At 44.4% G+C, this 42,836-nt stretch carries 34 protein-coding genes; 2 read left to right on the forward strand and 32 right to left on the reverse strand.

The window, feature by feature from the left end; genetic code table 11:
* Nucleotides 1–3 precede the first annotated feature (3 nt).
* From DW657_RS08865 to DW657_RS08895, 7 genes are all read right to left on the reverse strand, one after another.
* On the reverse strand, nucleotides 4–2,181 hold the full coding sequence (locus DW657_RS08865; protein WP_118312243.1) for a type IV secretory system conjugative DNA transfer family protein: 2,178 nt from the start codon (nucleotides 2,179–2,181) through the stop codon (nucleotides 4–6).
* Nucleotides 2,182–2,197: 16 nt separating this feature from the next.
* Entirely contained in the window at nucleotides 2,198–2,911 is a 714-nt protein-coding gene (locus tag DW657_RS08870; RefSeq protein ID WP_147381919.1) for a hypothetical protein, read from the reverse strand.
* 18 nt (nucleotides 2,912–2,929) lie between these two features.
* Nucleotides 2,930–3,673 (reverse strand): hypothetical protein, encoded by a 744-nt coding sequence (locus tag DW657_RS08875; protein ID WP_118312245.1) that lies wholly within the window; start codon nucleotides 3,671–3,673, stop codon nucleotides 2,930–2,932.
* On the reverse strand, nucleotides 3,651–3,938 hold the full coding sequence (locus DW657_RS18345; protein WP_228113328.1) for a PH domain-containing protein: 288 nt from the start codon (nucleotides 3,936–3,938) through the stop codon (nucleotides 3,651–3,653). The genes DW657_RS08875 and DW657_RS18345 overlap by 23 nt, the downstream gene beginning before the upstream one ends.
* Before the next feature lie 248 nt (nucleotides 3,939–4,186).
* The gene (locus tag DW657_RS08885; RefSeq protein WP_118312246.1) at nucleotides 4,187–6,808 is read right to left on the reverse strand and encodes a hypothetical protein; all 2,622 of its coding nucleotides are present in this window, start codon (nucleotides 6,806–6,808) and stop codon (nucleotides 4,187–4,189) included.
* Between the two features lie 67 nt (nucleotides 6,809–6,875).
* Nucleotides 6,876–8,060 carry an OmpA family protein gene (locus DW657_RS08890; protein WP_118312247.1) on the reverse strand — a complete coding sequence of 395 codons (1,185 nt, stop codon included), beginning with the start codon at nucleotides 8,058–8,060 and terminating at the stop codon, nucleotides 6,876–6,878.
* Nucleotides 8,061–8,089: 29 nt separating this feature from the next.
* On the reverse strand, nucleotides 8,090–9,034 hold the full coding sequence (locus DW657_RS08895; RefSeq protein WP_233546707.1) for a glucosaminidase domain-containing protein: 945 nt from the start codon (nucleotides 9,032–9,034) through the stop codon (nucleotides 8,090–8,092).
* A 386-nt stretch (nucleotides 9,035–9,420) separates the two neighbouring features.
* Here DW657_RS08895 and DW657_RS08900 point away from each other — a divergent pair, with 386 nt between their 5' ends.
* Both DW657_RS08900 and DW657_RS08905 read left to right on the forward strand, forming a co-directional pair.
* Complete coding sequence (locus tag DW657_RS08900; protein WP_118312249.1) at nucleotides 9,421–10,176, forward strand: DUF4099 domain-containing protein; 756 nt, start codon at nucleotides 9,421–9,423, stop codon at nucleotides 10,174–10,176.
* A 15-nt stretch (nucleotides 10,177–10,191) separates the two neighbouring features.
* On the forward strand, nucleotides 10,192–10,737 hold the full coding sequence (locus DW657_RS08905; RefSeq protein ID WP_117586820.1) for a hypothetical protein: 546 nt from the start codon (nucleotides 10,192–10,194) through the stop codon (nucleotides 10,735–10,737).
* Nucleotides 10,738–10,825: 88 nt separating this feature from the next.
* On the opposite strand, the gene DW657_RS08910 is transcribed toward DW657_RS08905, so the two are convergent.
* The 25 genes from DW657_RS08910 to DW657_RS09030 form a co-directional block, all read right to left on the reverse strand.
* Nucleotides 10,826–14,830: an ArdC-like ssDNA-binding domain-containing protein gene (locus DW657_RS08910; protein ID WP_118312250.1), complete on the reverse strand. Its 4,005-nt coding sequence runs from the start codon at nucleotides 14,828–14,830 to the stop codon at nucleotides 10,826–10,828.
* A gap of 158 nt (nucleotides 14,831–14,988) precedes the next feature.
* Nucleotides 14,989–15,621 carry a hypothetical protein gene (locus DW657_RS08915; RefSeq protein ID WP_118312251.1) on the reverse strand — a complete coding sequence of 211 codons (633 nt, stop codon included), beginning with the start codon at nucleotides 15,619–15,621 and terminating at the stop codon, nucleotides 14,989–14,991.
* 48 nt (nucleotides 15,622–15,669) lie between these two features.
* Nucleotides 15,670–17,097 (reverse strand): glucosaminidase domain-containing protein, encoded by a 1,428-nt coding sequence (locus tag DW657_RS08920; RefSeq protein WP_118312252.1) that lies wholly within the window; start codon nucleotides 17,095–17,097, stop codon nucleotides 15,670–15,672.
* Nucleotides 17,098–17,143: 46 nt separating this feature from the next.
* Nucleotides 17,144–22,183, reverse strand: a complete 5,040-nt coding sequence (locus DW657_RS08925) for an ArdC family protein (protein WP_118312253.1) — start codon at nucleotides 22,181–22,183, stop codon at nucleotides 17,144–17,146.
* A 326-nt stretch (nucleotides 22,184–22,509) separates the two neighbouring features.
* On the reverse strand, nucleotides 22,510–24,567 hold the full coding sequence (locus DW657_RS08930; protein WP_147381920.1) for a hypothetical protein: 2,058 nt from the start codon (nucleotides 24,565–24,567) through the stop codon (nucleotides 22,510–22,512).
* Nucleotides 24,568–24,579: 12 nt separating this feature from the next.
* Entirely contained in the window at nucleotides 24,580–24,867 is a 288-nt protein-coding gene (locus tag DW657_RS08935) for a hypothetical protein (protein WP_369973471.1), read from the reverse strand.
* On the reverse strand, nucleotides 24,864–25,712 hold the full coding sequence (locus DW657_RS08940; protein WP_118312255.1) for a M23 family metallopeptidase: 849 nt from the start codon (nucleotides 25,710–25,712) through the stop codon (nucleotides 24,864–24,866). Before DW657_RS08940 ends, DW657_RS08935 begins: the two co-directional genes overlap by 4 nt.
* 43 nt (nucleotides 25,713–25,755) lie before the next feature.
* The gene (locus tag DW657_RS08945) at nucleotides 25,756–26,709 is read right to left on the reverse strand and encodes a hypothetical protein (protein WP_118312256.1); all 954 of its coding nucleotides are present in this window, start codon (nucleotides 26,707–26,709) and stop codon (nucleotides 25,756–25,758) included.
* Nucleotides 26,710–26,726: 17 nt separating this feature from the next.
* Entirely contained in the window at nucleotides 26,727–27,395 is a 669-nt protein-coding gene (locus tag DW657_RS08950) for a DUF1566 domain-containing protein (protein WP_147381921.1), read from the reverse strand.
* 16 nt (nucleotides 27,396–27,411) lie between these two features.
* Nucleotides 27,412–27,912 (reverse strand): hypothetical protein, encoded by a 501-nt coding sequence (locus DW657_RS08955; protein WP_118312258.1) that lies wholly within the window; start codon nucleotides 27,910–27,912, stop codon nucleotides 27,412–27,414.
* A gap of 10 nt (nucleotides 27,913–27,922) precedes the next feature.
* The gene (gene traN, locus DW657_RS08960; RefSeq protein WP_118312259.1) at nucleotides 27,923–28,774 is read right to left on the reverse strand and encodes a conjugative transposon protein TraN; all 852 of its coding nucleotides are present in this window, start codon (nucleotides 28,772–28,774) and stop codon (nucleotides 27,923–27,925) included.
* 10 nt (nucleotides 28,775–28,784) lie between these two features.
* Nucleotides 28,785–30,083 carry a conjugative transposon protein TraM gene (traM, locus tag DW657_RS08965; RefSeq protein WP_118312260.1) on the reverse strand — a complete coding sequence of 433 codons (1,299 nt, stop codon included), beginning with the start codon at nucleotides 30,081–30,083 and terminating at the stop codon, nucleotides 28,785–28,787.
* A gap of 2 nt (nucleotides 30,084–30,085) precedes the next feature.
* Entirely contained in the window at nucleotides 30,086–30,418 is a 333-nt protein-coding gene (locus DW657_RS08970; RefSeq protein WP_117586836.1) for a hypothetical protein, read from the reverse strand.
* 11 nt (nucleotides 30,419–30,429) lie between these two features.
* Nucleotides 30,430–31,047, reverse strand: coding sequence for a conjugative transposon protein TraK (traK, locus tag DW657_RS08975; protein WP_117586837.1), 618 nt, complete (start codon nucleotides 31,045–31,047; stop codon nucleotides 30,430–30,432).
* Between the two features lie 23 nt (nucleotides 31,048–31,070).
* Nucleotides 31,071–32,189, reverse strand: coding sequence for a hypothetical protein (locus DW657_RS08980; protein ID WP_118312266.1), 1,119 nt, complete (start codon nucleotides 32,187–32,189; stop codon nucleotides 31,071–31,073).
* Nucleotides 32,190–32,484: 295 nt separating this feature from the next.
* A complete protein-coding gene (locus DW657_RS08985) occupies nucleotides 32,485–33,225 on the reverse strand; it encodes a hypothetical protein (protein WP_118312261.1) in 741 nt (246 codons plus the stop codon).
* 278 nt (nucleotides 33,226–33,503) lie between these two features.
* The gene (locus DW657_RS08990) at nucleotides 33,504–34,244 is read right to left on the reverse strand and encodes a DUF5045 domain-containing protein (protein WP_228114790.1); all 741 of its coding nucleotides are present in this window, start codon (nucleotides 34,242–34,244) and stop codon (nucleotides 33,504–33,506) included.
* Nucleotides 34,245–34,345: 101 nt separating this feature from the next.
* Nucleotides 34,346–35,176, reverse strand: coding sequence for a hypothetical protein (locus tag DW657_RS08995; RefSeq protein WP_118312262.1), 831 nt, complete (start codon nucleotides 35,174–35,176; stop codon nucleotides 34,346–34,348).
* On the reverse strand, nucleotides 35,157–35,522 hold the full coding sequence (locus tag DW657_RS09000) for an ORF6N domain-containing protein (RefSeq protein WP_118312267.1): 366 nt from the start codon (nucleotides 35,520–35,522) through the stop codon (nucleotides 35,157–35,159). Before DW657_RS09000 ends, DW657_RS08995 begins: the two co-directional genes overlap by 20 nt.
* Nucleotides 35,523–35,573: 51 nt before the next feature.
* Nucleotides 35,574–38,225, reverse strand: coding sequence for a PspA/IM30 family protein (locus DW657_RS09005; protein WP_118312268.1), 2,652 nt, complete (start codon nucleotides 38,223–38,225; stop codon nucleotides 35,574–35,576).
* Between the two features lie 5 nt (nucleotides 38,226–38,230).
* On the reverse strand, nucleotides 38,231–41,155 hold the full coding sequence (locus DW657_RS09010) for a TraG family conjugative transposon ATPase (RefSeq protein ID WP_118312263.1): 2,925 nt from the start codon (nucleotides 41,153–41,155) through the stop codon (nucleotides 38,231–38,233).
* 30 nt (nucleotides 41,156–41,185) lie between these two features.
* Entirely contained in the window at nucleotides 41,186–41,494 is a 309-nt protein-coding gene (locus DW657_RS09015; protein WP_118312264.1) for a DUF4133 domain-containing protein, read from the reverse strand.
* 16 nt (nucleotides 41,495–41,510) lie between these two features.
* Nucleotides 41,511–41,819: a DUF4134 domain-containing protein gene (locus DW657_RS09020; RefSeq protein WP_117588093.1), complete on the reverse strand. Its 309-nt coding sequence runs from the start codon at nucleotides 41,817–41,819 to the stop codon at nucleotides 41,511–41,513.
* A gap of 141 nt (nucleotides 41,820–41,960) precedes the next feature.
* Entirely contained in the window at nucleotides 41,961–42,287 is a 327-nt protein-coding gene (locus DW657_RS09025) for a DUF4134 family protein (RefSeq protein ID WP_117588094.1), read from the reverse strand.
* Nucleotides 42,288–42,295: 8 nt separating this feature from the next.
* Nucleotides 42,296–42,763, reverse strand: coding sequence for a hypothetical protein (locus DW657_RS09030; protein WP_118312265.1), 468 nt, complete (start codon nucleotides 42,761–42,763; stop codon nucleotides 42,296–42,298).
* Nucleotides 42,764–42,836 lie beyond the last annotated feature (73 nt).

Genomic DNA, 42,836 nt, shown 5'->3' on the forward strand with positions numbered 1-42,836 from the left:
AAATTATAGTGTTGCGGAATTAAGGATCATATCATCAACTTCTTGGTTGATTCTACTGAAGTTTTGTGAGAGCATTCGCTCCTTGGCATCAGGAGATTCAAATACATAGAACTTCGGAAGAGGATAGTTTGCATAGTCTGCTTCCTCTTTCTTTATCTCGTCCATGTCGAAGTTGGTCTTGCAGAAGAACTTGGAAGTCTTGAACTCCTCAGCTTTCTGGATATCCATGGCCCCCTTTCTACCTGTCTTTGTAACAGTGAAGTCTCTAGCTGTCTGACCGCAAATCCATCCAGATGCCATATCTGAAATTTTGGAGGCAGGAACCAGGCTATCCATATTCTCATTGAGATTGATGGATGTCCTGTCTCGGTCAATGGTGATACCTTTCTTCAACTGTACCACCTTTCCGAAAATATCTCCGGACAGCCAGTCTAAGGTATCTTTACTTCTCGCAGAACCACTGATTACATTACCAACGGTAGTGATAATCTTATCTTTTCCTACCTTACTATAGTCAGCTTCAAGCTGTGGAAGTTCCTGGAAACCTAATGTCACTGCTACCTTGTTGCTTCGGGCAGTTCCTATCAGACGGTCTATCTTATGGAAATATAAGGTTGGCAGCTCATCTACGATGATACTAACAGGAACATTCTTGCCCTGTCCACTGTTCACTCGTGTTACAAGACGGTTCAGAATCAATGCGTTCAATGCTCCCACGATGGATTCCATTTCTGGGTCATTGGCTATGAGAAGGTAGCTTGGACTCTTAGGGTCTGATACTTTTAGGTCAAAGTCATCGCCACTGAATACCCAATAGCTTTCTTTTGTGGCCAATCGAGAGATTTGAACTCTAAGTGTACCAATCATACCTTCCAACTGTTCCATGGCCTTGTTCTCAAAGGCTGTTTGGAACGGACCAAGAAGTGGTGCCACCTCTGTATCTGTATTCAACACCTCAAAGATTTCCTTGTAGTCGTGGTTGAGGAAGGATAGGACATGAGGCATGTCGGAGTATTGCCCTTTCCAATAGGCTGGCTCCACAAGTTTGTCTGCTTGTCCCAGACATCCTTTTGCATAGACCCTACCTGTGAGTCGTTGGTGGAATGTTCCTTCAACTTGCTCGTATTGGGCATCAAGGATATTTCCGTCTTTGTCATAAGGCACTTTGTTGTAGTTCACAAAGAAGTAAATGCAAGCGGCGAGGAAGTTGGTTGCAGACTTCTGGAAGAAGTCATCACTACCGCCGCCTCCCTTTTGTCCTTTTTGCAAGGATTCTACCAAAGTCTCGGCTGTTTCCATTGCAGCAGCCAAGTTGCTGATGTACTTTTGCTGAATAGGATTTACTCTTCTGGAATACTCTACATTGACGAAGTTTATGATGTTGAACTTACAGTTCGCAGGAGTGTTTCCGGCAGCTTGGTTCTTCCTGTAATGGTAATAGAGCTTGGTTGCTAGGGTAGGGAACTTGTAGTCATATACTACCATGGCAAAGCCTTTCTTGGAGTGTTGTCTTATATATGGTTCTATCACAGAGAATGTCTTACCACTACCTGGTGTACCTACTACCCATGTTCCTCTGAAGGGATTGATGATGTTTATCCATCCATGGCGAAACTTGCCTCGGTAGTAGTAGCGCATAGGTATGTTTACGGAATACTTGTTTTCCACCAATTCTTCTGCTTGCTCGAAACTCTCGTTCTCGAAGTTGAAGCGGTCTTTCAACATACCATCCCTGAAGTATTTGGAAACATTGTCAAGTGCAACATGGATGAGCACTGTTCCTATGATGGATGCTGCCATGTAGAACCAAATGTTTGTTTTGAGAATCCAAATTCTACTATGCCAATCCCAGTTATATAAGAATACAGATAGAGTAACAAGTAACAATCCTATGGATATTGGCCAAAAGACCATCTTTCTGGCATCAAACTCCAACTGCTTCTTGTTCTTTGTTCCTATACAGGTGATGATGACCAACATTACAGTCACCAGTTTACTGAAAGGCAAATACTGATATACAGACATTCTGTGAAGACGAGAATGAATGTCTGTGATGAGACCTCCCAAGAAATCCAAAGCGGATGGATCGAGGGCATACATGAAAAACTCTAGCACCAACGATACGTAGATGGCTACTCGAAATAGGGTGTAGAGACCTTGAAGTTCTTTCGATTCTTCCATTATTTTATTCTTATTTCTAATTCATTACGCCACGAGCCTTTCTTGCCCATCTCTTTTGGCATTCTGTGCTGATGGTGTACATGCTCTTTGGTTTATAATATTTTCCTCTCAGTTCATACCATGAATCCATAAGGGTTGTATAGCGCAAGAGGCGATTCAGCTTTCTTATCTTATAATTCATGCTCTGAAGGCTTTTTCTGACTCTGCTAATGCAGTCAATTCTTTCTTTTTCTGTCATCTTGCTGTTCTTGTCCTCGTCCTTGCTGATAGGAAGAAGCTTTTCTACATCTGCAGCTATCTGGATGCCGTTGTCTATGATGTCGCTGTAGATATGGCTTCTTGATTTTGACAAGGCAACGGCAAGGGTGTTAGCTGGACAAGAGAGCGTAAAGGATTTCAATTCCTTGATGTTCTTTACAGCGTGGTCAACCTCAAAATAGATGGCGTAAATCTCTGCTGCTATAGTGAGAATGTCATCGAAGCTTGTCAAGTATTTGTTGAACTGATTTTGAAAATTATTAATCTTGTCCACCTCTTCCTTGGACATGATATGTTCGCCAGCGTTCAAAGTCAAAACAGCATCTTGTGCAACTAAGGCTTTGGTTGCAGTCTTGGCATACAGCTTGAACATTCCTGCTCTCACTGGATCCGGACCATTTTGTGAATGGGCAGGATCGGGGAACATAAAAAATGCAGTGACTGCTAATATTAGAATATTACTTTTCTTCATAATGATGCTTTTTATGTTTTACCATCCCCAAGGTTTGCTGTTTTGTCGTTCTTTATAGAACTTGGCTACTATTTTCATGGCGCGAGACTGCCTTTTCCTGGCTTCCTCGGCAAGTGTCTTATTGCTTTTTTGTATCTTTCCTGCAATGGCACGATTCCAAACATCCTCGAAGGAATAGAGGCTGATGCTTAGTGCCAAGGCTCGGAACTTCTTGTTGAGCTGTTCAATCTCGCTATTCAGTTGCCATAATATTTTTGTTCTTTCTGCTCCATTGAGCATATGGCCTTCGCCTTCTCCTGCCACTACTTTCTTTAGCAACCTATAGGTTTTCACCAATTCCACGGCTGTTTCAGCATATAGGTTGTTCATGGAAATCGATGAAGCTATTCCTTGTGGATTGAGCTTGCAAGCTGTTTTTATCTCCCATAAGGCGGAGAGGGTTTGCATCCCTTCTGCATATAAGGTTGTTGCAGCCTTGATGGAAGAAGCAAATCCTTGTGCTGTCTTTAAATAAGAATTATACTTTTGCTCCCAATTCTTCATCTTCGTTTGTGAGTAAACTATGCCTCCCTGGAGAACAAACAATGTATCAAGACAGTGTTGTTGTTGCTTTATTTGTTTGCTTAACAATGCCTCTCCTTCTCCTATGGCTGTATATTCAATTGGATTGGAGGAGGACGCTCCTTGTCCGAACACTTGTACGTTGTACAAAATGACCAGCAAAATGAGGAACAAAATTTTACGAACGATTTGTGATTTCATATATTCCTTTGTTTTTCTTGTTAAACTCAACTCTACATCTTATCTCCGAAACAATGTCATTGCTAGCCTTGATGCCTATCATGTCAAGTTTGGCATTATTGCGGTCACCTGAGTATATGGTGACGGTTTTCAAACCGAAAAGTTGTTGGGGCAAGCTTCTACTTTGCTGGTAGTCAACAACTCTGTATAGCTCCACGTAATCAGTGGAGTGGGAGAACACCCCATGAAGGATAATGATTTGTTCTCCTGTGATGATATATTCCATTCTTGCAAGATAAACTAACTTGAAAAGAAGGTGGAACAATAGCAGGATGCAAGCATAGATAGCCCACTCATGATAGGCGAAACTACAAAACTTGTATATCCATATACTAGCAACAAGGAGGCACAAAGAACCTGTCTCATTGATTATGTATTGAAACCAATGAGGACGCAACGTAACCGTGCGAAACATAAATATGGTTTTGTTCATATCTCTTGTATATTTATATTTTATTAAAGGGATGGGAAGCGTTATCTTCCCATTCCCATACCTTCGTTCTGACCTCTACCTGGTTGCTCTGCCAAGCTTTCATATACGGCCGCAGACACTGCTTGTGGAGATACGACACCTGGTTTATGGAAAACTGGTGCTGACTCGTATATCTCTGGGCGAGGACGAGGTGGTGCGGACAAACCTGCCACTACATCCGCTCCAACAGTGACTGCTGCAAGGATGGCTGCGCCAAGATTGAAGCGGCTCTCAGGCTTGGTCTTCATCTCTACCTCTGGAAAAATCTTGTCGAAGAGCTTCATTCTTTGATAGTCGTTGATGGCAAGGAACTTGTCATACTGCTTTTGGGTAATCTCATGGGAAAAGACATTTCCATCTATTACTGCAGTCATCTTGTATTTCCCTTCAACGGCATTGCCATTGGCATCTTTGATTCTCTCTACTGCAATATCTCCGACTTCTGTAGCCCTGCCATGCTCTCCGCTTCGCTTCCATTCTTTGCTCGCCTTGATGTTATTGAGTGATTCACCGTTTATACTGGCATCGCCAAGAAGGTTGATTTTCGTTTGTTCTCGAAGGTCGTTGAGGTTGATTACTTCCTTTCCATAGAGAACAGTTTCCTTGGTTCTGGTTTCTACGGAAGGTAGTTTGCGAGGATCGGGATTCTCTTTGAGCATTTGCCATATCTCGCTGTCAGACGGCATCTTTACATCCTTTCCCTTTGCCTGTCCATAGTCTTGAAGCTTTTGAAGACCTTTCTTTATGGCATCGAAACGCTCTTGTTCTGATGTGTTCGAAGAAGTGATGATTTCATAGCCAAGTCCTGCTGCCTTTAAGTCTTTCAACACTTTTGCAAGTGAAGGAGGAATATTGGCATTTTGACCTCTAGTGTAACCACCCTGATAGAGGGTATTGCTTGCCACCACCTTCATCTTTTCCTTGTTCTCGTCTGTAAGTGGAATCATGTTGGTAAGCAACTTCGCACGTTCCTCGTCTGTGGAATATTTGAAGTTGTTGTACTGAGCTTCAGTAATCTTGAAAGACCACATGCCAACATCCTTGTTGGTTCTTACGTTCATCAGATAGTTGCCAGAAATCTCATCTTTCCACGCCGTGGCACTCGTGATTACTGCTGAGGACTTTTCACTGACAAGGCTGTAGTCACCATTTAAGGCAACAACTCCATTGGCTGTGGTGAGGTTTCCTGATTTCACGTTATCTTGCAACTCTCCGTTGGATGCATTCTTTATCTTTACCTCGTCAAACACTTTGTCAAAGAGTTGAAGACGGTATTTGTCTTCATAATTGATGAACTTCAAGTAGTCTTCCTTGCTAATCTCATGGCTCATGACCTGCCCATTGATGACTGCTGTCATTCTGAAAGATGGTTTCACTCCATCATGGGTAGGATAGGCTTGGATTTCACCAACTGTAACTCTTCTGCCATCCTTCACTGGTAAATAGAACCCTTCGTTTGGGTTGAGTGTTCTACCATCCACAACCCCGATTGAGTTCCATTTGTCAATATATCCCGAATGGTAGTCCTCTCTCATGTTCTGTAGGTCGATGATGTCAGACGTTGTTGTCGTATAGTGTTGGGATGCAACTTCCTTTGCAAAGATTTCCTTTTCTTTCTCTGGTGTCAGATGAATGGAAACATAGTCCTTGGTGTTAAGCTGTTCACGAGTTATTTTGTCGCTAAAGTCAGCTTTTATAACATTGTTCAAGATGGCAAGACGCTCATCGATGCTTACTGCGTTCTTTGTGCTACTTTTCTTACCTGTGTTCTTGAACTTTTCTGCCATCAATTTCTTTACTTCTTCATCGGTAAGACTGTATTGGCAATCCTTGTTTACAGAAGATGACTTGATAGTGAGGAGCTTGTTCTTTTCGTCTATCACTACACCATGGGATGCCAGCAGATGCTGAAAGGTCTCTGGGGTGAGCGTTAAGTCTGGGCTATAGATATCTGATAATCTTTCTGCCTGTCCTTTAGGACGCACCAACTCCTTAGGCTTGCTTTCTACCTTCATGTTGGCAAGGGCATCCTGCTGCTGGTTACCTTTGTCATAGAAGCCATAGCTTCCTGTCTTCAATTCTCCAGGCTTTAATCTACCATCTGGACGGTCTATGACAACTGGCGCACTATTGGCAAAGAAAGGTCGATCATTGATTCTGCGAACGTGATATCTGTCTCTTCCAAACAACATTCCAAAGATTGAGTTGTCGAATCTGCCAAAACCTGGCCCTGAAAATGGACGAAAACGTGGGTCGCCCATATAGCCGTATTCTCCTACGTTGAGTCGATGACCATTCAATCCCATGTTAACAGGAGAATTGGCATTTCTTGCTGCTACAAAGGAACCTGGAATGTAATAATCGTTCTTCACAATAGAAACAAAAGTGTTGTAGGCATTCTTGTCCCATACGGTTGTTCCTCCGTTCATCAAGGCTTCCAACTGCTTTTGGTTGATATTGTAATATCTTGGCTGCGAAGAGTTGTGTGACATGGTGACAAGCTGATAGGTGCCTGTCTCTGTCATTGAAATATGGGCTTGCATACCATTGGCATTCAATACGCTTTGCAGCTGTGGGGCTACATCCGTGGCTCGTGGATTTGTGTTTGTTCTTATGGTTCTCATACCTTATTATATTTATATAGGAAATTTTCCTCTTCCATAATTGCTTATGGAAAAGGAATGATGTATGTTATTTTGTTTCTTCTTTGTACACGATAACACAGGTGTGTCGATTGGCGGTGTATGGTTTGTAAAGGTTGATGCCGCCTCTGCTGATGCCTTGCATCTTGCTTTTATCTACTCCTGCCTTCATAAGTAGCTTGGCAATATACTTTGCACGCTTCACGCTGAGTGCTCTGTTGTGCTTCGGTGTGCCAGTCTTGCTGTCTGCAGCTCCTATAATCTTGACACTTAGATTGTTCTCCTTCACAGCTCCTGCTATTTCTCCTATGTTTACAAGTTGTTGCTTGTCAACAAGGTTGGTGGAGTTTATCTTGAAGAAGAATAGAATAGGTGCGTCCAGTTGAATGCCACTGTTCTCGACGGCTTGTTCTTCACTTGCCATTCTGTCTCTTAGCTTTCGAAGTCCATCAAAACTGTTCTTGGGATAGTTGGTCAAGTCTGTTACGCCTTGGTTGTCTGTGTCTAAGATCTCCAAAACAGGCTTACGTTCATATCCTTGTTTGCCGATACCGATGGTGAGTCCAACGGTTGCTTGGAAAAGGTTGTCACCGAAATGCTTGTTTTCCCCTAAACCATCAAACTTTTGGTAGGTACTGGTTCCTCCCAACTCGGCGGTAACGTGCAAGCGATTGGTTGCCCTGTAACTGCAGAGTAGGCCGTATGAGAGGGCAAACGGAATATGGTGTAGCTCTGAGTTGTGAATTACACCAGCTCCAATATATGGAACCAAGTCCCATCTTGGAAGTGGATCGTAGGTGGTTCTGTAGAAACTCGATACGTTGAGCATCAAGTCTCCATGGTAATTTTGGAACTTCATGGCTTCATCGATTGCATTTGTGAACTTGAACCCTTGGTACACCAGGCGTGTTCCAAAGAAACGTGAATGCCATTTACCCAAACTGAATACCATGGTAGGACGTGTATGGCCAAAGAAGTCTGTGCATCCTACTGGTGCTCCAGAGAAGGTGGACATACCAGCCTTGATGCTGCCAAACCAATTGCTACCTATGCTGGATAACTTATATTTCTCTTGTCCGGAAAGGAATGGCTTGCTGTCTTTCTTTTCAGTTCTGCCATTGGAGAAAGAGGATGCCTTGATATATTCCTTCTCATTCTCTCCATAAACTACCTGTGCCTTGGCTGTGCTGCCTATTACCAATAAGGCTGCCAGCAAAATCTTTAATTTCTTCATTTTATTTATTATTATAGTTTTGTCTTATGTTACATTTTCTCAGCTTCTATATCGTATAGATAAAGCTTATGTTGAAGAATGATGCTCTCGCATTTCTTCACATAGTCTTTTCTAGTCGCATAGCCTCCTGCCTTGATTGCGACAAGCCAGTTGTGATAGTCGGTTGGCTTGTATCGCCAACAGCGAGCGTATCTGTCACTCATCAACAACCTGGAATGATACTCGATGCTTTCCTCTGCCGAGGAGAAATTGCAGAATTTCTCGTTTTTGCGGTCATCATCATGAATGCTGTAGGGTAGGCCTCTTCTGAGCCAGTTGCTGTTGGCCTTTATTCCAAAGAAATTATAGCCTATTTGTGCCAGGCTGCTGTTTCCCCATCTGCTTTCAAACGCCATCTGTGCCAGTATAACAGAGGCTGGTATGCCGTATTTTCTTTGTTGGCGCATGGCCGCTTGGGCATAATGCTTGATGAAATCATCGGGCGTAAGCTCTTTGTCTTCGTCTATCTTCAATGCCTTGATGGCTTTCTCTCTCGTCTCTTTTATGTAAAGAAGCAAGTCGTATGGGTCTTCCAAACGGCCCCGAAGCCTACAGGTGATATGCAGATGTGGCCCAGTGGAGCGTCCTGTAGTTCCGCTGATGCCTATTGGGTCTCCTGCATAGACCTTCTGGTTGTCGCTCACCCAAATTTCAGATAAATGGCAATAGCTTACCGTGTAATCGCCATACTGCATGGTGATATATTTCCCAGAGCCACTGTCGTAGCCTACGCCTTTCACGTAGCCATCGAACATGGATAGTACTTCCTCGTATCTTGCCCTAAGGTCAAGTCCCTTGTGTTGCTTGTGCTTCCCTGTGAAAGGATCAACCCTACTGCCAAAGGTGGAGTTTATCCTTATGCTTTCCAAAGGAAAACTCACACTTAGGTATTTGTCTATCCAGTAGTCCTTCATGTCTTTCTTTCCTTGCGCCATCCCCATCGGGGAATGGCAACATAGGAGAAATAGTAAAAATGAAAGAAATCTAATCATGCCTTATTCTTTATATAATAATACTTCTTTAGCTTGCAAAAGTAATATGAATGGAAGAAATTATGGGCGTAAATATAAAATAGCTTTTTATTTAACATATTCTTTTTCTAAAGACTTTTGTGTAAATTATTATAAATGAGGCTGCTCGCCCCCTTTAACCCCTCGGTGTTTTCAGGTATAGATTATTAAGGTTGAAGGCTATTTGTAGCAAGAGCTTTGATTTGGATAGGGATAAAATCTATGTTAAATAAAAAGGTATATCGTATTTGTGGAAAGCCTTGATAAGAAAATGTGTACTTTTGCCGAAAACTTTAAACAAGAATAAGATTATGAACGAATTGACATTTTCTGAAAGCGAAATTCCATACGAGGAGTTGGCTAACTTCGGACTCTCACAGGAAATGATAGACGACTTTCCTGAAAGTATTATGAATAAGTTCCTTTCTGGGCAAAGAACTCCCTTGCTCCCTATTGAGAGAGCTGATTTTGATGGAGTTGTCCACAAGGATTTTGCTCGAATCCGCTTACAGCAAACAGAGGATGGGCTTCATCCAGTGTTCTTGCCTCTCATCGCAAAGAACAATCTTGAGTATTTTACGGAGGAACAGAAAACCGCTTTGCAAAACGGACAAGTTTTGAAGGTGTTGCTACCGTCGAACAATTCCTGGAACTATGTGCAGCTCGATGGGGCTACAAATGCTACCATTTCTGTAAAGGCAGACATCATTGACCAGAACTTATCTACATTGGCTAACAAGGTGGGGCTTTCTGAAAGTGAGGTTATGGAACTTGAAGAAGGAAAGGTTGTTACCAAGGGAGAGGAAGGCAAGATGTTTTCTGCCGGCATCGACTTGAACGAGGAAACTGGAATCCGTAGTGTCAACGGTGATGCTCAAAAGTGGCAGGAGGAAAAAGATGGCAACGTGATGCTAGACAAGTATAACTTTGGCATCTATGGCTGTTGGACAAAGGATGACAAAGGCATGCTTTCTTATGTCCCGGAGGATGAATATTCCGAGGAGATGTGTGTGGCACAGGATGCTGCTATAGAAAAGGCTAAACAAAGTCGTGGAATACATATGTAATTAAGGCTAGATTATATGGAAATTGTAGGTTTTGTGGACGAGGAACGCCTGAATGGTATGTTCCTGTCGAGAGATATAACGGAATTGGATTACGTGAAGCATCATTCCCAAGGAATGTTGGATGCTTACTTTTCCTTCATTGCCGACAACAACCTTCCTGATAACAACACTTCTGCAACAAAATTCCTGGAGGAAGAAAATGTCAGCTATGGAAATGAGGAGGATGAAGGGAATGATAATCAACAAGAGGAAGTGGATGTGCCTTCTTATGTTGACATCTACCGAAAGTGGGTAGATGAAAATGAAAAGGTGAATATTCTCCTTACTGGGTGTGAAGAGGCTGCTATTGTTACGCTTTGGAGATACAATAATCCAACTGCGAGCAAAACGGACTGTGCCGTTCAAACGCATCTACTAGAAGACAAGGTCATCGAATGGTGGGACACCATTGATTTTGTCAAGGGTGCAATGGGAGACGGACACTTTTCTTTGATAAATCCAACTTTGGCAAATATCAAAGAATTGATTTTTGATGCGGCCAATCAGGCTTGCATGGAATAGGTTTTACGATAACAGTAAATAGAGTTTTTCATAAATGTAAAGTTAAATGTCAGTCCCTCGCTGCTTGTGAAAGTAGCGAGGGATTTCTTTATCTGTGCATATGTCTCTTCTCTTGCCTAGGAACTTCGTCACTTTGCTCCTGGCTTTCGTTGGAGCTTTGTTTTTGGTCTGGGGCAAGGTTTTCTTGGCTTTCAACAATGCCGTTACCGTCAATATCTACTTCTACTGGCGTGGAAGAACGGAGGTCAATGTCTTGGTTTCCTCCTTTTTTGAGAATGTCGATACGTTGCATGATGATCTGCGACGCAACATCTGCAGAAGATAATACTTGCTTGGTGTAGCTAGGGTCTTTTCTTAGACGCTCTTTCCACATGGATGTTTGCTGTGGCGTTGTTACATCAAAGTGGTTCTTTTGACCAAGGATGACACTGCCAACCAAGGAAACCAATTCTTCTCTGGATAGTGACTCGAAGCTGGTCTTTCTTGCCTCTGCCTTTCTGGTGCTTCTTGTCAGTCCCATTCCTAAGTCTCGATAGAAATCTTGCTCTTTCTCATAGTGTTGAACAGGTGCCACATGGATGGTGTCGTTCTTTGCACTGTAGGAGGCAAGGCTAGGCTTACCATCGAAGGCAATGGCTGTCTGCCATGCTCCTTTGCGGAGTAGTTGGCCCAGTTCGTTACTTTGCTTATAACGATTGGAGGCAATGCTATCTACCTTTAAATCCTCGTATTCCTTAGGATGCAAGATAGGATAGTTGGTTTGCTCGATGTTATATAACTCTGTTACACCAACTTCTTCTATGATAGGGAAGAAGGTGGCATCTGACTTCACCAGCAAGTTGTTTGCCTGGATATCTTCCTTGCTTATATAAATAGGTAAGGTATAGGCGTTCTTTTCTGCGTCCAAGGTCAGCATGAAAGAATCCATTCCTTGGTATGCCTTCTTGCTTAGGTCGCATGGAACCTGCTTGTCGCTCTTTATCCATGGCATATCGCCATAGGTGAGTTGAAGGGATAGCTTATCAGCCATCATCTCTCCATAACGCTGATAGGCCGCTCTTTGCTCTACTTCTGGACGATGCCATCGACCATTGTCTTTTTCCTCTACGGAAACATAATATGGCTTGGTCTTGCCCTTTTGTTGAGCGACTTCTTCATAATTGAGAGGGTAGAGACCTTTGGTGTATTCATACAAGACTCTATCTGCTATTTCTTCTGCGGATGTATAGTGAATGTGCAAAAAGTCAGACATGACATTCCAGAACTTTGAAACGGCATTGTTCATTTGAGTGACGGCCTGGGTCTCTGCGGTCTTCTCGTCCATACTCTTGTTGCTAGCAACAATTTCCTTAAGCTTTGACTCCAAACGCTCTGCGCCTCTTCTTCCAGAATAGGTGGCAAGGACTTCCTCGGCAATGTCATCGGTGGCAATAAGCTCGGTGTGGAGGTCTCTTACTTCGTTCCAGAGGTTCGACTTTTTCATCATGCCTACGACATTCTTCCATTCTTTCCAGTTCCTGTCTTGCAGTGCTTCCGCCCACAAGTGGGTGTACTCATGTACTGGTGGCTCAAAGCCCTTTGCCTCAGGATAAAGGTAAATCTTTCCTTGATAGGTGAAGCCCAGTAGCTTGCCGTCAGGAGTGCGTAGTTCTTTATGCTGCCTTCCTCTAGGGGATATGTTTATCTCGTTGGCATTGGCCAAGTCGGTGTATTCTCCTCTGTCCAGGAGGTCGAAGATTCCTTTGCCAATGTTCAGAAGGCGTTGGCGGTCTGGATTGTCATAAACGTATTCCTTTACTTGGGAATGTTTGTTTGCCTTGAACTTTGTTTCGGGAGAATCTTCTACTTTTATAACGATAGAATATCCTTCGGCCGCTCTTCCTCCTTTTTTGATGATGCTGAGTGCGTTAGCTCGATGATCAGAAAGACGGACTGTTGTTTTTTCTCCTTTGTCGTTGGAAAAATTAATATATTCAGAAACTTGAACATCTTTACCGTGAGGGTGTAACCCTATGCCTTTATATAACTCTTTTGTAAAATTGCTGGCGTTAATGCCTATATTTGTATTAAAAGATGTTATAAAATGGGCTAAATTCCCAAGAAATAGATACTTAGATGGAAATTTTTTATTATCTTTGCCATCAGAAGGGGCAACGCTCTGTGCGCCATCAGGAGACGTTCCTGATGGGAGGTACCCACGACGGTGGGAGTCGGCTGAGTTTCCAATATTGGATTTGAGAGATTGCTCCTTTCCTAGACGGTGCAGTTCTGCGATTCGCTTGTCGATTCGTGAGATTGCATCGTCTTTTTCTTTTTCCGTCAATCTCTGTGGCGCAACCTGTCTAGAACTCTCTTCCTTCACTTTCTTAGGTGCATAGTTTACATTGCCAAAGAAGGACTTAATGGCTTTTTGGTCAACTTCTTCGGCATTTATGTTCTTTACCTCTTTGAGGTCATTCTGTTTGGAAGCGGCTTCTGCATCCTGTAGTGATTCCTTTGGTGACTCTCTTTTTGTGGCTACAGGTACAGGTTTGACAGGAGTCTGACCTCTTGCCTCGATATTCAGAATTCTGTCAAGTTTTTCTAGCTTGCTCACTTTATTTGTGTCGATGACACCATCATGGTCTTTGTAAGCTTCAACCATATTTTGTAGTTCTTGCTTGAAGTTCATGAATGATGATTGAAGGTCTGCTATGAGTTCAGCTTTGTCTTCTGCAGCTAGTGGCAAGGTTCCTTGGGCGTAGCTTGAATATTCCTCCTCGGCACTATAATATGTACCGTAAAGGCTATCTACTTTGGAACCATGTGGAAGAAGCTCCTTGTTTCCGGACAGAATGTCCTCTTCGTCCTCCATAGATTCCACATAGTCCTTCATCTTGGGGATGCTCAACTCCTTTCGAAGGCGAGATTGCTCATCCAAACCCTCGAAAAGCAAGGCTTGCATTAATTCAACGCTTTCTTTTCCATGCAACGGAATTTCCTTGTGGGTGTTGAGATTGAAAGCTATAACTCTGCCGTCGTTGGTAGCAGTAACGGCATTGACTGTTCCCTCTCTAGCTTCAAGCAAAGGGGTGTTGTTCTCCTTGGCAAAGATTTTGTCTTCACCAAGTTTGTTGCCCAGAACATTCACTAGCGAACGAGTTAAACCATTAACCTTCTCGTTATTTATTGCATGTGCAATGCTGTTGAGCAAACTCTTTGCTTTGTATGCGTTGTCCTCGTTGATGGTAATGCTACTTAAAGCGTTGCTGTGGTTGGTGTAAACGCTAACTTTAATATCCTTTTCACTGGTGAGTGACCATGAAACTGGAATAACTTTTCCATCGAAGAAACCTACAGGGTGGGCTGTGCGTAATTCCATAGGAATACTGCCACCTATTGTTGGGGGATAGGTTTGGCGCAAAAGATTGTGCATTCCTTTGTAAAGCTCCTTGCCGTCTTCGAAGTTGGCAAGTTTCTCTTGAAATTCCTTTTGTCGCTCTTCTTCCATGATGGTATATTTTTCATTCAGCGACTTATGAAAATCAGCGTAGGCAACTTTTTCTTCGTTTGAGGAAAGACTACCATCTTCCCATTTCTTCAGAACAAGACTTGGGGCATCAAAGATCAGTTTTCCTCTGTCATAGGAGTCAATCTTAATGATGCTTTTGTCATTATTGGACACAAAGTATTTGCCTACAAGGCTTTGTGCCTCGTAGTCTTGCGCCATGTTCTCGTATCGTTCTGGAAGTTCATATCCTCGCTCCTTCAGAAGTAATAATCTTCCAATCTGTCTGTCTTTTGTGTCAGGTGTGAGCTTTCCGTCTATCCATGTAGCCATCAATCCATTTTGCCATTTGACGGCGGCAAACTTTGTAGGGGATGATTTATCCTTTCCTTGTTCAAATGCCCATTTGCCAATGGAAACAGCCCATTGGTCAATAAGGGAACCCTCTTTGTTTTGTGAAAGATACTCTAGCTCTTCTGGACTGTAGAAATGGTTCTTTGGGAAAGGCTTCACTTTTGGGGTGGTATGTTCTTTTGCTCCACCGAATAGCTTCTGCCATCCGCTCAGAAAATTGCTGATGATGTTTTGCTTTTCTTCTTTTGCCATTATTGCTTGTTTTGTCTTAAACAAACAGGAGGTAGAACCATCTTTTATGATGCCACTATTCCTGTTTGTGTTATTGTCATTTCTTTGGGAATATCATGTGTAGGATGCCAATGGCTCCTACTGCCAAAACTCCAAATATATAAATAAAGTGGAGAAGTCTATGACTGCGCTGTTCCATTTCCATCTGCAGTTTTGTTCAAGTCCCAAGCTGCGATGCTCTTTACCTTGCATTCTATCTGAAGCTCACCTTTGAAGATGCCTAGTTGCAAATCTCCATGAACTTCCACGTACTTCTCTGCAGCAAGGTAATCCTCATGGATAGGGGAGAAGTTTACAAAACTTACCCATGTAAACTCTCTGTTCTCTCCTTCTTTGTCAGAGGAGAACGCTGCGAACGACTGAAAGTCCTTGCCTTTCTTGTCTTTCAGCTCCTTGATGCCTTTCTTGCTTACCTTGCCTCGGAACTCCATGCTTCCCTCCAAACGGTCATTGGTGGTGGACTCGTTTACCTCGATGTTGGAGTCGGTGCGAAGGTTCAGGTAAATGTTACCGTCATGCTTTCTGATATACATTACTCCGCTTACCGTTACCTTTCTACCTGCAGAGTAGGGGGCTACGGTATCTTTGTTGCCTGGGGCTGATACTGTTACCCACACTTCTTTTGCTGTTCCATCCTTGCCCAGCAAAGGAACTATTATGCCGAAGGAGATGAATTTCTCTCCATCCTTACTCTGCTTCTCTTCTGCGGAACTGCTGATGGTTCCACATGCTGTTACGTTACACTTAATCATATTTTTATTGTTTTATATGTTTATATAAGTATATAATTATTTCTTTATTTATGCAAGGCGTTGGCCTTGTTGCTGCTGTTGCTCTGGTGATTCCGCATCAAACTGCATGGATGCCGTTGCCTGTGCCTTTTCTACATCCTGACGAGTCATCTTTACCAGATTGCTGTTTCCCTCGTCTGGCGATTGCTGTTTAAGCTGACTTTGTGCTTCGTCCTCAGCTTCTATCTCCTCGCTGCTTCTCAACTGCATGGCTACTGTAAGGGCGGCAGAGAACAGACTTCCTATAAGTGAAGAGATTGGGTCTCTTCCAGAAAGGTCTTCTCCGTTGTTGCTCATTAGCAATGACAGCCATTTTGTGGGGTCGTTACTGTTGGTGATGGATGCCAGAAGTGCTTGTGTCGGGTCTGACGCTTGTTGCTGATAGGATGGGGTTTCGCCTCCTGCAAACTGCATCTGGCTGCGGTAAGCGGCTAACGCATCGTTTCCATTCTTATCCAAAGCTGTCGCTTGATTACTTCTAACCTCCATTTCTGCAAGGTATAGCTTAGGGTCAAACTTCTCCCAATTCCCATTGGTATTGAGGTATTTTGTCTCAAAATGTAAGTGTGGCCCTGAAGAGCGGCCTGTGTTGCCTGAGACTCCTATTTGTTGACCTGCATTTACAGCTTCACCTTCTTTTACTCCTATTTGGGATAAGTGCATATAGGTTGTTTGTACCTTGCTGCCATCCTGACGGTCATATTCCACAACAATCATGTTTCCTGCTGCTCCATTGTTTGGTTCCACAGCGACAACCTTTCCATTGTCTTCGGTTGCATATACAGGATAGTTTTTGCCTTGCGTGGAGAGGTCTAGTCCTCCATGCTTATGCCCTGGTCTCTGTACTCCAAACTCGGAACTGAGCTTTACGACAGATAAATCAATAGGCAAAGCCCAATTGCCTTGCAAGGGGGGTAGGGTTATAACAGAGGTCATCGACGATTGACCTCTGGCATATCCTGTTGCCAATCCTTGGCTTTGGGCTTGTTGAATGCCTATTTGATCATATTTTCCTAGCCCATACTTGTTGATCTCGGATATGAGCTTGGAAGCATAGTCTGGATCTGTGGCGTAGCCGCCAGCCTTGATGCCGTTTGCCCAAGAAACATAATCGGTGGGCGAATAGTTCTGGCAGTGGCTGTAGCGGGATTTCATCAAGACCTTGGAGTGGTCTTCGATGCTTTCCATCACATTGTTGTATCTGCGGAACTTCTCGTTTGGACGGTCATCGCTGTAATAGTCGTAGGCTCCTGCCCAACTGCTGCCAACCTTTACACCGAAGAAGTTGTTGCTCCTTCTTGCAGGGGTAGATGTGCCAAAGCCGCTTTCCAAACCCATCTGTGCCAAGGTGATGGAGGCAGGAATGCCATATCTCTTCTGTTGCTCGATGGCTACCTGGGCATACTGGCTGTAAAACGCTTGCTTGTCTAATGCCATTTATGATAGTTTTATGAGGGCGCACCTTTAGATGCACCCTCGTGTATTACATATGTAGGCCTGTTCTGTGAGTTTCCGTAACAGTTTCCTGTACCTTGTTCTCAGGGGCAGGCTTTTCCTTAATCTCTACTTTCTCTGATTCGCTAACAGCCTGTTGAGATTGCTCTCCTCCCATGCCTTGTTTCAGCATAGGCTCGAAGATGACGGCGGCCAAAGCCCTCTTGTAGGCTCCCATATCTTCGGCAAGCCACATCTTTTGCCATTGTTGCTTGTTGATAGGAGCTTGTACACGCCGCCCATTGATGGTGGCAAAGATGAGCTTCTGCTTGGCATCCTGTGCGCTCGATGTAATGGAAGGACGCTCTATGAGCTTCATATCCACATCAACTTTCTTAGGGGTGATAAGGTCTAGCTTGGTGTCAGGATGCTTGGTGGCCATCTCGTAATATCTTTGTGCCAGGGCATTGTGGACTATTGCCTGTTTGTCCGTCTTGATTACGTTGTAGAACGTGTTCAAGTGCTCCTTGGCAGGATATACAGAGAAAGAAGGCTCGTTCTCTGGCTTGATGAAGAAGGCATATCTACCGTTGTCATCCTTGATGGCTTGGAAGTTCTTGATGATTACTTCTTTCTTTGGGGCGGCTTGTTTCTCTACATCAAGTGTATGATGGGGAACCAACTCATACTGCTTCAAGTTGTTGAGCGTGACTTCTTTCCCTTGGAAATAGGAGTTTGGCTTATTCAATCCAAGTGAACCACCGGCATTATAGAACCTCACATCGTCAATGCCTTCTTTCTTCAAGGCTATGGTGATTCTGTCCTTTCTCATGCCAGGAACCTCGTTGTTCACTTCCAAGGATGCTCCAGCAGGGAGAATGACATCTGCTTCTTTTCGCAAGATGTCTTTTACCACTACTATTTCCTTGGTCTCTATGTTTGGCAGCTTGGCCAAGTCTTGGGAGATGGAATATTTTGATGGTTTCTCCATCGTCTTTCCTGGAAGCTGTCCACGGATGGATTCATAGTCAACCTTTCGCTTTGCCACAAGGTTGTCAATGGTCTCTACAGCATTGTTCACATCTCTTTCCACTATTCCCAAGAGTTTTGGATTTTCCTTAATCTCTCGGTCCCAATAAGGAATAAGTTTCTCATTCTCCTTTGAGAGTATGGCAGGAAGTCCCTGGCGAGCCATCATAACTCCTGCTGCAAGTTCTCTCACAAGTTGCTCATGCTTGGCATCGTCCTCTGGGAGGAGGTTGTTTCTGCCCGAACGGTCAAGACGGTTCTCTGTACCTGTGGCTGCAACCACGGCTCTGTAGATGTCGTTTGCTTTGTAAAGGGCATCCATCTTTTCATTTCCAACTTCGCCTTTCATGCCGCTTACGACAATCTTGTCTTCCTTGGAATCGTATTTGGCATCTTGCAAAACCATCACTCGCTCATATTGCATACCGCTTTGCTTGGCCACTTCCTTGGCTGTGGCGTATGCTTTGTTCAGTATTGCCTTTGCGTCGAAGCCTTTGCTGACAGTCTTCTTTGTTTCCAACTGGTCGCAGATGGCTACTCGTTCTCCTGCTCGGATGAGTTTTGGAAGGTAGGTGTCAAGTGCTTGATGTGGAAATCCTGCAAGATGGAAGTCTTTACTTCCATTCATCTTGGTCAAGGTGATTCCCAACACTTCCGAACCTCGCTTGGCATCCTGCTTGTACATCTCATAGAAATCGCCAATGCGGAACAATAGAAGTGCATCGGGATGCTTGCCCTTCAACTCTTTCCATTGTTTCATAATAGAAGAGTATTTCCCTTTTTGCTCTTTCTCGTTTTGTGAAAGCTGCGATCCCTTGGTCTTCAGAAGTTCCACGTAAGCGTCATGGTTGTTGGCGTTCATGGTGGTTTGCTCCACATTGTAGATGTTCTGCACAACTCGTGTGGCATGTTTGGTATAGAAAGACTTCTCGTCATCAGGAAGTTTGTCAAACTGCTTGCTGGTGATGACTTCGTCCTTATCCATGGCGTTCTGATACCCCCAACTAGTCCAATGGAACTCCATGCCTTTCTCGTTCTGCTTCACAGGCATGTGGTTCTCCTTGGCAGGATTATAATAAGTATAGACATTCGTCTTATACTTGTTGGCATCCGAATTGAGGTTCATCATGATGTTGTTGTAGGCCGTGATAGGTGTGTGGGTGTTGATGAACTCTGCATTACCTTTCTGGGATTTGTTCATCCAAATTCCCTCATTCTGCTTGGCAGCAGATAATGCTCCAACGAGAAGGGCTGCATGGGTAAGGGCTTTGGCTGTCGCCTCGCTGGCCTCTTTTGATTCCTCTTTTTTCTCTTGTTGCTCTTTCTTCTCTTCTGCTGCGGCTTGATTTGCCTTGTCCTTTTCCTGCTTGTCTTTCTCGGCTTCTTGCTTATGGTGTTCCTTGTGAACCTCTTCTTTCACAATGGATGAAGCCTTTTTCTCAGCTTCTTCCATAGGAACGCCTGTGGATGCTATCTGTTTGGCCTTACCTACGACATCTGTCTGGATATTGCTGTCTTCACGAGGAGTTTTCTTTTCCTCGCTCGCCTTTTTTGCTTGATATTTAGTTGACAACTCTTTGTATATGGCAGACATGTTTTCTGCCTTGCTGAGAGCAAAGTCGTAATCGTGGGCATAAGTTTCTATGAAAGAACCATCATTTAACTTTTCTCCTACTATGACTTTGTTGTCGCTAGCGTCATAGTGGTAATCTAGAACCTTCCCATTCGGCATAGTGAATTGAGGTGTCAAGTCTTCTCGAAAGCTCTTGGCTACAGCCTTTGCCTCTGGGGATGGAATCTCTACTAAAGGCTTTACGCCTTTTTCCAAGCCCATCTGCTGGTCTATGAACTTCACTGCATAGCTCGGTGTATCTGGCATACCGTAACGCTCGATGGCCTCTCGGATGTCATTCTCACTGTACTTTCTCAACAAGTTGTAGGTTCCACCTACTGAATTGTTATATACAACAGCATAGTTCTCATCATCAATGAGAACATCATCGCCATAGTCTGGTGTCATGCTGGTCTCTACATGCTCCAAGTCCATGCTGTCACCTTGATCATATTCTTTCGCCAGGGCAAGGATGCCTTCATAGTCCTCGGCATCCTTTAGTTTGTCAAACTCGGCGGTCTCGGATTCCATCTGAAAGTAGTTGTAGGACGAGAAATATTTTTTCTCATCCTTTGGGTCAAGCTGTATGGTCTGACCTTGCTCCTGGTAGTCATTTCGAGAAAGAACCTTGTTCATATTTTCTTTTTCCATGAGAAATTCTTTTCCAAATTTTTCCTCGATGTTGTTATGGTAGGAGGTTACCACCTCCTCGGCTTGTTTGATTCGATGAACAATTTGGCGTTTTGCGTCATTGTCCACAACATCGGGATATAATGCGTTGATGTTTGAATACGCTGCCTCTATGTTGTAGAGGCTTCTGCCTTCCTTGTGGCTATAGCGGAGGTTAGGCAAGAGGTCTGCTCCTGCTTCTATGATTTCCTTGTTGGATGCTTGATTTATCCAAGCTCCTACATTGGGATTCCCCTTGTAATAGTCTCGTAGCTCGGGAAGAGTCTTCACAGACAAAACTGTATGCTCACTGTTAGGAGTCGAAGTTATGGTTTCCATCAATGAAGTAAAATAGTCCTTTCCTTGTGAAAGGCTTTCTACCTTCATCTCTTTTTCCTGGAATTGCTTCATGTTTGAAAGCTCTTCCCACACATAGCCTAAGTTCTGGTTTGTGCCCTGGCTGTGGTCATAATTGGTACTGTGAATTTTTTCCTCGCCCTCTGATGTTGTATATGCAACTTCAAGAGTATCTTTCTCTTTGTTGTAGTCAACGGTGAGAATGTCGCCAGAGGGCATTGTAATCTTGTTGTTGACGGAAGGCCATACCTTGGCTACGACTTCTTTCTTAGCATCTTCCTCCTTCAGTTCTTCAAGTTGTTGCTCATTCTTGTTTTTTTCTTCCTCACCATCAAGAGAACCATCCAACAGTGCCTTTTCTCCTAATTTTCGGCGTTGCTCGTCGATGTGTTCCAAAACCATCTTAGATGACTTGTTGACATCTGACATCACCGACTTCAAGAACTTCGGGTCTTTCTTCAACGAACCTATCCAATTTTGGAGATAAGCTATGTTGTTCTCTCGTATTCTGCTATCAAAACCCATGGCATTGCCTATGAGGGCTGATGTAAGCTCCGCAACAAGTTCTTCCTTGGCGTATTGGTCTGAGCCAAATTGGTCTATCTTTACGATGCCATCACGGCCAAGGCGTGACTCGTGACCTGTGGAGTGAGCCATCTCGTGAATGGTGGTGCCGTAAAACTCCATTCCGTCCTTGAAAACATCCTCAGGGGTATTGCTGATGTTGAACTGCTTTTTGGAAGGAACTACTATCTGGTCTCTTTTGGGACTATAGAAAGCGGATTCATTGAACTTCTCATATTCTATAGGACACACCCAAGACTGTTCTTTCAGGAGGTTGTCGAAGGCTTCATTCTTGTACATTCCTACCTCGTCTTTGATAGGCTCTGACTTGAAACGCTTCAAGATGGTGTCGTATTTCTCTTTGTTGACCTCTTCCAGGTTGGTTTGGTCTATGTTCCATTCGTTATATACCTTCAGATAAGGGCGAACGGTGCATTCGGCTTGCTCCTCCTTTGTCATGTTACGATAGTCGCTTTCTGACAGTTTCTTGCCGTCCTTGTCCTTGATTCGCAAGTCCCACTTGAAGATAGGAATACTGTGCTCGCCTTTCTTGATCATGCCTCCTACATCCCTTATCTGTTTGATGGTAAGGTAAACTGGCATTCTGTAATGCTCCATCGTGGTGTGGATTTGGCACAGGAAAGCATTGCTGCCTGTATAAGGGCGGCCCACGAGATTCTGAGGCAAGCCGAACTGGGCTGTGCGCCCATCCGTCCAACCTTTCTTCCATTTGCTTTCCTTCATTTGCTCCATTCTTGCGATGAGCATGTCGGAGAACTTCTGAAGGGCGTTGTCTATTCGGTCAACTTTCCCTTCCTGCTGTTCCGAGGCTTGTTGAGATGATTCTTTTTTTGCCATTGTATTTTTTTATTTATTGGGTTGTTTTTTTATTTCCAATGGCAAAGTAACTGATTAAATACAAGATAGGTGGTATAAAAACGATATACCTTTTTATTTAACATATTCTTTTTCTATAGATATTTATGTAAACGATTAAAAATGAGGCTGCTCGCCCCCTTTAACCCCTCGGTGTTAATGCAAGGGTATAGATTATTGAGGTAGATGTAAAACAAAAGCGATACTCCGACTTGGAAATACCGCTCTAACTTAATGACAAACTAAAACCTCCCGATTCTCTCGAACCAGGAGGTATTTCTAAAATTAATATAACTGGCACTTAACACCTATTTAATACCCATTGATTGGATTGTTGTTTCTTCTTGGCTCATATGCTGCTCATAATTCTGCGATGCCAATGCCTTGTTCTCATCATACTTGCGAAGGACAGCATTCGCCAATGTGTTGATAGGGATGGCTCCCTTGTTGTAAGCGTCTGCAGCATCTCTTGATATGTTGATGACGCTAGGTACGCCGTCGACAGTGGCTATCATACTGCTTCCCTTCATCGCTGGATTCACTATTCTTGAATTCAAAGGCTCGTCAGGATAAACCTTGTAGGTCTTTGACACATTGTTGCTCTTTGCTAAACCATCGCTGATGGCTGCATGACCTGCTTTATTCAAGATGTTTGCACCGCCAAATCCTATGAGCAGCAGCTTCAGGAGAGGACTCTTTACGAACATTCCTCCCACTATGGCAGCCAATGGCATCAGGTTGTCCTGAAGCTTTAGGTTTGGAGTCTTTCCTGTGAACATTCCTATAATCATATCAGGAAGCATGGCCAATACATAGCCTAGATTCTTGCCGATGTCCCCAAATCCATTAAGGCCTAAGCTCTCAAAGGCATTGCCCCAACCATCTATATTTGGCTTTTGCGCAGTATTCTGTGTTGTACCGTTTGCTTCTGTTCCCATTACGCCGTTTTGCGCATAAGGCCCCGAAGCGTAAGGGGATGCCACTGGAGTTGCTTGAGAAGAGGAAGTTGCACGTTTACGAATAGATGACTTGCCAGGAGTGTTTATCTGGTCATTGAGCGCAGACATGTTTTTGTCCCATGTTCCCTTTTGGGCATGAGCTGCATTCTTGGAGGATCGTTGCTCTACGGCAACTGCTGCCCTTGCATAGTCATAGGCTCGTTGACTCACTTCCTTCAAGGTCATCTTCTTGCCTCCAAACATCCTTACTTGTTTTTGCTCTCTAGACATTTCCATGGCACAGGCGTAGAAAGAGGATGCCAACGCCCTGTTTTGCTTGCTGCTGTTGCTCAACATCCAAGCAGGAAATTTGCTGTTCCCGTTGAATGGCACACACTGTTTGGAGAGATTGCTCTTGATGGTGGAGAGAAGCTTTTGAGAATTACCCTTGTGTTCCGCCAATAGGGCGTTGCTTTCTTTCTTTATAGTTAAAGATGTGTTTGGAGGTGGCAACTTTATCTTTTTTGCAAGTCCACTATTGATGTTCATCATCAATTCCGTACCATTCTTTTTATATCTCTTTGCTCCGGCCTGTATCTTTGTGGAAGCATTCTCATCACCAAAGATGGTACGGTTATCCTTCTTCTCTTCATCCTCAGTTCCCCATAGCTTGCCATAAATATGGAGACCTCCTTGGCAAATCTTGTCGGTTATCCACCAACCTGCAGCTTTTTGACTTACCTTTACCACACCCTTGGCTACGGAAGAAGTTGCTTTCCCTACACCTCCTGGGGTGAGTGCTGCATCTATTCCGTAACCAGCAATTGTTCCTGCTGTTTTTGAAACAACGGATGGATTGTAATATTTCTCCGCTTGTTCATCAACCTTTTGCCCAATGGCTCCTTTCTTTAGGCTACCAAAGTTGCCCATACCAAGAATGCTCTCCGAAAAGGCTTTCTTGGCTATGTATGTTGCGGTGTTGGCAGGAACTTGTTCCCTAGCTAATTGTTCTACCATCAATTTTTGAAGGCGATTGGCGCAGTAGTTGTTGGCGTAGTTTTCCAAAGCCTTGGAGTCTCTACCGCCATTTTTCGCAACAAGGCTTGTATAGAAAGATGTAACGAAAACGCTGTAGTCTTTCACTATCTTGGGGTCTTTGAACCAACGTTCAGAAGTCCTTGCTGCCAATTCGTCGAGCGACTTCTTGGTAAGTTGCTCTGCATCGTTCAACTTGGTGAACGAATTTGAAGCGGCACCAAAGTTAGGCAGTCTCTGAAGAGATTCATTAAGTTTTATGGCAGCGTTCTTCTGCTCTTGAAGGATTTTCTTTCGCTCCTGAAGAAGAGTGGCTGCCATATACTTGCTATAGTATTGCTGAAGACAATAGTCTATTTGGGATAAATCCTGTAAATTATTACCTTTTGCCATATTGTTTGTTGTTTACATTCCAAGAAGTTGACTGCGCGCCTGACTGATGGCTTTATGATATACCGTCATTTGCTTAGGGTAGAAACGTGACAGCCATTCATCCATGGACATCTCGTCATTGAAGAACTTCATGGCGAGTTGTCTGGTTATCTCGATGGCATTCTCGCCTTTTTCTCTTCCGTTAAACCAAGCTTTTGTCCAACAACGGATTCCTTGGTTGTCATAGTAAACGGAGGCGGTGCGTTCAACATCGTAGCTTTGTATGTCTATCTCAAGGTCTTTCAAAGGATCGGCGGTCAATCCATCTTCTGAAGCTTGTGAAAGAAGTTTTTTTTTTCATTTTCGTCCCATGTCTCAGGATATATGTTGTGGTTCAGTGCCAGATAGCTGAGAAAATCATGGATAAGGATATCCTGAATTTTCTCAGCTAGGGGAACACTTCTTTCTGATAATCCGAGAGGGTTGGCTACGGATGGTATGCTCTCAAAGAAATAATTCTTGGAGGCTGCCTGGGCAAAGATGTTGCGTAGGGATGCTTCTGCCCTTGGAGGAGGATTGTAAGCCCTGTTCCTTAAGTCGTTCATGTAGCTTGGAAGCCATCTGAGCATGAGCATCAAGATGGAAACATAGTCCTTGTCGAAACTGTTTTTTATGTTTTTTGTTCCCAAGGATTCTTCAGTAGGCTGTTTTTGGATTCCCATGGCGGCGAGTTGCTGGATGTTAGCCCATATCATGGAAAGAAAAACCATCGGGTCAATGTCTTGTCCATTGAATCGTATGCCGACATGAAGAAAATCGCCACTTTTGGCAATTTTATCACCTGCGGAAACGCTTTCACCATATCCTGTATATGCTTCTGCTAGATGCCCATAAGTAACTTCGTACTTCCCATATTTGGCTACGATGTAATTGTCATGAAGCGCATCGTTTCCTGCGCCAACAATCATACCAGAGGCTACTGCGTACAAATCTCTGTTCTTAATGGCGAAGTCAACACCTAGATGGTTAAATTCCTCGCCTGTCATGGGGTGACGCTGTTTGCCATATCCTAGTGTGGTTGGAAGCTCTTCTTTCTCCTCCAAGGCGAATGGCATCATGTAACCACTTTCGGATTCGAGGAGCATATCTTTAAAATTTTCTTTCATCTTATCTGTGATTTTTAATAGGAGATAGCTCTCCTGTATCTAATTATAGTCTTCTCATGCGAACAACAGTGTTCTCTTCTTCAACAGGCATCTCTGCTGTCTGAAGAGGTATTTGTTCGGTAACGTTCGCACGTGATTGCTGTTGTTGCTGATTTTGGTGTTGAGAAGCTGCCTGTTTTCCGTTTATGTTGTGTAAGGTCATTCCTCCCAGCAACAAACTGGCGGCTTTTCCCATCCAACCAAATCTACCGAACATCATATAGGCAGAAAGCAACAAACTGGCAATGTTCATCTTACTCACGTTTCCACCGGACACTTGGCTTACTGCATTGTTCATGCCGTTCATCAAGGCATTCATTGAACCACCGCCTTGTTGATTGGTCATCTGCATCTGTGCCATGGATGGATAGGATTGCGCTGTTGGATCGTAATAGCCACCGTTGCCATTGGAAACCATGCCGTTGCCGGAAAAGAAATTTCCAGCAAACTGCTTTCCGTCTTGGTACAGGCCGATTGCTTCATTGCCTATTCCTGCCACACCGTTTTTAAGATTATGGTAGAGTTCCTGCCCCTCGTCGAAGGTAGCTCCTCCTGCTCTTTTGATTGAATCATAGGAACCTTCGCCAAAAAGAACGTTGACTGCTTTCTCTGAGATTGACTTTTCGTTTCCGTAAGCATCCTTTTGGTCGCCGAATGCTAATCTTGATGCTGTGTCAACAAGTCCTTTTTCCTTGGAGTCATCCCCCAGTAACTTTTCTTTCGCAAAAGTTAATGCGCCTTTGTTGTAACCGAAATAGGGGAGGGACACAGCACCTGCTACAAGGGAGGTCTTAGGATGCTTGGCGACGAACTCTGCTGTTCCTTTTACTGCGTGCGCTCCTGTTTTTACCGCACTCTTCACATAAGGGGCTGCTACCTTTGCTCCTGTAAGAATATGTGGGGCAGCGGTCTTGGCTCCTTTTAAGGCTGTTTCCAACAATGTTTTCCAATTTGCCATAATTTTGTGTTTGAAGATTAATATTCTGGATAATTCATCTCAATGATGGCTCTTACCTTGTGGCTCTCTGCCTTTGGTGTTGGCATGATGCCACCATTCACTGCGCTGCATAGCCAGGCTTGTGTGCCTGGGTTCTCCTGTACTTCCGTAGAAGTCCAATACCAACAGTCTGCATCCAAGCTGATAGGTTGTCCTCCGCATCTCTTTATGATGGGATTGATGGTCTTGGCTGCACTTTGCAGCAATCGTTGTTCTGCCACGCTTGGGATGTGGTCGCTTTGCCCATACTCGTGGAAGTTCATCATCCTCATGGCTATCGGAGAGCCATGGCCAGTTTCATTGTCATAGCTTTGATACATGGCAACGGTATTGGAGAAGCCGTCGAACTTGGTGATGTCACCGCTCGTTCCGTTCTCCATTCCTATGGAGTCACAGAACATGCCGCTTGTTTCCTCCAGGTTTACCGCCAACACAGGATGATCTTTCGTCTTTTCGGCAAAGACTACTCCCACGGCTTTGCGCTTGCTTTGGTTGAAATAGGTTGCCGTGTCCATGCAGGTATGGTCATCGCAAAGGACATATCCTATATGCAAGTCCGGGTCGTATGGCTCATGATTGTCGCAGGAGGTCATGAAGGATGCCATTATAAGCATCCCCATGACAAAAGTTGTTATCTTTGTTTTCATTTTACACCTTATTATATTATAGGGGAACTTTCACGCCAAAGGATGCTCCTGTTCTGAACGTGTCCTTTCCTCTGATTACTACATCTTCCTTCACCTGGAAGAACAGGCTCCAACCGTTGTAGAGGTTATAGGTATGCTCGTAACCTACATGTCCTGCGGTTATCACTTTGTCCAGGTCGCTGCCACAGCTAACACCTATTCTTACACTTCCGTGGTGGTTTCTGCCTCTTGTAACACATGGCTTGTAGGCTGCACCCACAGTCCATGTGTTATAGTTGTGCCAGAAGGAGTCGCTTGTGACATGTCCTGCCTCCTCGTCTTTCTTGTATTTCAAGTAGGCTGTGGCGAAATATTCCCAGGCGTTGTGATACTCGGTTTCGTGCTCGTAGGCGAGGGTGGCCTCTACTCCTTGCGGATAGCTGCCGCCAACGCCTACCATGATATGGTTGCCGTGACTCTGGGCGAATGCGCTTGCTGTCAGTAGTATGGCGAATATCGTTGAAAGTATTCTTCTCATATCTGTCTTTTTATTGTTCACGTAAAAGAAGGGTGTCGAAGGCATCGGCGGCCAACACATCCTCGTAATCGAGGTTCATGGAGATTGTTCTTCCGGAAATCTGCTTTTCGCTGAGTTCGATGGATAGTACCTTGTCGTTAGGAAAAGTCATTTTCTTCAGAACAATGATGTTTCTGTAGCCTTTCTTGAATCTTACGGAACGATCCAATACCAGGGCAGGCTTCAGCTCGATGGTCTGCACATTGGTGGCTTTCTGCTGCTTCTTGTCCTGCAGCTTTACCCTTAGCTCGTCGATATCAAACGGAAGGTTGGTCTTGTTGTCCACGGAGAAGTCTATGAAGAAGTATTCTCCTACCACATAGATGTTGTTCAGACGCATGGTCATCTTGTTCTGGGTGGTGAATGTGCTTCTATATCGGGCAGGGGAGTTCCACACCTTCATGGCGTAACTCACCATATCCACCGTTGACATGCTTACATCTGGGTTATGGAAGGCATTGCGCTCCACTAGCTCAACTTCCTTGTCAGTCACTGCCTCTTCCAGCTTGCTTGTGTATATCAAGGCATATTGCACTCGATAGCGTTCTGTGATGATGGTAACAACTCCCATCACCTCGCCGTCCTTGTGGTTGCCAGTCTTTGGCTTCAAGCGGATGACATTTTCCAATGGCTTGTCGCCAGCGATGCTGTCTGTGGATATATCTACCAAGCGAATAGGCTCTGATGCCGTGATGATGGATGAAACATTCTCGTTGACAGTGAGCTGCTCCATGTCGTTATATCCTTTCTGAGCGAATGCTCCAAGTGTGGCTCCTAAGCACACCGCAAGGAGTGATAGGAACTTCTTTCTTATTTCTTTCATTTCTATCTGATTAATAATTGTTTCTATTTCTGTTGCTTCTTTCCTTCTGACTGCCGTCAACAAGGTAAACTCGTGTGCCGTACTTCAGGCGGACACGGTTCTTCTTGGCTGCTGTTCCCAAGGCGTTCATCACTCGTTGTGAGGCATTTTGCGCTGCTTGGGTCGCCCATCCCTTGATGCCGCTGCTGCTGGTCGTGGTGTTGTCCATGATGTTGCCGCCTTGCATGGCACTGCTTGCGACTTCCTTGGTGGTTTCCCTGAAACTGCTCAGAGGTACATACAGGCCTTGGATGCCGTCCGTGTCATAGATGGATAGGCTTACCTTGATGATGTCATCGTCATAGAAGATGCTTTCTACCTTTCCTTGGACTCTTTGCTTGCCGAAGCCACTCATGGTGGCATATAGGTAGGTGCCTTTCTTGATGGTCTCGTCGCCTATCTCTATGTCATCCAACAGGCGGAGACGGACCCTGCTGCCGTCAACGGCCTTTACGTTCTCGTCGATGATGGCCATGATGAGCTTGTCTTTTTCCTTGTCCTTGCCTACGGTGTTGAAGTAGTCGGAGACTTCCTTGGTCTTCTTTGTCACCTTTTCTGGTTGCTCTCCATCTTGCTGTACGCCTCCTTGGTACTGATGGTTGCCGTTAGCGGTATTTGGAGCGTTGTAAGAATTGTCGGTGTCATTGTTCATGGCTCCAGGAATACCGCTGTTCGTGGTGTTTCCTGTTGTGGTTGAAGAGGAAAGGGAAGAGGACGAGTTTTCTTCATTGTCTGCCAGATAGTTGTCGCCACCTCCCAGGTTGCGGTTCATTTCTTCCCAGTTGCGTTGGCGACGGCGACGTTGCGCCTTGGCAATCTCGGAGCTGCTTATCGGGTCAACAAAGTCGTCATTGTTGGATTGGCTGCGATTTTGTCTCACTCGCTCTTGCATCTCTTGGAGCTTACGCTTCTCCTCGGCTTGCTGTTGCTTGACCTTCTTGGCTTCCTCTTCGTTATACTTTGACTCGTAATCCTGTTTCTTGTTTACGGAGTCGTTGTCGTTCTCTACGTTTTGGACTCCCGAAAGGTCGGAAATCTTTCCGTATTCCCTTTGGGTGTTGTCCATTTTGTCGCCTAGGACGCTGTCGGTGTAGGCTTCCGGTAACTCGCTCGACAAATAGTCGGTGGTTTTCAGCTTGCTGTTGCCTGGCCCTGATGTATCGACGTTGAATGTGTCTATCAAGAAGTAGCCTGTGAACAACAGCGGTATGTATATGATGGCTGGTATCATATACTTGGGCTGCTTGAAGTTGATTTTCTTTATATCCATCTTTATTGTGCTTTGTGTGAATTACGTTGCTCCTGAAGGGCTTTCTCTACTCGCTCCACTGCCGTGTGGCGTTTTTGCTCCTTGCTCGCATTGTAATATCTTATCATGTTGATGACATTCCAGGCGAACAGGGAGATTACCAAGCCGAACACGATGCCCAGAAAGGCCTTTCTGTGGTCGTTTGCCCATTCTTGGATTTTCAAAAACAGAATGTTGAGCTTGGTCTTCTCAGCGAACTTTTGCCCTGCTCTCACCTCTCGCTCGTATTGCTCTCGATACTGGGGATCGTTCTTGTCGGGCATCTTCTCGCCCATGAGTACTTTCTTTATGTCCATTGTTGCTTGATTTAATAGTCTGACTTCTTGGTTTCCTCCAAGTCTTGGTTCTTCAGTGTTCGCCAGTTGGTGATGAGGATTCCGTGAGGGTTGTTCTCTGTTCTCGGCACTCTTCTGAGCTTGCCGGCGGTTACCAGCTGACGCATCAGAATGCTTGTCCTTCGCTCGATGCGCTGTCTGCCGTAGTAGGTGAAGGTGAGGGAATCGGTGTTGAGCTTGATGCTGTCACAATAGATACTGCAGATGGTGCTCGTACCTATTATATTATTATAGAAGCCTTTTTCCTTCAGGGCGTTGTACTGGGCTAGTCCTGTCTCGTCCACCAGATACATGGCTTTCTTCATGGTGTATTGGATATACTTGTCATCAGGTGCCAACGTGAAGAAGAACTGATGGAACATCTCGATGTCGCTCTTGGCTTCCACATCGAAGGTTTCTTCTTGGGTGGTCTGCTTCACCAGGATAGGAACGGTTCCGTCCAATACGTAAACTTTCTTGTGGGCTTCGTCCACCATGCCCTTGGCGATGATGATGCTGCCTAGGCTCACAATGACGCAGCCTACCAGAAATAGGCTGCTCACTATCATTACGAGCTTGATTTTATTCTCTACATTCTTTAATACTGCCATATTGTTGTATTTTTATCTATTCTTTATATTCTCATCACTGAAGCCGCACTTGCCTTCACAGAGGATGCTACTCCCTCGCCGAAGTTTCGGGTGGAGAATGCGGTGTCGCCCTCTGGTATCATCCACGCTGCCAAGTCTGGAACTAGGTTCAAGCACTTCAAGGCTACTACGGATGCTGCCAACAGGTAGCCGCAGGTCATGAAGGCGTTCTGGATGTAGGCGGCCATGGCTCCCTCGCCTTGGGTGATGGCGGTAAGGTTCTCTACTTGTACACTCAATACTATATCGAATAGCAATAAGACATAGAAACCGACGAAGTACAACATCGCTCCGTAGAAGTGTACCGTGAGATACCTCGTTATCCACTTAGCCCAGGCTCCTTCCCATTTCGGAAGGACGCTGAAAGCCCATTGAATCGGTCCGAATATCGTGAGCATTCCTAATAATATCTGCTGACAGAAGATCGTGCTCCACCAACCGATGCGGTAGATGACCAAGGCAAAGAACATGACTACTTTGTCCAGACCTATCATTAAACCAGCAAAGGTGGACTTTGTTTCTGCGCTTTTTGCTTTTGAAAGTCCTTCTGAAACACTTTTAGTTCCTGTTGCTTCAGTTTGAACATCTGATGTTTGCACATTTTGTAATTCCCCAGCGGCACTTTTAATAGGGGAGGATATTGAATCACAAAGCTTATCTCTTTTCTGTATAAGAGGCATAAGTTCATTGTATTTATCACTTACTTGTGTAGCTTCGGCTTCATATAAGTCATGTGTGTAGCTGCCTATGCAATTAGGAATGTAAGCCAAAGCGTCAAGGATGCAAGCGTTGCTGGCACCTTTGAATCCACTCATACTTGGTGGGTACCAAAAGCACATCACGATAGCAATGCCTAACACCTTCATTATCTTGAAGACATCTATAGGCTCATTCTTCACCATCATCTTGTAGGCCATGCCTCCAGCCACGATGATAGAGAACAATGCTCCCAAAGCCATGCTCATCTGCAAAATCCACCAAAAAGGACCTTGCGAACCGATAAAATCGCTGTTGCATAAAAACTCGTTTGTTTGAAAAACGACATTGTCTATGTCTTCCTCAAACAAATCAACACCTATGGTTTGCGAAAGATCGCTAACCATGTCTTTTATTCCATCCATCGTATCATTACTGGATGAAGCTTCTAAGAATAATGTACTAAATGCCATTTTTATATCAATTTTAAAATTTTCGCACAAAAGTAATGGAAAAACATAAAAATGGCCGCATAAACACGATATACCTTTTTATTTAACATATTCTTTTTCTAAGATGTATCGTGTAAACTGTTATAAATGAGGCTGCTCGCCCCCTTTAACCCCTCGGTGTTAATGCAAGGGTATAGATTATTGAGGTGAATATACAACAAAGCCCCTTGCTAACGCAAGAGGCTTATGATTATTTGAATAAAGAATCAAGATTTTTATCCTTTTCAGTTTTGTTGAGTAGTTCTGATTTTGCAGTTTCCAAATTAAGAGCATCGATTAAACTCTGTATTTGTTGTTCGCTGTTGAAATTAAAACAAACTTGCGACACAGAAAAAGTTTCTTTGATAGGATAGGATGTAAGCATTCCTTCGTTGTAACCTTTGGTTCTTATAAAAGGAATTCCATTCCACCCCATAAAAACATTACACTCTCCTTTTTCATCTACATTAAACATGGCATGTACTTCATGTATAGCTGCGATTTTCATGTCTTGATAGTATTCAAAACCGTTTTTAGTAGCTTGAAGAAATAATGCAGGATTGTTTTTGTAATAACCGATTTCCTTGGAATATTTCTTCACACCATTTTCCTTTGCTATAGATGACCACTCTATATATTTTTCTTTTATAAATTTTAATTCATTAATAAAGTCAGTCAAACAATTAGGTCTATTTTTTGTTTCTAATCCAGCCTTAATTTTTACTCCTTTATCGAAGCAGGAAAGAGTTAGATTAAGTCCAGAAAAACTGCCATCATTTATAAATAAAGTAGTGAGGCACGTATCTGGATGGTTGTTGTATCCTTTCATATAAAATTTACGTGTTACCGTCCCAGTCTGTGCCATCACATTTAGCATTCCTATCAAACTAAGGAATACTACTGCTATTGTTTTCTTTGCTATGCTATAATTGTTGTAATTTTTGTTGCTCATATCATTTACTCTTTGGTTTGACATTATTGCCGTTTTACCTATTTTTGGCTGTAAAGATACAGCTTTTTCTTGAATTGAGCAACATTATTAACTAAAAGTTTAGTTTTCACATATATTTTATTGTACTTTTGAGTAAAACGACTGATTTATATCCTTATTTTTCTGTTTCTTTATTGTATTATTGCCTTATTTCTTTGTTGCTATATTTCTTTATTTTCTTATATAATTATATTTTTATATGGTTATATAATTATGCGAATATAGGTGTATTTGTTTGCTTATTTGGAGAAACCATCCACGGCCATGGCGTTCTGCCATCTTCGCATGGCATTGTTTGCTATCACCGTATTGCTTGATTGCCTGTCTATTTTCGTTGCTTTCTGCTGGGCTTGTTTGACAGTCTTTAGACTTTTCCAATATCTTAGTTGCCCTGTGAGGGAGAGGTTGCGCTTCACTATGTCTTGGTAGATGGCCAAATATTCCTTCTTTCGACTGCCTAGGTCTAGATAGGACTTTCTGATGAGCTTGATGGCACAGTCGAGACTATTGTAGATGTCTTTCCAGTTCTTGAAGTCATCGCTGCTGCCTCCATAGCTTACTATCTTGTTGATGTTGCTTTCGAAGGTGTTCATCTTACTCTCTATCTTTCCCTTTTCCATCATCCAGGCGACATCGCCTGCGCCTGGTGTTCTTGTAGCGATGTTGGTGGCTTCTACCTTCTCTCTCTTTACCAAGTCGGAATCCACTTTCTCCGCCAAAGGAACTTCCTTGTTGGTCAATACTTGATTTTCCAAGCGAAAACTCAACTTGTTGGTGGCTGCTGCTGTTTTTTGGTAACTCTTGTGCATAAGTTGATAGTATTCTCTTGGTTTAAGACTGCCAGCACCAGTTTCCATTACTGTAAACTGATTCATGATGTCATCTTCATGAATATAGGTAACCTCGGCTCCTTGCGCTCTTGATGTCGTGGAGATGAATAACATTGCCACTAATGAAAATAAAATTCTTATATGTTTCATTGATTATTGCTTAATATAATTATATTTTTATATACTTATATGTCTGTTTCTTTATTGTTTTATATAAGCCTATACTTATATATGTCTTTTATCCATTGGAACTAAATGTCTCCTCTTGACCTGCCGCCGAGAATGCCCCCTCCTCCCAAAGCCTTATGTTTCTCGGTGGAAGGGCTTTGAAGGTTGTTGTAGGCAATGTACTGCGATTTCTTCCATGTGTCATATGCCTCCAACGCCATCTCCCTGATGGTCTTGGCTCTGAATATCTCTTTTTTCCAGAACCCCAGGCGAATGGTCATGTAGCTCCAAAGGGTTAGGTAGGCGTTTCTGACAGATGCGTCGATGGCATCCATGTTCTCATTGATACATTGCAAGCAGAGCATCATGGATTCTGTCTTGCACTCTGCCGTCCCTGTGAGGTAGGCTGACAAATCTATATAGGATTTATAGATGCTGGAAGCGGAACTTTTTATATCCTCTATGGTTTGCTTGCTTGTTGTATAGATGATGGTGTCCGATGACCATATCTTGCCCTTCAAGAGTATCTTTTCCTCATACTCGTTCAGAAGCTGTAGGTAGCTCTTGATGTTGCTACTGCAGCTTTGATAGGTTCTTACTCCATGAAAAGCCGTGGCTGTTCCATTCAAAATGAGGTCGATGATGTCAAAGCAGCGTTTGTATTTATCAAGCCTCTTGCTGGATTCCTGATATCCCTCGATGCTTTTCTGCGAGCCTTCATGTGCCTGTTCTACTCCTAGCTCAGCTATCATTCTTATATCCAAGGCTGTTCTTACAGTCTTGTGGTTGGAAATCATCGCTTCCATGGATGGCATGTCGTTGATGCCAAACTGGGCATGGCTTTTTATTGGAAGCCATGCCAGCAATGCCACTATAATATAATAGGTGTAAGTATTATGATTTCTTGTTCTCATTTTTCTTATATTTTTCCGTGAAAGCATAAGGCAAATACTTAATGTTACTACCACGTTCTTCATTCAAGATGCCAATTTGGCATCTTGGACATTCTTCTTTTGTCAACTGAAACATAAAGTCTTCAGGAAAACGCTCTATATTACGTTTTACCTGCCTGTTCAATTGTCCAGTTTCCACTCCATACAAATCGGCCAAGTCTCGGTCGAGCATAACTTGTTTTCCTCGAATGACCTTTATTAGAGGTTCGATGTTACCTGCAAGTTCATGCCCCTCACATTTTACGACATCCATTTGGGACTGGTCGCAATTTGTTAATGGTTCTTTTTTATTTATGCTATTTGCCATATTTTTATCTTTATTTTTGAGGTCACAAATTGTGACCTTAAACATTTTATATTACTTTTGTGTGGATGGGGTATTATCTTTCTTACCTTCTACTCCTGCCTGTTTCTTCATTGCCGCCATACTTGCATCTTCCCATCTTGTAAGTGCATACTCGGCGATGGCTCCTCTGGATGCCCTGTTCACTACATCGAATATCTTGTGCTTCAGGAAGTCGAGGATGGTTTCTCTGTCTTGCATCACTTTCTCCAAGATGACAAGCTGTGAGTAGATGGAAGTGAGCTGGTAGTCAACTTCTCTTGCTACATCCAGGCGGTCGCTAGCCCATAGCAGATGGATGCCGTCTTCGTCTTCGTCATCATCAGCTTTTGAGGCATAGTTGTACTTGATGTTGATGCTGCAGTTGGGCATGTCTTCCATCAATTCCTTCAGCTTGGCATTCACCTCGTCGGCTCTTTCTTTCTCGCTCTTGTTCATGTCTAGCTTGATGACTGCCACGACATTGTCGCTGGAATACTCGCTAGTGAGCTTGAAATCCACGGACAATATGGCTCGATGGATTCTGATTCCAAGGAAATACTTTGGTTTCTGTTGCAAGGTGAGGGTGGCTGTATAGGTCACCGTTGACTTCACCGACGGACAATAGCCATGTCTTACAAAGACATATTGGCTGCTGCCTTCCACCCAGTTGCCATCGTCTGTCCATTGTAGCTGGTACATGCCTTCCAATTCCTTCATGTTGGATGGTATTCTGTAGGGACCGTCCAAGTTGTCGGCAAGGTCTTCGTAATACTCGTTTACATTGTTGTTCAGCTCGTTGAGGGATTTTTGTGTATTGTTGAGCTGTTGCTTCAAACTTGCTGTCTCACTGGTGATGGAATCATATTGGCTGCGCAAGCTCTTCACCTTGTCCTGGTTGCCCAACGACTGGGCTTGCTGAATTTGCTTTATTAGCTCTTGCTGCTTCTTGTCGTTGCTGGAAATCTGTTGCTTCAAGGTGGAAATCTGTGCCTCATACTCCTTTTGCTTGGTGAGAAGGTCATCCACATTGTTATTTTCTGAGTCCGGGGTGCTGCGCATGGCAAACTCCTTTGACTTCTCATTGAGGGAACTGCCTTGCTTGCCGTTCTCCTTCCAGTTGAAGCTGCCTTCTCCTAGGGATGCTCCTCCGTCACAGGTGGCTGTGAAACTTACGGAGTTGCAGCCTTCCATCTTCTTCTCATCGGCCATGGCATAGTATCTTGGTGGGTCGGAGCACAGCTTATAGGAGAGGGTGCTGCCTTCCTTGTCGGCCTCTTGGTCTTGGTAGTATTTCAAGCGAGATTCCATCTTCTTCTTGAAGATTTCCAGGTTCATGGTCTGGGAATCAAAGATTTCCTCATACACCTCATCCTTGATGTTCCAAGTGTCCGTAACTGTCATATATACGCAGAAATGCTTACCTCTTTCGTGCTTGGAATGCGAAAAGGTTCCTCCGCTCTTGTCCCAGATGTAATTATAGGAAACGGTCTGATAGCTGAGGGTTATGGTATGTCCTGGATTCTTTTTCTCGTAATCAGCTTTTTTAGTCGCATTCCATCCTGTCTCACTCTCGGCTGCGCTCTTTAACTGATTGTATTCCGAGGTGGTGAGGGTTGGATAGGGTGGGGCTGTCTTCTTTTGGGAATTGCACTTGAATGTCCATCCTGGCCAGTTGTAGTTGTTGTTGGTGTTGGTAGGTGGGGACGGCTTGTAGGTGGCGAGGACTTGCGAGCCACTGTTCACCTGGGCTATGTACCATCTTTGGGTGTAATATTGTCCCTGCATCTCCTTGATGTAGTTGCTGATATAGCCTGTGATGTTGTAGTCGTCAACCTTGAAAAGTCTGGCCACGCCGTCGGCATCGGCGGTCTGGATTACTTGCATCAGGATGTTCTCCACGTTTCCTGCTTCCTTGTATTTGTCGTATTGCTCCTTGAAGTTCTTGTAGAGGTCTGCAATCTCCTTTGGCTTCATGTGGAAAATCTTGCCTATCTTGCTTCCTTCTTGCAAGTTGCTGTCGATGGTGTTTCCACCAATGGAGGCCAAGAGGCTACCAAGGTTCTTGAAGTCTTCCTGTATGTCCTCTTTCGTGAGTCCGTCGCCAAAGTATCCAAGTTTGTCCAACAGGTCGCCCCAGTTGGTATTTGCACCCATCTGCGCTAGGTCGAATATCTTTCGCAGGTCATCGTTGATGAGGAGGAACGTCACATCCTTGAAACTAAGCTTGCCATTGGTGCAAACTAGCTCGAACTGCTTGCAAAGCTGTTCCACGTTCTCGGTGGTCTTGAACAGGTAAGGCCCCCAGTAGATGGCATTTTGGGGTTGCTTCACCATCTTGGAGGCTACGGTTATCAACTTTGGCATAATACCGTTCTTCACAAGGTTGAGGATGCGCTTGTAATAGTAGTTTTCCTCAGACGCAAAAAGGCCAGGGTTACGCATGGCATCCCTGTCCTTCTTCTTGGATAGTAAAATTCCCGCAGTGGCTACGGTGGCACTCTTGTAATGGTCAACGATATTTTGCAGGTTGCTGGTGTTCATCGCCTCCATCTCTGCCTCCGAAGCGTAAGCTGCGGTCATGGCTGCAGCCGTCACCTTGTCAACGTTCACCGCATGATAGGACAGGGAGAATATCGGCAAGGTGGCTAGCAACAGCATAGTTATTATGGCACTTAATCTACGCATGGTTTTCATTGCTTGTTCTTGTAGTAAAACACTTTCTTTTCCTTCAGTACTTTCTGGGAGAACTCCAGGCTCTTCTTGATGCCGCTGTTGTGCCAGTCGCTCACAAACTGCTCGATGGCATGTTGGTAGTCGGTGGCCATGAGCTTCTTGTAGAGCTTCAAGGCTTCCTTCTCGGCTTTCTCCGTGGTATAGGCCATGTAGCACTCCGGTGGCTCCTCCACTCCAAGAACCTCGCCGTTCTGCCCTCTCTTCAGGAATACTTCCTTGAATGGGCTTCTGCCTTCCTTGTTGTCCAGACGGTTGATGGTGAAGATTTTCTTGCAGTCGTTGTCGGTGAGGGCGAGGGTGGCCTTGATGTCATCGAACTTGTCCTTGAACTTGCTTTGGTCTAGCAACATGAACACGTCGGAGTTGTTGATGATGGCTTCCTTCACGATAGGGGAGGAGGTGATATCTTGTATCTCCTGTGTCACAACACCAACCATCGCCCAGTGCTTTCTGGCGGTCTTGTAGAGGTATTTTATATAGTTGGCCATCACTGGGGTGGCTATGGCTTTCCATGCTTCCTCGATGACCAGGCATTTTCTGCCTTTCTTGATTCTCATCTTCTGGGTGAACACATCCATGATGATGAGCACGATGATAGGGAAGAGAACTGGATCGTCCTTCACCTTGTCTATCTCGAAAACGATGAACTTCTCATCAAACAGGCTGCTGTCCAAGTCATTGTTCAGGATATACTCTTGCTCTCCTCCCTTGTAGAAAGGTTTGAGGATAGCGGCGAAGTCATTGATGTTGAACTCGATATGTTGTTGGTGCAGTATCTGAGGAATGCGCTCCAAGGCAAACTCATAGTAGGTGTTGAAGGAGAGTTCCTTTACTTTCAGCTTTTTCTTCTGTCTCTCTATCTTTTCCAGCTTGCGCTCGATGCGCATGAGATAGTTGTTTTCTATCACCTCCGGGGTGAGAAGCATCAGTTTCTTCTTGGCATTCTCTTTTTCACCTTCGGTGGATGCAGCGTCATCGATGACTGCTTGCAACTTCCCCTTCAGGCGTTGCTGTCTGGTGAGGTCTTTGCCATCTTTTGCCTCTGCCGTGGCTGATTCAAAGTCGAAGTCCTCTCCATATTTCTCTTCCAATTCTTGCTCATACTCCTCATACTTGCCGTTGGTCTTGTCTTGGAGAAGGAGGGTGTCCTTCATCTTCTGCCGCTCTTCGTCGGTAAAGCCTTCGAACGGATTGAAGTAGGCTTCGAAATACTCCACGATGGTTTGGTTGATGATGGTGTCCTCTATCTTGGACGGCATCTCCGCTCCCTTGAATATCTGGAAGATGAGACTCTTCAGGAAGTTCTTCTTCTCGCCAAAGTTCTGGTCATACTCCAGCTTGGTAATCTTGAAAGGGTTCATGGAGATTGGCTTTTCCTTGCTATAGGAAATATAGGTGCCCTCGAAGTAACTGCACAAGCCTTCGTAACTATCTCCTGTATCTACTATCACGATGTCCGTGTCTTGCTCGTAATACTGGCGCATCACGGTGTTCATGAAGAAGCTCTTGCCACTTCCCGAAGGACCTAGGACGAAGAAGTTACTGTTGTTGGTGTATTTCACCTTTCCTTCCTTACCTGTCGTGTCTATTGGCATTGGCACTCCTTGGCGGTCGGTATAGTAACACTTCAAGGGGGAGTTGTCGCCCTTCGCCTGGTGTTCCTTGTACATCAGGCACAAGGCGGCCTCCGAGATGGTGAGGAACTGGTCGTAGTCTTGGTTGAGACGGAAACAGTTGCCAGGGAAGCTCGCCACAAACAGCTCCAGCTGGTTGTAGGCTCTCTTGGAGATATGGATGCTATACTTGGCAAAGATGTTCTCTAGGTTGTTGGTGACTTTCTGGAAGTCCTTGTCTGCCTCTATCTTTATCACCAGGTTGTAGTGTGCATATACGAGTTGCTTGCCATTTCTTGCCACCTCGTCTTGAACTGCCTTTATGTCCTCTACGGCTATCAGGTTGGATGGGTTTGGAATGGAAGCGTGACGGTTCTTCTTTTTGTCTAGCTTTGCCATCTCCCTCTTTTGGTTCGGGAAGAAGATGACTTGGTTGTAAATGACAGTATCTACACCTGGGATATGGTCTAGCTCCGACAGCAAGTCCTCTGGCATCACCGAGTTGTTCACCACGGTGTCGCTGTAGGGGCGTATCATGCCTGGCAAACCTACGTTGTCAACATCCAGCAGGCTATATACTTTTACATGTTGGTCGCCCATGCCGATTTCTTCACTGTCAACCTTGAAGTCGGTCATGCCTGTGGTAGGATTCTTGAAGTCAACGGCAAAGAAGCGGTCGGCAAACTCCTGACACTCCCTTGCGCCAAGGAAGCGGCATGTGATTCCACCACTCTTCAATCGGTCGGCTACTTTTTGTATCTTTACGTTGAAATCTCTCCACTTGTTGTTGTCGTAGGCTTTCAGTCCGCCGCTCTTGCCCTTCTGGGTAATGGTGAGATAGGTGGTTGCCTCTGTGTAGCTTCTTCCGTTGAAAAAGCGGAAGTAGGCATCTGAGAGGAAACGCTTCTTGGCATCCTTGTTCTTGCCCTTGATGCTGCTCATGTCGAACTGCTTGCGCACAAAGATGTCTTGCTTGTGGATGGCATAGCCATCTCCAAGCACTTGCATCACTGACGCCATGAGTGATGTGAACTCGTAATAGCTATCGGTGTCGGCGGAATATTTCCTTACTGGATTCTCCATCTTCAGAACGGCGGAGTAGTCGCCTTTCTTGGTATATACCACGCCGATGCCATCCACTTCCTCTATGCTGAAATAAATATCCTCGAAGATCTTGGCTCTCTTTCCTCCAGTGCCGAACGCACCTACAGAAATAGCCATACCTACGAGGATGGAAATGAAAACGACCGAAACGAAAAGTAAAATCATATCTATGAATTTATTAAATGATAAACTTGCTCATCTTTTCTGATGTTCCGCAAGATGGGCAAGGATGAAAACACCCACAGGGGAGTGCTTGGAATGCAAGCCCTTGTGCTGCTTGATGAATATCATCGCTCCTCCAAAGCCTACGATGGATGTAATCAAGACAAGGCCTACTAGAAAACCGAAGGCAACGTAACCGATGAGAAAACTTAAAATGCCTCCTCCAACGGTTCCTGCAGCCCAATATATGTACCTACCCCTTAAACCCATAAATTCAAGGGGCTTTTGGAGTCCATTGAATACTGGATAGTCAGGATATTGCTCTTGACTCTCATTTGCCATAATTTATTGATGACGATTAGTTGGTTACACCAAAGAACAATGGCAATGCCTGGGCAGCTGCCACAAGGAAGATACATGCGCCCACGGTCATCATAATCTTCTTCTTGATGTCGTTCTCCTCATTGTTCATGGCAATGTAGATGGAGATGGCTCCAACCACGGCAACGACACCTGCAATGGCATAGCAGAGCTTCACCACTACTGGAACATACTTGGCAATCTCGGTGGTCACCGTTCCCAAGGCTGTTGTTCCTGCCGAATAGTCACCAGCGGTGTTCTGGGCAAACATTCCCAGGGTAAAGACAAAGAGGAGAGTGAACACCATGGCTACTCTTGGGTTGCCAACTAGAGCCTTTGTGCCCTTGGTTGCAGAGCACACAAAGTCCTTTGCGCTTACTGCGTTTTTAAAAATGCTAATTTTCATAAATACTTTTTTTGTTTTGATTGTTATTATCTATAATTTAATTTAACCAAAGTTGAACCCGAAGAATGCTGGCATCACGATGGTTGCACCTATCATGAAGAGGCAACTGCCTACAAGCACCATCACACTCTTGGTGAAGCCTTCCTCTCCTGCTTGCAACTTGATGTAGATGCTGGTAGCACTGTAGATGGACAGGACGGCTGCAATGGCATATAGTAGCTGAACAGTCAAACTGCACATGGCAACGACATATACTACCATGTCATAGAGCTTTCCTGAGCTTCCGCTGTAATCGGTTGTCCCACAGGATGCGGAGGCCGTAAGGCATATTGCCATGAATAGAAAGGCTAGAAAATACCTTTTCTTCATTATCTTTCTCATATGCTCATCCTTTCTGCCATATCATCGCCTTCGGCAACCAACAAGGCTAGTCGTTTGTCGTCATAGTCTGCGGCTGCTATCTCATCCTCGCTCTCGGCAACTACCTTCACCATCTCAGCCTTGGCTGCCACAGCCTTGGCATATAGCTCGGAGTCTTCCGTTGCCATAATCTTGGAGGCTATGTCCTCGCCGCTTTCCTCTGGCGAGATGGAAGGCTCTTGGACGGTGGCTTCCGATGGGGTGGTTTCTTGTTTTGCCGAAGAGGTGTCTGGCAAGGCTTCCTTTTCCTTGATGAAGGTTGGTTCCTCGACAAACGCTTCTTGTGAGGAATTGCCAACGGCAAACACCTCTACGTCTTTCTTTTTCTTACCTTTGTCGCCTACAGTGTCCATGGCCATTATAACGGCATAATAGACGATATAGACAAATGTCAATATTGCTGCGAATATCCAAAATGCTCCCATTGTCTTGATTTTGTTTTGTTAAAAATTCGGGTGCAAAGGAACTACTTTTTTGCAATATAGGGGCGAAAATCAC

It is taken from the genome of Prevotella sp. AM23-5, from assembly GCF_003473645.1.
GTDB classification, from domain to species: domain Bacteria; phylum Bacteroidota; class Bacteroidia; order Bacteroidales; family Bacteroidaceae; genus Prevotella; species Prevotella copri_A.

Coding starts and splice junctions, on each gene's coding strand:
- DW657_RS08870 (WP_147381919.1), bottom strand. CDS start 2,911: ATGAAGAAAAGTAATATTCTAATATTAGCAGTCACTGCATTTTTTATG.
- DW657_RS08955 (WP_118312258.1), bottom strand. CDS start 27,912: ATGAGAAGAATACTTTCAACGATATTCGCCATACTACTGACAGCAAGC.
- DW657_RS18345 (WP_228113328.1), bottom strand. CDS start 3,938: ATGGAATATATCATCACAGGAGAACAAATCATTATCCTTCATGGGGTG.
- DW657_RS08895 (WP_233546707.1), bottom strand. CDS start 9,034: ATGGCGCAAGGAAAGAAAGACATGAAGGACTACTGGATAGACAAATAC.
- DW657_RS09030 (WP_118312265.1), bottom strand. CDS start 42,763: ATGGGAGCATTTTGGATATTCGCAGCAATATTGACATTTGTCTATATC.
- DW657_RS08940 (WP_118312255.1), bottom strand. CDS start 25,712: ATGAAAGAAAATTTTAAAGATATGCTCCTCGAATCCGAAAGTGGTTAC.
- DW657_RS08945 (WP_118312256.1), bottom strand. CDS start 26,709: ATGGCAAATTGGAAAACATTGTTGGAAACAGCCTTAAAAGGAGCCAAG.
- traN (WP_118312259.1), bottom strand. CDS start 28,774: ATGAAAGAAATAAGAAAGAAGTTCCTATCACTCCTTGCGGTGTGCTTA.
- DW657_RS08910 (WP_118312250.1), bottom strand. CDS start 14,830: ATGGCAAAAGAAGAAAAGCAAAACATCATCAGCAATTTTCTGAGCGGA.
- DW657_RS08930 (WP_147381920.1), bottom strand. CDS start 24,567: ATGGCAAAAGGTAATAATTTACAGGATTTATCCCAAATAGACTATTGT.
- DW657_RS08865 (WP_118312243.1), bottom strand. CDS start 2,181: ATGGAAGAATCGAAAGAACTTCAAGGTCTCTACACCCTATTTCGAGTA.
- DW657_RS09025 (WP_117588094.1), bottom strand. CDS start 42,287: ATGAAGAAAAGGTATTTTCTAGCCTTTCTATTCATGGCAATATGCCTT.
- DW657_RS08925 (WP_118312253.1), bottom strand. CDS start 22,183: ATGGCAAAAAAAGAATCATCTCAACAAGCCTCGGAACAGCAGGAAGGG.
- DW657_RS08915 (WP_118312251.1), bottom strand. CDS start 15,621: ATGATTAAGTGTAACGTAACAGCATGTGGAACCATCAGCAGTTCCGCA.
- DW657_RS09015 (WP_118312264.1), bottom strand. CDS start 41,494: ATGGCAAATGAGAGTCAAGAGCAATATCCTGACTATCCAGTATTCAAT.
- DW657_RS09000 (WP_118312267.1), bottom strand. CDS start 35,522: ATGGCAAATAGCATAAATAAAAAAGAACCATTAACAAATTGCGACCAG.
- DW657_RS08990 (WP_228114790.1), bottom strand. CDS start 34,244: ATGAAACATATAAGAATTTTATTTTCATTAGTGGCAATGTTATTCATC.
- traM (WP_118312260.1), bottom strand. CDS start 30,083: ATGGATATAAAGAAAATCAACTTCAAGCAGCCCAAGTATATGATACCA.
- DW657_RS08970 (WP_117586836.1), bottom strand. CDS start 30,418: ATGGACATAAAGAAAGTACTCATGGGCGAGAAGATGCCCGACAAGAAC.
- DW657_RS08985 (WP_118312261.1), bottom strand. CDS start 33,225: ATGAGCAACAAAAATTACAACAATTATAGCATAGCAAAGAAAACAATA.
- traK (WP_117586837.1), bottom strand. CDS start 31,047: ATGGCAGTATTAAAGAATGTAGAGAATAAAATCAAGCTCGTAATGATA.
- DW657_RS09005 (WP_118312268.1), bottom strand. CDS start 38,225: ATGCGTAGATTAAGTGCCATAATAACTATGCTGTTGCTAGCCACCTTG.
- DW657_RS08980 (WP_118312266.1), bottom strand. CDS start 32,189: ATGGTTAGCGATCTTTCGCAAACCATAGGTGTTGATTTGTTTGAGGAA.
- DW657_RS08950 (WP_147381921.1), bottom strand. CDS start 27,395: ATGAAAACAAAGATAACAACTTTTGTCATGGGGATGCTTATAATGGCA.
- DW657_RS09020 (WP_117588093.1), bottom strand. CDS start 41,819: ATGGTGTTCACTCTCCTCTTTGTCTTTACCCTGGGAATGTTTGCCCAG.
- DW657_RS08885 (WP_118312246.1), bottom strand. CDS start 6,808: ATGAGAACCATAAGAACAAACACAAATCCACGAGCCACGGATGTAGCC.
- DW657_RS08875 (WP_118312245.1), bottom strand. CDS start 3,673: ATGAAATCACAAATCGTTCGTAAAATTTTGTTCCTCATTTTGCTGGTC.
- DW657_RS08920 (WP_118312252.1), bottom strand. CDS start 17,097: ATGGCATTAGACAAGCAAGCGTTTTACAGCCAGTATGCCCAGGTAGCC.
- DW657_RS08890 (WP_118312247.1), bottom strand. CDS start 8,060: ATGAAGAAATTAAAGATTTTGCTGGCAGCCTTATTGGTAATAGGCAGC.
- DW657_RS08995 (WP_118312262.1), bottom strand. CDS start 35,176: ATGAGAACAAGAAATCATAATACTTACACCTATTATATTATAGTGGCA.
- DW657_RS08900 (WP_118312249.1), top strand. CDS start 9,421: ATGAACGAATTGACATTTTCTGAAAGCGAAATTCCATACGAGGAGTTG.
- DW657_RS09010 (WP_118312263.1), bottom strand. CDS start 41,155: ATGATTTTACTTTTCGTTTCGGTCGTTTTCATTTCCATCCTCGTAGGT.
- DW657_RS08905 (WP_117586820.1), top strand. CDS start 10,192: ATGGAAATTGTAGGTTTTGTGGACGAGGAACGCCTGAATGGTATGTTC.